The 55,488-nt window shown below is 69.2% G+C and carries 52 protein-coding genes, 1 tRNA gene and 3 pseudogenes (2 of these 56 cut by a window edge); 32 read left to right on the top strand and 24 right to left on the bottom strand.

Annotated features, from left to right (window positions below; genetic code table 11):
• From JHW48_RS10465 to JHW48_RS10395, 16 genes and pseudogenes are all read left to right on the top strand, one after another.
• A protein-coding gene (locus JHW48_RS10465) for an ABC-F family ATP-binding cassette domain-containing protein (protein ID WP_119885404.1) crosses the window boundary here: on the top strand, positions 1-1,602 show its 3' portion. The gene continues 252 nt to the left of window position 1, outside the view; 1,602 of the gene's 1,854 nt are visible here — the last part of the coding sequence; its start codon lies beyond the left edge, outside the window; its stop codon occupies positions 1,600-1,602.
• A gap of 108 nt (positions 1,603-1,710) precedes the next feature.
• Entirely contained in the window at positions 1,711-2,460 is a 750-nt protein-coding gene (locus JHW48_RS10460; RefSeq protein WP_119885405.1) for a MipA/OmpV family protein, read from the top strand.
• A gap of 137 nt (positions 2,461-2,597) precedes the next feature.
• A complete protein-coding gene (locus JHW48_RS10455) occupies positions 2,598-3,761 on the top strand; it encodes an ABC transporter substrate-binding protein (RefSeq protein WP_119885406.1) in 1,164 nt (387 codons plus the stop codon).
• A 4-nt stretch (positions 3,762-3,765) separates the two neighbouring features.
• On the top strand, positions 3,766-4,683 hold the full coding sequence (locus JHW48_RS10450; RefSeq protein WP_119885407.1) for a branched-chain amino acid ABC transporter permease: 918 nt from the start codon (positions 3,766-3,768) through the stop codon (positions 4,681-4,683).
• Positions 4,680-5,624: a branched-chain amino acid ABC transporter permease gene (locus JHW48_RS10445; RefSeq protein ID WP_119885408.1), complete on the top strand. Its 945-nt coding sequence runs from the start codon at positions 4,680-4,682 to the stop codon at positions 5,622-5,624. Before JHW48_RS10450 ends, JHW48_RS10445 begins: the two co-directional genes overlap by 4 nt.
• A gap of 65 nt (positions 5,625-5,689) precedes the next feature.
• A pseudogene (locus JHW48_RS18680) lies at positions 5,690-6,133 on the top strand (ATP-binding cassette domain-containing protein); the annotation flags it as partial.
• 51 nt (positions 6,134-6,184) lie between these two features.
• Complete coding sequence (locus JHW48_RS18675; RefSeq protein WP_419182417.1) at positions 6,185-6,361, top strand: ABC transporter ATP-binding protein C-terminal domain-containing protein; 177 nt, start codon at positions 6,185-6,187, stop codon at positions 6,359-6,361.
• Complete coding sequence (locus tag JHW48_RS10435; RefSeq protein ID WP_119885410.1) at positions 6,361-7,047, top strand: ABC transporter ATP-binding protein; 687 nt, start codon at positions 6,361-6,363, stop codon at positions 7,045-7,047. Before JHW48_RS18675 ends, JHW48_RS10435 begins: the two co-directional genes overlap by 1 nt.
• A 572-nt stretch (positions 7,048-7,619) precedes the next feature.
• Positions 7,620-9,860 carry a M10 family metallopeptidase C-terminal domain-containing protein gene (locus JHW48_RS10430; RefSeq protein ID WP_119885412.1) on the top strand — a complete coding sequence of 747 codons (2,241 nt, stop codon included), beginning with the start codon at positions 7,620-7,622 and terminating at the stop codon, positions 9,858-9,860.
• A gap of 76 nt (positions 9,861-9,936) precedes the next feature.
• The gene (locus JHW48_RS10425) at positions 9,937-11,151 is read left to right on the top strand and encodes a YeeE/YedE family protein (protein ID WP_119885413.1); all 1,215 of its coding nucleotides are present in this window, start codon (positions 9,937-9,939) and stop codon (positions 11,149-11,151) included.
• Positions 11,148-12,332: an FAD-binding domain-containing protein gene (locus tag JHW48_RS10420; RefSeq protein WP_119885414.1), complete on the top strand. Its 1,185-nt coding sequence runs from the start codon at positions 11,148-11,150 to the stop codon at positions 12,330-12,332. Before JHW48_RS10425 ends, JHW48_RS10420 begins: the two co-directional genes overlap by 4 nt.
• A gap of 127 nt (positions 12,333-12,459) precedes the next feature.
• A complete protein-coding gene (locus JHW48_RS10415) occupies positions 12,460-12,915 on the top strand; it encodes a putative pterin-binding protein (protein WP_119885415.1) in 456 nt (151 codons plus the stop codon).
• On the top strand, positions 12,912-15,470 hold the full coding sequence (locus JHW48_RS10410; RefSeq protein WP_119885416.1) for a hybrid sensor histidine kinase/response regulator: 2,559 nt from the start codon (positions 12,912-12,914) through the stop codon (positions 15,468-15,470). The genes JHW48_RS10415 and JHW48_RS10410 overlap by 4 nt, the downstream gene beginning before the upstream one ends.
• A 146-nt stretch (positions 15,471-15,616) precedes the next feature.
• The gene (locus tag JHW48_RS10405; protein ID WP_336390884.1) at positions 15,617-16,168 is read left to right on the top strand and encodes a response regulator transcription factor; all 552 of its coding nucleotides are present in this window, start codon (positions 15,617-15,619) and stop codon (positions 16,166-16,168) included.
• Positions 16,169-16,217: 49 nt separating this feature from the next.
• Entirely contained in the window at positions 16,218-18,476 is a 2,259-nt protein-coding gene (locus JHW48_RS10400; RefSeq protein WP_170152235.1) for a methyl-accepting chemotaxis protein, read from the top strand.
• A gap of 242 nt (positions 18,477-18,718) precedes the next feature.
• Positions 18,719-19,699 (top strand): TerC family protein, encoded by a 981-nt coding sequence (locus tag JHW48_RS10395; protein WP_119885418.1) that lies wholly within the window; start codon positions 18,719-18,721, stop codon positions 19,697-19,699.
• Positions 19,700-19,737: 38 nt separating this feature from the next.
• Here JHW48_RS10395 and JHW48_RS10390 read toward each other — a convergent pair whose 3' ends face one another.
• Both JHW48_RS10390 and JHW48_RS10385 read right to left on the bottom strand, forming a co-directional pair.
• Positions 19,738-19,911 (bottom strand): hypothetical protein, encoded by a 174-nt coding sequence (locus tag JHW48_RS10390; RefSeq protein WP_170152236.1) that lies wholly within the window; start codon positions 19,909-19,911, stop codon positions 19,738-19,740.
• Positions 19,912-19,958: 47 nt separating this feature from the next.
• Entirely contained in the window at positions 19,959-20,291 is a 333-nt protein-coding gene (locus JHW48_RS10385; protein ID WP_147388056.1) for a hypothetical protein, read from the bottom strand.
• A 218-nt stretch (positions 20,292-20,509) separates the two neighbouring features.
• On the opposite strand from JHW48_RS10385, the gene JHW48_RS10380 reads away from it, so the two are divergent.
• The 4 genes from JHW48_RS10380 to JHW48_RS10365 all read left to right on the top strand — a co-directional run bounded on the left by JHW48_RS10380 (position 20,510) and on the right by JHW48_RS10365 (position 27,178).
• Positions 20,510-20,863 (top strand): hypothetical protein, encoded by a 354-nt coding sequence (locus tag JHW48_RS10380; RefSeq protein WP_119885420.1) that lies wholly within the window; start codon positions 20,510-20,512, stop codon positions 20,861-20,863.
• Complete coding sequence (locus tag JHW48_RS10375; protein ID WP_119885421.1) at positions 20,863-23,667, top strand: response regulator; 2,805 nt, start codon at positions 20,863-20,865, stop codon at positions 23,665-23,667. The genes JHW48_RS10380 and JHW48_RS10375 overlap by 1 nt, the downstream gene beginning before the upstream one ends.
• A 2-nt stretch (positions 23,668-23,669) precedes the next feature.
• Positions 23,670-24,659 (top strand): diguanylate cyclase, encoded by a 990-nt coding sequence (locus JHW48_RS10370; protein WP_119885422.1) that lies wholly within the window; start codon positions 23,670-23,672, stop codon positions 24,657-24,659.
• A gap of 77 nt (positions 24,660-24,736) precedes the next feature.
• A complete protein-coding gene (locus JHW48_RS10365; protein WP_119885423.1) occupies positions 24,737-27,178 on the top strand; it encodes an outer membrane protein assembly factor BamB family protein in 2,442 nt (813 codons plus the stop codon).
• Here JHW48_RS10365 and JHW48_RS10360 read toward each other — a convergent pair.
• Entirely contained in the window at positions 27,175-28,314 is a 1,140-nt protein-coding gene (locus JHW48_RS10360; protein ID WP_119885424.1) for an alpha-D-ribose 1-methylphosphonate 5-triphosphate diphosphatase, read from the bottom strand. The genes JHW48_RS10365 and JHW48_RS10360 overlap by 4 nt on opposite strands.
• Before the next feature lie 96 nt (positions 28,315-28,410).
• On the opposite strand from JHW48_RS10360, the gene JHW48_RS10355 reads away from it, so the two are divergent.
• Positions 28,411-29,091 carry a DUF1045 domain-containing protein gene (locus tag JHW48_RS10355; RefSeq protein WP_119885425.1) on the top strand — a complete coding sequence of 227 codons (681 nt, stop codon included), beginning with the start codon at positions 28,411-28,413 and terminating at the stop codon, positions 29,089-29,091.
• On the opposite strand, the gene phnN is transcribed toward JHW48_RS10355, so the two are convergent.
• The 8 genes and pseudogenes from phnN to phnG all read right to left on the bottom strand — a co-directional run bounded on the left by phnN (position 29,067) and on the right by phnG (position 34,509).
• Positions 29,067-29,597, bottom strand: a complete 531-nt coding sequence (gene phnN, locus JHW48_RS10350) for a phosphonate metabolism protein/1,5-bisphosphokinase (PRPP-forming) PhnN (protein WP_119885426.1) — start codon at positions 29,595-29,597, stop codon at positions 29,067-29,069. The genes JHW48_RS10355 and phnN overlap by 25 nt on opposite strands.
• The gene (gene phnL, locus JHW48_RS10345) at positions 29,594-30,277 is read right to left on the bottom strand and encodes a phosphonate C-P lyase system protein PhnL (protein ID WP_119885427.1); all 684 of its coding nucleotides are present in this window, start codon (positions 30,275-30,277) and stop codon (positions 29,594-29,596) included. Before phnL ends, phnN begins: the two co-directional genes overlap by 4 nt.
• Before the next feature lie 2 nt (positions 30,278-30,279).
• Positions 30,280-31,038, bottom strand: coding sequence for a phosphonate C-P lyase system protein PhnK (gene phnK, locus JHW48_RS10340; protein WP_119885428.1), 759 nt, complete (start codon positions 31,036-31,038; stop codon positions 30,280-30,282).
• On the bottom strand, positions 31,035-31,868 hold the full coding sequence (locus tag JHW48_RS10335; RefSeq protein ID WP_119885429.1) for an alpha-D-ribose 1-methylphosphonate 5-phosphate C-P-lyase PhnJ: 834 nt from the start codon (positions 31,866-31,868) through the stop codon (positions 31,035-31,037). The genes phnK and JHW48_RS10335 overlap by 4 nt, the downstream gene beginning before the upstream one ends.
• The gene (locus tag JHW48_RS10330; RefSeq protein ID WP_119885430.1) at positions 31,865-32,467 is read right to left on the bottom strand and encodes an HAD-IA family hydrolase; all 603 of its coding nucleotides are present in this window, start codon (positions 32,465-32,467) and stop codon (positions 31,865-31,867) included. Before JHW48_RS10330 ends, JHW48_RS10335 begins: the two co-directional genes overlap by 4 nt.
• Positions 32,464-33,539, bottom strand: a pseudogene (locus tag JHW48_RS10325) (carbon-phosphorus lyase complex subunit). The gene JHW48_RS10330 and the pseudogene JHW48_RS10325 overlap by 4 nt, the downstream one beginning before the upstream one ends.
• Positions 33,539-34,078: a phosphonate C-P lyase system protein PhnH gene (phnH, locus tag JHW48_RS10320; RefSeq protein WP_119885432.1), complete on the bottom strand. Its 540-nt coding sequence runs from the start codon at positions 34,076-34,078 to the stop codon at positions 33,539-33,541. The pseudogene JHW48_RS10325 and the gene phnH overlap by 1 nt, the downstream one beginning before the upstream one ends.
• Positions 34,075-34,509: a phosphonate C-P lyase system protein PhnG gene (gene phnG, locus JHW48_RS10315; RefSeq protein WP_119885433.1), complete on the bottom strand. Its 435-nt coding sequence runs from the start codon at positions 34,507-34,509 to the stop codon at positions 34,075-34,077. The genes phnH and phnG overlap by 4 nt, the downstream gene beginning before the upstream one ends.
• 87 nt (positions 34,510-34,596) lie before the next feature.
• Here phnG and phnF point away from each other — a divergent pair, with 87 nt between their 5' ends.
• A complete protein-coding gene (gene phnF, locus JHW48_RS10310; RefSeq protein WP_119885434.1) occupies positions 34,597-35,301 on the top strand; it encodes a phosphonate metabolism transcriptional regulator PhnF in 705 nt (234 codons plus the stop codon).
• Here phnF and phnE (JHW48_RS10305) read toward each other — a convergent pair.
• The 5 genes from phnE (JHW48_RS10305) to JHW48_RS10285 all read right to left on the bottom strand — a co-directional run bounded on the left by phnE (JHW48_RS10305) (position 35,298) and on the right by JHW48_RS10285 (position 40,340).
• The gene (gene phnE, locus JHW48_RS10305; protein ID WP_119885435.1) at positions 35,298-36,611 is read right to left on the bottom strand and encodes a phosphonate ABC transporter, permease protein PhnE; all 1,314 of its coding nucleotides are present in this window, start codon (positions 36,609-36,611) and stop codon (positions 35,298-35,300) included. The genes phnF and phnE (JHW48_RS10305) overlap by 4 nt on opposite strands.
• Positions 36,608-37,453, bottom strand: a complete 846-nt coding sequence (phnE, locus tag JHW48_RS10300; RefSeq protein WP_119885436.1) for a phosphonate ABC transporter, permease protein PhnE — start codon at positions 37,451-37,453, stop codon at positions 36,608-36,610. The genes phnE (JHW48_RS10305) and phnE (JHW48_RS10300) overlap by 4 nt, the downstream gene beginning before the upstream one ends.
• 64 nt (positions 37,454-37,517) lie before the next feature.
• On the bottom strand, positions 37,518-38,417 hold the full coding sequence (gene phnD, locus JHW48_RS10295) for a phosphonate ABC transporter substrate-binding protein (RefSeq protein ID WP_119885437.1): 900 nt from the start codon (positions 38,415-38,417) through the stop codon (positions 37,518-37,520).
• Between the two features lie 23 nt (positions 38,418-38,440).
• Entirely contained in the window at positions 38,441-39,259 is an 819-nt protein-coding gene (phnC, locus tag JHW48_RS10290; RefSeq protein WP_119885438.1) for a phosphonate ABC transporter ATP-binding protein, read from the bottom strand.
• Positions 39,260-39,341: 82 nt separating this feature from the next.
• Complete coding sequence (locus tag JHW48_RS10285; protein WP_240637736.1) at positions 39,342-40,340, bottom strand: LacI family transcriptional regulator; 999 nt, start codon at positions 40,338-40,340, stop codon at positions 39,342-39,344.
• A 131-nt stretch (positions 40,341-40,471) separates the two neighbouring features.
• Here JHW48_RS10285 and JHW48_RS10280 point away from each other — a divergent pair, with 131 nt between their 5' ends.
• The 6 genes from JHW48_RS10280 to JHW48_RS10255 are packed head-to-tail and all read left to right on the top strand — an operon-like array spanning position 40,472 to position 47,336.
• Positions 40,472-42,127, top strand: a complete 1,656-nt coding sequence (locus tag JHW48_RS10280) for an ABC transporter substrate-binding protein (RefSeq protein WP_119885440.1) — start codon at positions 40,472-40,474, stop codon at positions 42,125-42,127.
• 25 nt (positions 42,128-42,152) lie between these two features.
• Positions 42,153-43,127, top strand: a complete 975-nt coding sequence (locus tag JHW48_RS10275) for an ABC transporter permease (RefSeq protein WP_119885441.1) — start codon at positions 42,153-42,155, stop codon at positions 43,125-43,127.
• 10 nt (positions 43,128-43,137) lie between these two features.
• Positions 43,138-44,055: an ABC transporter permease gene (locus JHW48_RS10270; protein WP_119885442.1), complete on the top strand. Its 918-nt coding sequence runs from the start codon at positions 43,138-43,140 to the stop codon at positions 44,053-44,055.
• Positions 44,052-45,038 carry an ABC transporter ATP-binding protein gene (locus JHW48_RS10265; RefSeq protein ID WP_119885443.1) on the top strand — a complete coding sequence of 329 codons (987 nt, stop codon included), beginning with the start codon at positions 44,052-44,054 and terminating at the stop codon, positions 45,036-45,038. The genes JHW48_RS10270 and JHW48_RS10265 overlap by 4 nt, the downstream gene beginning before the upstream one ends.
• Complete coding sequence (locus JHW48_RS10260; RefSeq protein ID WP_119885444.1) at positions 45,035-46,018, top strand: ABC transporter ATP-binding protein; 984 nt, start codon at positions 45,035-45,037, stop codon at positions 46,016-46,018. The genes JHW48_RS10265 and JHW48_RS10260 overlap by 4 nt, the downstream gene beginning before the upstream one ends.
• 4 nt (positions 46,019-46,022) lie before the next feature.
• Positions 46,023-47,336, top strand: a complete 1,314-nt coding sequence (locus JHW48_RS10255; RefSeq protein WP_119885445.1) for a GH1 family beta-glucosidase — start codon at positions 46,023-46,025, stop codon at positions 47,334-47,336.
• A 31-nt stretch (positions 47,337-47,367) separates the two neighbouring features.
• Here the strand turns inward: JHW48_RS10255 and JHW48_RS10250 are convergent.
• The 6 genes and pseudogenes from JHW48_RS10250 to JHW48_RS10225 form a co-directional block, all read right to left on the bottom strand.
• A pseudogene (locus JHW48_RS10250) lies at positions 47,368-47,847 on the bottom strand (arsenate-mycothiol transferase ArsC); the annotation flags it as partial.
• A gap of 4 nt (positions 47,848-47,851) precedes the next feature.
• A complete protein-coding gene (locus tag JHW48_RS10245; RefSeq protein WP_119887630.1) occupies positions 47,852-48,331 on the bottom strand; it encodes a UPF0262 family protein in 480 nt (159 codons plus the stop codon).
• Positions 48,328-49,641, bottom strand: a complete 1,314-nt coding sequence (hisD, locus tag JHW48_RS10240; RefSeq protein ID WP_119887633.1) for a histidinol dehydrogenase — start codon at positions 49,639-49,641, stop codon at positions 48,328-48,330. The genes JHW48_RS10245 and hisD overlap by 4 nt, the downstream gene beginning before the upstream one ends.
• Before the next feature lie 86 nt (positions 49,642-49,727).
• Complete coding sequence (locus tag JHW48_RS10235) at positions 49,728-50,204, bottom strand: DUF2948 family protein (protein WP_119887629.1); 477 nt, start codon at positions 50,202-50,204, stop codon at positions 49,728-49,730.
• A complete protein-coding gene (murA, locus tag JHW48_RS10230) occupies positions 50,197-51,477 on the bottom strand; it encodes a UDP-N-acetylglucosamine 1-carboxyvinyltransferase (protein ID WP_119887628.1) in 1,281 nt (426 codons plus the stop codon). Before murA ends, JHW48_RS10235 begins: the two co-directional genes overlap by 8 nt.
• A complete protein-coding gene (locus JHW48_RS10225) occupies positions 51,477-51,650 on the bottom strand; it encodes a hypothetical protein (protein WP_170152368.1) in 174 nt (57 codons plus the stop codon). Before JHW48_RS10225 ends, murA begins: the two co-directional genes overlap by 1 nt.
• A 139-nt stretch (positions 51,651-51,789) precedes the next feature.
• On the opposite strand from JHW48_RS10225, the gene JHW48_RS10220 reads away from it, so the two are divergent.
• The 3 genes from JHW48_RS10220 to JHW48_RS10210 all read left to right on the top strand — a co-directional run bounded on the left by JHW48_RS10220 (position 51,790) and on the right by JHW48_RS10210 (position 52,711).
• Positions 51,790-51,864, top strand: a tRNA-Thr gene (locus tag JHW48_RS10220).
• Between the two features lie 86 nt (positions 51,865-51,950).
• Positions 51,951-52,400, top strand: coding sequence for a DUF1810 domain-containing protein (locus JHW48_RS10215; RefSeq protein WP_119887627.1), 450 nt, complete (start codon positions 51,951-51,953; stop codon positions 52,398-52,400).
• Positions 52,397-52,711 carry a hypothetical protein gene (locus JHW48_RS10210; protein WP_119887626.1) on the top strand — a complete coding sequence of 105 codons (315 nt, stop codon included), beginning with the start codon at positions 52,397-52,399 and terminating at the stop codon, positions 52,709-52,711. Before JHW48_RS10215 ends, JHW48_RS10210 begins: the two co-directional genes overlap by 4 nt.
• A 4-nt stretch (positions 52,712-52,715) precedes the next feature.
• Here the strand turns inward: JHW48_RS10210 and trhA are convergent, their stop codons facing one another.
• Complete coding sequence (gene trhA / locus JHW48_RS10205) at positions 52,716-53,369, bottom strand: PAQR family membrane homeostasis protein TrhA (protein ID WP_240637965.1); 654 nt, start codon at positions 53,367-53,369, stop codon at positions 52,716-52,718.
• 105 nt (positions 53,370-53,474) lie between these two features.
• Positions 53,475-55,004: an NAD(P)H-hydrate dehydratase gene (locus tag JHW48_RS10200; RefSeq protein ID WP_272835594.1), complete on the bottom strand. Its 1,530-nt coding sequence runs from the start codon at positions 55,002-55,004 to the stop codon at positions 53,475-53,477.
• Between the two features lie 149 nt (positions 55,005-55,153).
• On the opposite strand from JHW48_RS10200, the gene JHW48_RS10195 reads away from it, so the two are divergent.
• Positions 55,154-55,488, top strand: partial view of a P-II family nitrogen regulator gene (locus JHW48_RS10195; RefSeq protein WP_090741575.1) — the 5' portion only. The gene runs 4 nt beyond the window's last position; only the first 335 of its 339 coding nucleotides appear in the window; the start codon lies at positions 55,154-55,156; its stop codon lies beyond the right edge, outside the window.

Here is a 55,488-nt window from a genome sequence, read left to right as displayed (position 1 = left end):
CTGGATGCCGATCGCGAGCGCACCGCCCTGATGGCGGAATCCGCGACCGCCACCGATCCCAACCGCATCGCCGAGATCCAGACCCGCCTGACCGATATCGACGCCTGGTCAGCCGAGGCGCGCGCCGCCACCATTCTGGACGGGCTGGGCTTTTCGACCGCCGATCAGGCCCGGCCCACGGGCGACTTCTCGGGCGGCTGGCGGATGCGGGTGGCGCTGGCGGGGGTGCTGTTCGCACAGCCCGACCTGCTGCTCTTGGACGAACCGACCAACTATCTGGACCTGGAGGGCGCGCTGTGGCTGGAGGGTTATCTGGCCCGCTATACCCACACCGTCATCATCATCAGCCATGACCGGGGCCTGTTGAACCGCGCCGTCGGCCATATCCTGCATCTCGAGGACAAGAAGCTGACGCTCTATACCGGCGGCTATGACAGCTTCACCCGCATCCGCGCCGAGAAACGCGCGCTGCAGGCCGCCGAGGCCAAGAAGCAGGCCGACCGCCGCGCGCATCTGCAAAGCTTCGTCGACCGCTTCGGCGCCAAGGCCTCCAAGGCGCGCCAAGCCCAGGCCCGCGTCAAGATGCTGGCCAAGATGGAGCCGATCACCGCCCCCGAGGAGGCCAAGTTCCACCGCTTCACCTTTCCCCAGCCCGAGGAGCTGTCCCCGCCCATCGTCTCGCTGGAGGGGGTGGCGGTCGGCTATGGCGATCGCGCGGTGCTGCGCAAGCTGACGCTGCGGATCGACCAGGACGACCGCATCGCCCTGCTGGGTCGGAACGGCCAGGGGAAATCGACCCTGTCCAAGCTGCTGGCCGAACGGCTGACCACGATGGAGGGCAAGATCACGCGATCCTCCAAGCTGCGCGTCGGCTATTTCGCCCAGCATCAGGTGGACGAGCTGCATCTGGACGAGACGCCGCTGGATCACATCCGCAGCCTGCGCCCGAACGAGGGGCAGGCCAAACAGCGCGCCCGCCTGGCCGGGTTCGGCCTGATGGAGGCCCAGGCCGAGACGCCCGTGCGCCAGCTGTCGGGCGGCCAGAAGGCGCGGCTGTCGCTGCTGATCGCCACGATCGACGCGCCGCATCTGCTGGTGCTGGACGAACCGACCAACCACCTGGACATCGAATCCCGCGAGGCGCTGTCCGAGGCATTGAACGACTATACCGGCGCGGTGGTGCTGGTCAGCCATGACATGCACCTGCTGGGGCTGGTCGCGGACCGGCTGTGGCTGGTCCAGGGGGGTGCCGTCGCGCCCTATGAGGGCGATCTGGACGATTACCGAAAGTTCCTGCTGTCGGGCGACGCGCCGGCGGAAAAGCCCGTCGAACCCGCCAAGCCCGCGGCGCCCAAGCGCGCCTCGCGCGATGCGGTTCTGGCCCTGCGTGCCGAGGCCCGCAAATCCGAGGAACGCGTCCAGAAACTGACCGAGATGATGGGCAAGCTGGACGTCAAGCTGGCCGATCCCGCGCTCTACAACGATCCCTATGAGGCCGAGAAATGGGGCAAGAAACGCGCCGAGGCCGTGCGCGCCCTGGCCTTCGCCGAGGAATTGTGGATGGCCGCGCTGGAAAAGCTGGACGCGGCGGAAAAGGTCTGACGGGGCTGTGACGAAAATGCCCATCCTGTCGGGCATTTGACATAACCGGTTGTGAGCCGCCTTTCGCGCGCACTATATGGGGGAAAGCACCCCCTTCGGAATCGTGCGATGAAGACTGTCCTGGCCCTTGTGGCGACCCTTGCCCTGCCGGGCCTTGCCGTGGCGCAGGATTTCGGCGCGCCCGCGCGATCGCTGGCCTTCGACCTGGGGCTGGGGGCGGAACTGGGCCCGTCCTATCCGGGATCGGGCACGGACCGGGTGACCCCCTGGATCATCATCGGCGGCACCGGGTCCGGCACGGCCGGGATGGGCAATGTGGACCAGCAGGGCCTGGGCATCTCGCCGTCCGTCGGCACCAAGGGCAAGCGCGATTTCACCGACGGGGACGAGCTGATCGGCCTCGACGGCATCGACGGCGCGGTCGAACTGGGGCTGCGTCTCAGCTATGGGTTGGGGCCGGTGACGGGCTATGGCTCGGTCCGCCGCGGTTTCGGCGGGCATGAGGGCGTGACCGGCAATTTCGGCGCGAAATACCGCATCAATGTCAGCGACCGCGTGACGCTCTGGACCGTGGCCGAGGCCGTCTATGGCAATGCCGAATTCAACGACACCTATTTCGGCGTGACCGCCCCCGAAAGCCGCGCCAGCGGCCTGCCGCCCTATGAGGCGGGTTCGGGCATCAACGAGGCCGCCCTGACGCTGCAGGCGCGCTATGCCCTGTCCGAGAACGTGTCCCTGCTGGGCGAGGTCCGCTATGGCCGCCTGGTGGGCGATGCCGCCGATTCGCCGGTCGTCCAGGACGAGACGCAATCCTCGGTCCGGCTGGGCGTCACGCGCCGCTTCTCCTTCGGGTTCTGAGGCACGGGCCCGCGGGCGATATTTCAAGCCTGAAATAATTTCTTGACAGGTCGGGTGCGGATGATCTGTTCTGGTGCCAAGGCATCAGAACCGGGGCCCGATGAACGCGGCCCCTGCCAACAGGGAAAGATCGCACCATGTCCAGGACCCGTTCGCTGATCGCGGCCTTCGCCGCTTCGACCTGCCTGTCGGCCCCCGCGCTGGCGCAGGATGACACGCTGACCATCGGCGTCCTGCTGACCCTGTCCGGCCCCGGCGCCGTGCTGGGCGAGATGGCGCGCGACGGCTTTCTGCTGGCCGCCGAGGAGATCGGCGAGATGGGCGGCATGCCGACCCGCATCCTGATCGTGGATGACGAGCAAAAGCCCGACGTCGCCGCCAACAAGGCCCGCGAGATGGTCGAGCGCAACGGCGCCGATATCGTGGTCGGGCCGATCTTCTCGAACGTGGCGGGGGCGATCGTCCAGCCGGTGACGCAGGGCGGCGCCATCCTGATCAGCCCCAATGCCGGGCCGTCGAACCTGGCGGGGGCGGAATGCAACCCGGCCTTTTTCGCCACATCTTATCAGAACGACCAGATGCACGAGGTGATGGGCGCCCATGCCCAGGCCCAGGGGTTCCAGAACGTCTTTCTGCTGGCCCCGAACTATCAGGCGGGCCAGGACGCGCTGGCCGGGTTCCGCCACAGCTATCAGGGCAATGTCGCGGGCGAGATCTTCACCCAGATGGGGCAGCTGGACTATTCCGCCGAGCTGGCTCAGATCGCCGCGATGCAGCCCGATGCGGTTTTTGCCTTCATGCCGGGGGGCATGGGCGTGAACCTGGTGCGCCAATATCGCCAGGCGGGGCTGGAGGGCATCCCCTTCCTGTCGGCCTTCACCGTGGACGAATCGACCCTGCCCGCGCAGGCCGAGGCGGCGGTGGGCTTCTTCGGCGGCTCGAACTGGGCGCCGGACCTGGACACGCCGGAAAACGCCGCCTTCGTCGCCGCCTATGAGGAGCGCTTCGGCCATGTGCCCGGCGTCTATGCCATGCAGGGCTATGACGCGGCGCGCCTGATAGACGGTGCGCTGCGCCAGGCGGGCGGCACCGATCGCGACGCGATGATCGCGGCGCTGCGCGATGCGCCCTTCACCTCGGTCCGCGGCGATTTCAGCTTTGGTCCCAACCATTTCCCGATCCAGGATTTCTACCTGACCCAGGTGGTCCAGCGCGAGGACGGCCGCTTCGCCACCTCGATCGTCGAGAAGATCTTTGACGATTATCAGGACAATTACGCCGCCAACTGCCAGATGAACTGAGCCGATGACCAGCCTGTTCCTGCTGCAGCTGCTGAACGGGGTGCAGCTGGGGGTCCTTTTGTTCCTGATCGCCGCCGGGCTGACCCTGGTCTTCGGGATCATGGATTTCGTCAACCTGGCCCATGGCGTGATCTACATGGTCGGCGCCTATCTGGTGGTGATGTTCGCGGGACTGACCGGCAGTTACGGGCTGGCGCTGGCGCTGACGCTGCCCGCGACGCTGGCCATCGGGCTGGTGCTGGAGGCGCTGATCTTTCGCCGCCTCTATGACCGCCCGCATCTGGATCAGGTGCTGGCGACCTTCGGGCTGGTCATGGTGGTGACGGAGCTGGTCAAGATCATCTGGGGCCAGTCGCCGCTGTCGGTCCTGCCGCCCGATGCGCTCTCGGGTTCGGTGCCGCTGGTTGGTGCGCTGCGCTATCCGGTGTTCCGGCTGGTGGTGATCGCGGCGGGGCTGGCGGTGGCGGTGGGGCTGTGGCTGGTCATCACGCGCACCCGCATCGGCATGCAGCTGCGGGCGGGGGCCAGCAACCGCGCGATGGTGGGCGCGCTTGGCGTCGATATCGGGCGGCTCTTCACGGTGATCTTCGCCTTTGGTGCGATGCTGGCGGGGTTCGCGGGGGCGATGGTGGCACCCATCCTGTCGGTCGATCCGGGCATGGGGGAAAGCGTGCTGATCCTGGCCTTCGTGGTGATCGTCATCGGCGGCATCGGATCGGTCAAGGGCGCCTTTGCGGGCGCGCTGCTGGTGGGCATCGTGGACACGCTCGGCCGCAGCTTTGGGCCCATCATCCTGCGCGCGGTGATGGAGCCGTCCGCCGCCGCCCAGACCGGGCGCGTGCTGGCGCCGATGCTGGTCTATGTGCTGATGGCCGCGATCCTGGCCGCCCGGCCGCAGGGCCTCTTCGGAGCGCGCCCATGACCCGCTGGCTGATGCGCCGCCGGGTCGCGGCATGGCTGATCTTTGGCGGTTTCGCGGCCCTGCCGCTGATCGCGGCGATGACGGGGGACCCCTATCTGGTGGTGGTGGCGACGCGGATCCTGGCCTTCGCCATGGCCGCCTTGGCGCTGGACCTGATTCTGGGCTATGGCGGCATGGTCAGCTTTGGCCACGCGGCCTATCTGGGCATCGGCGCCTATGCGGTAGCGATCCTGTCGCGCGCGGGCATCACCGATCTGGGCGCGCATCTGGGCGCGGCGGTGGTCGCGGGGGCGCTGTTCGCGCTGGTGACGGGCGCGATCAGCCTGCGCACGCGGGGCATCTATTTCATCATGATCACGCTGGCCTTCGCGCAGATGGCCTATTTCTTCTTCGTCTCGCTGTCGGCCTATGGCGGCGATGACGGGGTGACGCTGGCCGCGCGGTCCACGGTGCTGGGGCAGGACTGGCTGCACGACGACCGGGTGCTTTATTACGCGGCGCTGGCGATGCTGGTGGGGCTCTATCTGCTCTGCGTGGCGATCACCGGCTCGCGCTTCGGGCGGGTGCTGACGGGGGCGCGGGAAAACCCGCTGCGGATGCAGGCGGTGGGGTTCACGCCGTTTCGGTTCCAGCTGACGGCCTTCGTCATCTCGGGTGCGATCACGGCCATCGCGGGGGTGATCCTGGCCAATCAGGCCAGCTTCGTCTCGCCCTCCTACATGAACTGGCACCGCTCGGGCGAGCTGGTGGTGATGGTCGTCCTGGGCGGCATCGGCAATCTGCTGGGCGCCATCGCCGGGGCGACGCTGGCGCTGCTGCTGGAGGAATGGCTGGCGCTCTTTACCGATCACTGGCGGCTGATCTTCGGGGCGCTGTTGATCCTCGTGGTGCTCTATTCCCGCGACGGGCTGACGGGGCTGTTCAAGGGACGTGGCAAATGAGCCTTCTTTCCGTGCGCGGCTTGCGCAAGGCCTATGGCGCGCTGAAGGTCACCGACGATCTGGACCTGGAGGTCCGCGCGGGAGAGCTGCATGCCGTCATCGGCCCGAACGGGGCGGGGAAATCGACGCTGATCGCGCAGCTGTCGGGGCAGGTGGCGCCGGATGCGGGCTCGATCCGCTTCGACGGGGCCGAGATGACCGGCACCGCCATGCCCGCCCGCGTGCGCGCCGGCATGTCGCGCAGCTTTCAGATCACCTCGATCCTGCCCGGCTTCACCGTGCGCGAGAATGTGGCGACGGCGGTGCAGGCGCGCGTGGGCAGCAGCTTTCGCTTTCTGGCCCCCGTGGCGCATGATGCCGACCTGAACGCCCAGGCCGACGAGGCCTTGGCCCGCGTCGGCCTGTCCCATCGCGCTGCCCTGCGCGCGGGCAGCCTGTCGCATGGCGAGAAACGCGCGCTGGAGCTGGCCATCGCCTTGGCCACCAGGCCGCGCCTGCTGCTGCTGGACGAACCGCTGGCCGGGACCAGCGGCGCCGAGGCCGAGCGTCTGGTCCGCGTGATGGAGAGCCTGAAGCGCCAGGTCACGCTGGTCTTGATCGAGCATGACATGGATGCGGTCTTTGCCTTGGCCGACCGGGTCAGCGTGCTGGTCTATGGCCGGATCATCGCGACCGGCACGCCCGATCAGATCCGCGCCGATCCGGCGGTGCGCGCCGCCTATCTGGGGGATGCGTGATGCTGGTCGTCGAAGGGTTGCAGGCCGGATATGGCGAGGCGCAGGTCCTCCATGACGTCACCCTGTCGGTCGAGGCGGGGCAGGTCGTCACCCTGCTGGGGCGCAACGGCATGGGCAAGACGACGACCATCGCCACGATCTTTGGCCTGCTGGCCGCGCGGGGCGGGCGTGTCAGCGTCGGTGGGCGCGACCTGACGCGGGCCGCGCCGCATCGGATCGCGCGGGCGGGGCTGGGCCTGGTCCCCGAGGGGCGGCAGGTCTTTCCCACCCTGGACGTGCGCGAGAACCTGCTGGCCACCGCGCGGCCGGGGCCGTGGACATTGGCCCGCGTCCTGGACCTGTTCCCGCGCTTGGGCGAACGCATGGGCCATCGCGGCAGCCAGCTGTCGGGCGGCGAACAGCAGATGCTGGCCATCGGCCGGGCGCTGATGACCAATCCCCGCCTGGTCGTCCTGGACGAGGCGACCGAGGGTCTGGCCCCCCTGATCCGGGACGAAATCTGGGCCTGCCTGACTCGCCTGAAATCCCAAGGCGAGGCCATCCTGATCGTCGACAAGAACCTGCAGGCCCTGATGCGCTTCGCCGACCGGCATGTGGTGATCGAGAAGGGGCGCACCATGTGGCAGGGAAGCAATGCCGAGCTGCTAGAAAATCCCTCAAAAGCCGAGCATTTCCTGGCCGTTTAACCTTAAGGGATGCTTTACCGGTTATCACCCTCCTCGTACCTTCAACGGTAGGGTAGCCGATCGCTGGCGGCCCCGTCCCATGATTTGGGCCGTGATGGCCCACAAGCGCCGAGGCCGGCATGTTCGCCCCGCTCAGATCCTTGTTTGCCGTCGTTTGGACGGCCTCTCTTGGTATGTCTTGCGCCGCCCCAGTGGGCGCCGAGGGACCCGATTGCGTATACCAAATTGCTAGTGAACGTGAAATCGCAGCTGATTTGTGCCGCGCGCTACGTGATTTGGGCTCGGGAGCCGACCTCCGGTTCGTCCTGCTGGCGGCGGGCCGGTCCCGGCTGGCCGCGCGGCTGGACGGACCCGGCGGACCGGGGCCGCGCATCGAGCTGTCGATCTGTGACCGGAGCCTGACGCCAGCCGACGATCAGGAATTTGCACGCAGCTTGATGCGTCATGGGCTGGTCCGATGAAACGCAACTCGCCGGTCAATCAACTGATCCCCGCACGTGAAGCCTGTGGGGGGGCATCGTCTGGCTTCCCATCGGCTCGATCGCAAGCCCGCCTGACGAGGAGACGACCCGATGTGCACGATCTGCACCGCCATGCGCCCCTTCGATCCCAAATGCGCCCTGACCGGGCTTGAGGGCACGGAAATCGACACGCTGCGTGCTACTATCCGTGACAATGCCGGTACTTCGCCCGGCATCTGGACGACACATCGCATGGCGCCGGGCGACGTGTTTCATGGCAACCTGAATGGCAGCCTTGACCAGGACTGGGTCGGCATCCGCCTAGAGGCCGGCCGCAGCTACGAGATCCAGCTGACCGGCCAGACGCTGGCCGACCCGCTGCTGCGCCTATACGACAGCAACGGGCGCTGGCTGGCCACAGATGATGATGGCGGGCCGGGGCTAAACAGCCGCCTGGTCTTCACCCCCGGCCAGAGCGGCCTCTATTTCCTGGAGGCCGACGGGTTCGGCGGTTCGGCCGGCAGCTATGAACTGTCGGCGCGGATCATCCAGCCGACCGCGCCCCTGCGCCCCGCCTCAATGGAGGTGATGGCCGATTTCCTGGTCAACGGCTACTGGTCGACCCAGGGCCAGGGCGCGCGCGCCTTCGACACGCGCTTCGACAATGTCATCACGGTCAACATCTCGGAGCTGAGCGGGCGGGCCAACATCATGGCCCGCGCCGCGATGGAGGCCTGGGCATCCGTCGCGGACATCCGCTTTCGCGAGACGGGCAGCAATGCCGATATCCGCTTTACCGAAGGCATGAACGGGGCCTGGGCCAGCTCGACCATGTTCGGCAGCCGGCTTGTCTCCTCGACCATCAACGTAAGCGCTTCATGGCTGGACCGAGAGGGCAGCCAAATCGGCACCTATGGCTTTCAGACCTACCTGCATGAGATCGGCCATGCCTTGGGACTGGGTCATATGGGCGCCTATAATGGATCGGGGACCTTCGCCTCCAGTGCGCGGTTCGTCAATGATAGCTGGCAGGCCTCGGTCATGTCCTATTTCTCTCAGGCTGGGAATCCTAATGTACAGGCCTCCTTCGCGATGGCGGGGACGTTGATGCCGGCTGATATCATGGCGATCCAGAGGCTTTACGGGGCGGCGGGCAACCGGTCACTAACGGCGGGGGACACAATCTATGGGCTGGGCCATAACTTGGGCGGCAGCTGGTTGGGCCGGATCTTCGACGCGCAGAGCGGCTTGGACCGGCCGGGCATCAAGGATGCGCGTGCCATTGCGTTGACAATTTGGGATTCAGGCGGGCGGGACACGATCAATCTGTCCCATGACTCGGCGGCGCAGCGCGTGGACCTGCGCATGGGCACCAGTTCTGACGTGTTCGGATTGCGCGGCAATTTGCAGATCGCGCCGGGCACAATGATCGAAAACTACTTTGCCGGGTCTGGCAATGATGTCGTTCGTGGCAACACGGCCAACAACTTGCTACGTGGCGGACCGGGGAATGATCTGATCCACGGGCTGGCGGGGAATGATACCATCCATGGCGGGGCGGGTCATGACCAGTTGTTCGGTGGTGCGGGCGATGATCGCCTGTTCGGCAATCAGGGCAATGACCGGCTATCGGACCCCTCGGGCAACAATTTCATGTCGGGGGGTCTTGGCAATGACACGCTGATCGCCGGTTCCGGCCGCGACACGCTGAATGGCGATGACGGCAATGACAGCATCATGGGCGGTGGCGGCGCTGACATGATCCACGGCGGCGCCGGCAATGACACGCTGATCGGTGGTCCGGGCAACGACTGGATCGACGGAGGTTCGGGCAATGACCGGATGATGGGTGGTCTTGGCCGCGATACGCTGCGGGGTGGCACGGGAGACGACACGATATTTGGAGGCGAGGGCAATGACGTGCTGTTCGGCGGCCATGGGCGTGACCGGCTGGAGGGCGGGGCGGGCAACGACATCCTGCGCGGCCAGCAGGGCAACGACCGGCTGATGGGCCAAGGCGGCAACGACACGCTGATCGGCGGTCTGGGATCGGACACGATGACCGGCGGGCTGGGGGCGGATGTGTTCCGTTTCCTGACCGCGGCGGACAGCACCATGGCCAATCCCGACCTGATCACCGATTTCCGCCCGGGCGAGGATCTGCTGGATTTCCGGGCGCTGAACCTGTCCTATGCCGGGACCGGGGCCCATACGGGGGCGCGGTCGCTGCGGTGGGACCATGACGGCGGCCAGACGCGGATCCTGGTCGATGTGAACGGCGATCAGCGGCCCGACATGATGGTGCGTCTGGCCGGCCGGCTGGATCTCGACGCGGACGATTTCATCTTCTAGGCCCGGATCGGACAGGCCCGGGCGAAACCGCATCGCCCGCCATGCGTTCGGCGGCAGAGCCGCGAAGGAGAGCGCCATGGCCCATGCAGAGATCACCCCCGCCACCGGCATCCCGCCCTTGGGATTTCCCGGCATGGGGGCGCTGGCCGCGCTGGTCCTGGGCGCGGTGGGCCTGGCCGTCGGCTTCGGGACGGCGCAGGCGGCGCTGTTCCTGATCGGCGGGGGCTTGGGCATCGCGCTCTATCATGCGGCCTTCGGCTTCACCTCGGCCTGGCGGGTCTTCATCGCGGATGGTCGGGGGCGGGGCCTTCGGGTTCAGATGCTGCTGCTGGCCATGGCGGTGGTGCTGTTCTTTCCCGCGCTGGCATCGGGAACGCTGTTTGGCAACGAGGTGCGCGGGCTGATCAGCCCGGCGGGCCTGGGCGTGATCGCAGGGGCCTTCATGTTCGGCATCGGAATGCAGCTGGGCGGCGGCTGCGCGTCGGGGACGCTGTTCACGGCGGGGGGCGGCAATGCACGGATGCTGGTCACGCTGGTCTTCTTCATCATCGGATCGGTCCTGGCGACGATCCATTTCCACTGGTGGGCGGCGCTGCCCGCATTCCAGCCGACCGCCCTGTGGCAGCCCTTCGGCGCATGGGGCGGCATCGCGGTGTCGCTGGCGATCTTCGCCGCGATCGCCCTGCTGACCGTCCGGGTCGAGCGTCGCCGCCACGGCGCGCTGGAGCGTCCGGCCGCGCCGCCCCGCCACGGCCTGGCGCGCTGGCTGCGGGGGCCTTGGCCGCTGGTCGCGGGGGCGGTGGCGCTGGTCGTGCTGAACTGGCTGACCTTGGCGATCGCGGGCCGGCCTTGGGGGATCACGGCGGCCTTTGCCCTGTGGGGGGCCAAGGCCGCGCAGGCCATCGGCATCGACCCCACGGCCTGGGAATACTGGCAGATGCCCGCCAATGCCCAGGCCCTGGCGGCGCCGGTGCTGGCCGACATCACCTCGGTCATGAATTTCGGCATCATCGCGGGGGCGATGCTGGCCGCGGCCTTGGCGGGGCGGTTCGCGCCCTCGCTGCGGATCCCGCTGCGGTCGGTGCTGGCCGCGGTGGTGGGGGGGCTGCTGCTGGGCTATGGGTCGCGCATCGCCTATGGCTGCAATATCGGGGCCTATTTCTCGGGGATCGCCTCGGGCAGCCTGCACGGCTATCTGTGGGTGGTCGCGGCCTTTGCGGGCAATGTCCTGGGCGTGCGCATGCGGCCGTGGTTCTTCATGGAAGGCCGCGCCAGCCGGGCCGACGGATGACGCCCCGTCCCACCCGCGCTGCGGGGCTGGATCATCTGGCCGCCTTCGCGCCGCGCATGGGGTCGGGTTACGCCCATCGCCGGGGCGACGATCTGGGGCCGGGCCGGCACCGCTTCGTGTCGACCCTGTCGCCATGGCTGCGCCGCCGCCTGGTGACCGAGCCGGAGGTCATCCGGACCGCCATCGACCATCACGGCCCCGACCGCGCCGCCAAGTTCATCCAGGAGGTCTTCTGGCGCGGCTATTTCAAGGGCTGGCTGGAACATCACCCGGACGTCTGGCACCAGTATCGCCAAGGGCTGGACCGCGACCTGCAGGACATGACGGGCGATGTGGCGGCGCGGGCCGGGGCGGTGATGCAGGGCCGCTGCGGCATCGGCTGCATGGATCACTGGGCCGATGAGCTGGTGCGGACCGGTTATCTGCACAACCACGCGCGGATGTGGTTCGCCTCGATCTGGATCTTCACGCTGCGCCTGCCATGGCGGGTGGGGGCGGATTTCTTCATGCGTCACCTGCTGGACGGGGATGCGGCCTCGAACACCCTGTCCTGGCGGTGGGTGGCAGGGCTGCACACGAATGGGCGGCCCTATCTGGCCGATCCGCGCGTGATCGCCCGCCATACCGAAGGGCGCTTCGGCGAGGGGCTGGACCTGGTGGCCGAGGCCGATCCGCTGCCGCAGGACATCGATTTCGCCGCCGCGCGCCGGCCGCTGCAGGCGGCACCGCCGGTTCCGCAGGATGGGCCCGCGATCCTGCTGATCGGCGATGACGATTGCGGACCGGCGATGGCGGGGCCGGATTTGCGCGGCTGCGCGCTGCTGCGGGCGGGGCAGGGGCGGTCGCCCGGGCCCGTCGCCGCCCCGGTCCTGGCCTTCGACGAGGGCGCGCTGGCGGATGCGGGGGCGCGGCTGGACCTGCCGCTTCACCACCCGCACGATGCCACCGCGCTGGCCGATTGGGCGGAAGCGCAGGGCGCGCGCATGATCGTCATGGCGCGGATGCCCGTCGGCCCCTGCCGCGACTGGCTGGAGGCCGCGCGCCCGGTGCTGGAGGAACGCGGCATCGCCCTGCATGACCAACTGCGCGATTGGGACCGGGCCGTCTGGCCCGAGGCGCGGGCCGGGTTCTTTCGCCTGGCCAAGCGCATCCCGGCGGTGCTGGACCAGCTCGACGGCTAAGATTTTAGAAAGCTTTCCCTGTCAGACTATCCTTTGGGATAGGGCCCTATACCGACGATCGCATCGCGGATCGGCCCTGTCATGGCATCAAGGGATCCGGTGATCGATATCCGGGAAAGGACCATCCATGAAATCCGCTCTGATCGCGCTGGCCATGGCGCTGCCCGTCACGGCATGGGCGCAGGACACCGTGCTGACCGTGACCGGTCCGCAGGGCAGCACCGAATACGACATGCCGGCGCTGGAGGCCTTGGGCCAGGCCAGCTTCACCACCAGCACCATCTGGACCGAGGGGCCGCATCTGTTCACCGGGGTTCCCTTGGCGACCCTGCTACGCGAGGCGGGGATCGAGGAGGGATTGGTCACCGCCACCGCCGTCAACGATTACGCGGTCGAGATCCCGGTCGAAGGCCTGACCGAGGATTATCCCCTGGTCGCCTATCGCATGGATGACCGGCAGATGTCGCTGCGCGACAAGGGGCCGCTCTGGGTCGTCTATCCTTATGATTCCGCGCCGGATCTGCAATCCGAGGTGATCTATTCCCGCAGCATCTGGCAGCTGGACCGGCTGGCCGCGGAATGATCGGACCGGCGGGCATCGAGGGGGGGCCGCCGCGCATGTCGCGGTTGATCAGCCTGCTGCCCGCGGGGCTGGCCGTCGCGGTGGTGGGCCTGGCCGCGCTGGTCTGGGTCCTGCAGATGGACGCCCGCCAGCAGATCGAGGAGATGGGCACCGCCGCGACCGACAGCACCCAATGGTTCCTGGCCCAGTCCGAGATCGAGGCCATGACCGTCCAGCGCGCCGCGCTGAACCTCAAGCGCGCCGAGCCGGATCAATGGGCCGAATGCGCGGCCGACCTGCGGCGGCGCTTCGACATCTTCTATTCGCGGATCCAGACGCTGCGGACGGGGCGCGTCTATCAGGGCCTGCGCGATTCCCCCGGGATGGATCAGGCGCTGGACGCGGTCGCGCAGGCGCTGGACGGCGCGCTGCCGGCGATCGACGGCGACGACGCGCGCCTGGTCGCGGCCCTGCCCGAGCTGGAGGCGCGGATCGACGCGCTGGTGCCCTTGGTCCGCCAGGTCTCGCTGGAGGGGGTGCGGCTCTTCGCGCAGAAATCCGAGGCGCGGCGCCAGAATGTGGGGCGCGCGCTGACCACGCTGTCGCTGCTGGTGGTGCCGCTCTTCATCGCGCTGCTGGGCGGGGTGCTGGTCCTCTTGGCGATGGTGCGGTCGGCGGGAATGCGCAACCATCACCTGGCCGAGGTGACCAGCCGCCTGCAATCGCTGTTCGAGGCCTCGATCGACGCGATCCTGGTGGCGCGGCCCGACGGGCGGATCGTGGGGTTCAACGCGGCCGCGCAGCGCATCTACGGCTATTCCCCGGCCGAGGCGATCGGCGGCGACATGGTCGACCTGCTGACGCCGCGCGCCCAGCATTGCACCGTGCGCACCCTGCTGGCCCAGGTGCGCGACGGCCAGCATCCCGCGCCCCGCTCCGGCCCCGAGATCATCCAGGCGACCGCACGGCACAAATCGGGGCGGATCATCCCGATCGAGCTGTCGATCTCGATCGCGCGGGGCAAGCAGGGACCGCTGATCGTGGCCTTCGTGCGCGACGTGTCGCGCCGCGCCGCCGACGAGGCCGAGCTGATCGAGGCCCGCGACCGCGCCGTGGCGGGCGAACGCGCCAAGGCGCGGATGATCGCCGTCATGAGCCACGAGATGCGCACCCCCCTGAACGGCGTCCTGGGCCTGCTGGACCTGCTGCGCCTGACGCCGCTGAACGACCGCCAGCAGGAATATCTGGGCGCGATGGAGCATTCGGGCCGGATGCTGCTGCGCCATGTGAACGACGTGCTGGACGCCTCGCGCGCGCGGGGCGGGCGGCTGGAACTGGCGCGCGAGCCGGTGGATCTGAGGGCGCTGATCTCGGGCGCGCTGGACGGGATGCAGGCCCAGGCCCGGGCGGCCGGCAATCGGCTGGTCGCCGAATGGATGGATGGCGACGACCGCGCCGTGATGGCCGATGCGGCGCGGCTGGAACAGATCATCGTCAACCTTGTCGGCAACGCCATCAAGTTCACCGAGAACGGCACCATTCGGGTCGAGCTGGACCGCAGTGCCGGGTCGGGCCAGGTCGAGATCCGGGTGATCGACACCGGCAGCGGCATTCCGGCGGGCGATATCGACCGGATCTTCGATGAGTTCGTGACGCTCGGATCGACCTTCGATCGGCGGGTGCAGGGCACCGGCCTGGGGCTGAGCATCGTGAAGGGGCTGGTCGATGCGATGGGCGGCCAGATCGACTTGGAAAGCGAGCCGGGGCAGGGCACCGCCTTTCGCGTCCTGCTGCCCCTGACCCCCGTCAAGGAGGCGCCGCGTGTCCCCGACCAGCCCATGGCCATCCCCGCCCCGACCCGCAGTCTGTCGGTCCTGCTGGTCGAGGATAATGCCATAAACCGCCTCGTCGCCAGGGAAATGATGGCGCGCCAGTCCTGCACCGTGACCGAGGCCGAGGACGGGATCCTGGGCGTCGAACGCGCCATGGCCACGCGTTACGACATCATCCTGATGGATATCAGCATGCCCCGCATGAACGGCATCGAGGCCGCGCGCCGCATCCGGGCCGAGGGTCCGAACCGCGACACGCCGATCATCGCGCTGACCGCCCATGCCATGCCCGAGGATCTGGAAAGCTTCCGCGCGGCCGGGATGGACCGGACCTTGGTCAAGCCGCTGAGCCGGGCGGATCTGGCGGCGCTGCTGGACGGGTTGCGCCCCGTGGCGCCCCCCCAGGACCAGTCCGCCGACCTGATCGCGGCCTTGGGTCCCGAAGGCGCGCGCGCGCTGCTGGACCGTATCCGGGCCGAGCTGACCGAGGGGATCGACCGGCTGGCATCGCCCGCGGGTCCGGCCGCCGACCGTGCCGCCTTGGCGCATCGCCTGGCCGGCAGCGCGGCGGTGGCGGGGCTGCGCGACATTCATCAGGCGCTGAACACGATCCAGCAGGCGCTGCTGGGCGGCCGCCCGATCGCCGCCGATCTGGACAGGTTGACGCAAATGCTGGGCATTTCCGGCCTCGGGCGGGGGCGGGACGGTGCTATTGCGGATGGGCAGTCCGGCGCCTCGCCCTGATCGGGGGATCGCGCCGCCATCCGGCGCATGACCTGCGCCCCATCCGGGGGATCAGATGAGGATATTGCTGGCAGACGACCACAGCCTGGTGCGCGAGGCCATCGCCGCCTTCCTGCGGGGGCGAGGGTTTCGCCGACATCACCGGCGTGGATTCGCTGGACGAGGCGGTGCGGGCCGCCGCGCGGACGCCCTTTGACCTGGCGCTGCTGGATTACGACATGCCGGGAATGAACGGGCTGACGGGGCTGGCGCGGATGCGGCAGGTGATGGACCCGCGCCCGGTCGCCATCCTGACGGGCACCGTGTCGGGCAGCGTGGCCCGCCAGGCGCTCGATGCGGGGGCGCGGGGTTTCCTGCCCAAGACGCTCAGCGCGCGGTCGCTGGCGGCGGCGCTGCATCTGATCGCGACGGGCGGCGTCTATGCCCCCTATGACCTGATGACCGCGCCCGCGGCCCCGCGCGACGGGCTCTTGACGCAGCGCGAGGCCGAGGTGCTGTCCGGCCTTTGCGAGGGCAAGTCCAACAAGGAGATCGCCAACCAGCTGAACCTGCAGGAGGTCACGATCAAGCTGCATGTCAAGACGCTGTGCCGCAAGCTGGGGGCGCGCAACCGCACCCAGGCCGCGATGATCGCCCATGCCCGCGCCTCGGGGGGAAATCCCGGCGCCGGTAACGGTTGGGAAACCCCCCGCTGCTAAGCAGGGCCGACCACAGACACCAGCCACAGCCTTTTCAGGAGGGGCGAAGATGAAGATCCGGACCATGTCCATTCGCGCGAAACTGGCCTTTTCGGCCGCGGCGCTGACCGCCTGCGCCATCGTCGCGGTGATCGCGCTGACGACCACCCTGATGACGCGCAGCTCGGCCGCGGAATCCCAGGCCCATGCCCGCGCCCTGCTGGACGAATACGCAGCCACCGTCGCGCAGGAGATCGGGTCCGTCGCCGACATGGTCCGCACCGGCACCGCCGCGATCGAGGGCGCGCTGGATGCGGGCCTGGCCGATCGCGACGCCTTGGGCCGCATGGTCTATCGCATGCTGGAGGATCGGCCGGATCTGGTGGGCATGACCCTGGCCTTCGAACCCGACGGGCTGCAGGGCCGCGACCTGGATCATGTGGGCCATCAATATTCCGACGCGGCGGGCCGCTTCGTGCCCTATTTCTTCTATGACCCGCAGGTCCGGATCGATGTCGAGCTGCTGGACATGCGCCCGGAGGCGGGGACCGAGAGCTGGTACGACCAGCCCATCCGCGAGAACCGCAACCTGATCACGCCCCCCTATGACTACGATGTCGGCGGCACCTCGGTCCTGATGACGACGATCAGCGGCGTCGTGCGCGACGAAGGGCGTGCCGTGGGCATCCTGACCGGGGATATCGCGCTGACCAACCTGTCGTCGCGGATCGACCAGCTGCGTCCCTTCGGCGATGGCCGGGTGGGGCTGGTCAGCGCGGATGGCCGCTGGATCGCCCATGCCGATCGCGGCAGGCTGGGCCAGCCCGTCACCGCCGAGGAACGCGCCACGGTCCTGGCCAACGGGCAGGCCACCGGCATCAACGGGGCCGAGATGATCGTCCTGACCCGCCCCGTCGCCTTCCCCGGCCTGGCCGAGGGCTGGACCATCGTCATGCAGGTCCCGCGCGCCACGGTGATGGCCGATGTCGTGCGCACCCGCGACCGGACGATCATGGCGGCGGGGGTGCTGCTGGGCCTGACGCTGCTGATCGTCTGGTTCGGCGCCCGCGTCGTGTCCCGCCCGATCGAGCGGATGACCGCCTCGATGCAGCAGCTGGCCGATGGGCGGCTGGACACGCCCATCCCCCATGCCGATCGAGGGGACGAGATCGGGGCCATGGCCTCGGCCGTGACCGTCTTTCGCGACCGTGCCGTCGAGGCCCGTCGGCTGGAGGCGCAGGCCGAGGCCGACCGCGCCGCCCAGCAGGCCGCCGACCAGGCCGAACGCGACCGCCAGGACCGCGTCGTGCGCGAGATCGGCACCGGGCTGGAACGCCTGGCCGCGGGCGACATGACGCATCGGATCGAAAGCCCTGCGCATGATCCCTTCCCGGCGGCCTATGATTCGCTGCGGCTGTCCTTCAACGAGGTCGTGTCGCGCCTGTCCCAGACCGTGCGCCGCATCGCCGATGTCGCCAACCAGGTTCGCGGCGGCGCGGACGAGATCAACATGGCCGCCTCCGAGATCTCGACCCGGGCCGAGACCCAGGCCGCGACGCTGGAGGAATCCGCCGCGGCGCTGAACCAGATGAACGAAAGCCTGCGCCAGACCGCCAGCCGCGCCCGTGAGGCCGAGGAGGCCAGCAGCCGCAACCGCGACATCGCCGCCGAAAGCGCGGAGGTGGTGACCGATGCCGTGACCGCGATGCGCGCGATCGAGCGGTCCTCGGAACAGATCACCCGCATCATCGGGGTGATCGACGACATCGCCTTCCAGACGAATCTGCTGGCGCTGAATGCGGGCGTCGAGGCCGCGCGGGCGGGCGAGGCGGGGCGCGGCTTCGCCGTCGTCGCCTCCGAGGTGCGTGGCCTGGCGCAGCGCGCGGCGGAATCGGCGCGCGAGGTGCGGGGGCTGATCTCGGACAGCGCGGCGCAGGTCCGCACCGGATCCGAGCTGGTCGGGCGGACCGGCGACAGCCTGGGCGTAATCCTGGACAAGGCCTCCGAGGTGTCGGAGCAGATCGCGGCCATCGCGCGCGCCGCGGCCGAACAGTCGACCGGCCTGGCCGAGATCAATGCAGGCGTGAATCAGCTGGACCAGGTCACCCAGCAGAACGCCGCCGTGGCCGAGGAGGCGACCGCCGCATCGATGTCTCTGCGCCAGCAGGCCCAGGTCCTGTCGACCGAGATCGCGGCCTTCAAGGTCGAGGGCGGGCCGCGCATGGATGCGCCCGAACGCCCCTCGCTGGCCCCGGAATTCTCCGTCGAGGTGCGCCCGATCCGCGTCGCGGGCGGTGGTGCGGGCGCGGGCCAGATGCTGGAATTCTGATCACGGTGCGGGGCGGCGCGACGGGCCGCCCCGCAGCCGCGCGGGGAATTTTACGTGCCCCCCATCCGCCCCCTTGCGCGGGCATTCGGCATGCGCCATCTCTGGCGCTGCGGGACCGGGCCCCTCTGGCGGCAGGATCGACGATCCGCCGCGATGTCGGACCGCATCGAGCGTGCTCGGTGTGATTGCGGCCCCTTCCGGACCCCAGCCCCGCGGCACGATGGCATTCTTGCGAGGGCATCGTGGAATTTCTTCTGATCCTGTTTCTGGGCAAGCCGCTGTGGATGTGGCTGCTGTTCCTGTCCGTGGTGATCGCGCTTCTGGTCTTTGACCTGGGCGTGCTGAACCGCGACGACCATGAGATCGGCATCGCCGAGAGCCTGCGGCTGTCGGCGATGTACATCCTGCTGGGGCTGGCCTTTTCGGGCTTCATCCATTGGCAGATGGGGGCCGAAGCGACGGCCCAGTACCTGACCGCCTTCATCGTCGAGAAGACCTTGGCGATGGACAACATCTTCGTGATCGCGCTGATCTTCGGCGCCTTCGCGATCCCGCGGGCCTATCAGCATCGGGTGCTGTTCTGGGGCATCCTGGGGGTGATCGTGCTGCGCGGCCTGATGATCGGGATCGGCGCGACCATCGTGCAGCACTATCATTGGGTGCTGTATCTGTTCGCGGCCTTCCTGATGGTCACGGGCGTCAAGATGCTGTTTGCCGATGACGCGGCGCCGGACATGGCGCAGAACCGCTGGCTGGCTTGGCTGCGCCGCCGCATCCCGGTGACCGAGGGGCTGCACGGCCATGCCTTCACCATCCGTCAGGCGGATCCCCGCACGGGGCGCATCCAGCGCATGGCCACGCCGCTGCTGCTGGCGCTGATCGTGATCGAGCTGGCCGACATCGTCTTCGCGGTGGATTCCGTGCCCGCCGTCTTCACCATCACGACGGATCCCTACCTGGTCTATACCTCGAACATCTTCGCGATCCTGGGGCTCAGGGCGCTCTATTTCGCGCTGGCGGCGATCCTGCACCGCTTCGCCTATCTGAAATACGCGCTGTCGGTCCTGCTGATCTTCATCGGGTCCAAGATCTTCGTGGCGGACCTGATGGGCTGGCAGAAGTTTCCGCCGGCCTGGTCGCTCGGGATCACCTTTACGATCCTGACGATCGGGGTGGTGGTGTCGCTGGTCAAGACCCGGCGGGTCGAGGCGTCCGCCGACTGACGCCGCGCCGGCCGGGTCGCCCCGGCCGGCGCCTTCGCTCAGAAGATCAGCGCCGCCCCCCCGATCAGCGCCGTCATCAGCGACAGGAAGAACAGCCAGTGCAGCAGGGTCTGCCGCCAGACCGCCGCACCCGGCGGTGGCAACAAGTCGGTGGGCAGGGTGTCGTGGTCGGTCGCGGTCGCGCGATCCGACAGGTCGGGAGTGTTGGTCATGGGATTTGTCCTGAAGATGGGGTCGTGACGGGCCGCAGGGCCCGCGATCAAGCCGTCATCATCAGGGCAGGGGGTGCGCGCGGTCGCGGATCGCCGCGGCGCGCAAGGCCCGCATCCAGGCGCGCGGGCAGGGCGCGCGGCATCGCCTGCGCCACCGCCTCAGGGCTTGGCCGCCCGGCCCATCCGGGCGCGCCATCGGGGCCGTCATCCTTTTGCGGCAAGGCCAGCGCGCGGTCGGCAAGCGCCAAGGCCAGGGCGGGCGTGCCCTCGGTCAGGCGCTCGGCCGGGGCGGCGGGGCCGTGGCCGAAGCCCGGTGGCGGCAGCGGCCCCGTGCCCGCGCTCAGGCCCAGCACCACGACCAGCATCATCAGCCACCGCATCAGCGGCGGACCAAGGGAGATGGCAAGGGCAGGGGCAGGGCGCATGGCGGATCTCGGGGGCACCGCGCGGCGCGGCAGGGCAAATCTAGGGCCGGGCGCGGTGAAATACCAGTCATTCGTCTCGATCTTGAATCGCTAGAAACCGAACGGTCTCGGGACGGGCGGGCGGGGCGGCCGCTAAGGTCGGGCTGCGATCCCGAACCCCGAGGGCCCTGACGATGGCACTGCCTGATCCCACCACCGCCGCACGCCCCGAGCCCGCCGGGCTGGCGCCCGCGATGGTGCTGGCGGGTCTGGGGCTGGCCGCCCTGATCGGCGCGGCGCTGATGCGCGACGGCCCGCCGGGCCAGTTCCTGGTCCTGCTGCCGCCCGTGACGGATGCGGGGCGGGCGATGGATGCGGTCCATGCGGCCGGGGGCGGGGTGATCCGGCATGCCCGGCTGCCGGGGCTGGTGGTCGCGATCTCGGACCGGGACGATTTCCGCGACAGGATGCGGCGGCAGGGGGCGTGGATGATCCTGCCCGCGCCGGGGGATTTCGGCTGCGTCACCGCGCGGCCAGGAGGATTGTGATGAGCATCGAGCTGAACGGCCTGAGGACGCGCTATGGGCGTCTGCTGGTGATCCTGTTCTGGGCGCATGTGCCGCTTTTGGGGCTGGCGGCGCTGTGGGTGGGGCTGATGGACCCGTGGCTCGCGATGGCCTTGGGGGCGGGGCTGGCCGTGGCCTATCACCTGTGCTGGTGGCGATACGGGACGGCGCCGGTCACCCGCAACCTGTCGGCCGTGGCCTTGGTGGGCGAGCCTGCGCTGTTCCTGCTGGTCTTCGACGGGCATGGCTGGCAGATGGACATGCACATGTATTTCTATGCCGTGCTGGCGCTGAACCTGGCCTGGTTCGACCGCCGCGCGCTGATGGTGTCGGCCACGGCGATCACGCTGCATCACCTGGTGCTGTTCTATCTGCTGCCGAACGCGGTCTTCACCACCGACGGGGAACTGGCGCGGGTGCTGCTGCATGGGGCGATCGTGGCCTTCCAGACGGCGGTGCTGATCTGGGTCAGCGACAAGGTCGTGCAATCCTTCGACCGCATCGGCCGGATGAGCGACGAGATCGTCGCCAAGGGCCGGGCGCTGGAGGAACGCACCCGCGAGGCCGAGGAGGCCAACCGCGCCAAGAGCATGTTCCTGGCCAATATGAGCCACGAGATCCGCACCCCCATCAACGCGATCCTGGGGTTCTGCCATCTGGTCCAGCGCAGCCGGCTGGAGCCGCGCCAGCGCGACCAGATCGGCCGGATCAGCACGGCGGGCGGGGTCCTGCTGCGGTTGATCAACGACCTGCTGGATTTCTCCAAGAACGAGGCCGGGGCGCTGACGCTGGAACAGCGGCCTTTCGATCTGCGATCGGCCATGTCGGTGCAGGTCCAGCTGGTCGCCGACACGATGGCCGCGCGCAACCTGACGCTGCGCCAGCGCATCGACCCGTCCCTGCCGCAGGTTCTGGTCGGGGACGAGCTGCGGCTGAACCATGTCCTGCTGAACCTGCTGAGCAATGCGGTCAAGTTCGCATCCGACGGCGAGATCCTGCTGGAGGCGCGGCTGGCCGCGCCCGAGGGCGACGGCGTGCGGATCGAGATCTCGGTCACCGATTGTGGCATCGGCATGACCGAGGATCAGATCCGGCAGGTCTTCTCGCCCTTCACCCAGGCCGACAGCTCGACCACGCGGCGGTTCGGCGGCACGGGGCTGGGCCTGGCCATCTGCCGCCAGATCGTCGAGCAGATGGACGGCTGGATCCGGGTGGAAAGCCAGCCCGACCGCGGCAGCACCTTCACCTATTCCGTCAGGCTGGGCCTGGGCGATCCGGCGCTGGCCGATGCGGTCCTGCCCTGCGGGGCGATCCGGGCGCTGCGGGTGCTGGTCGCCGATGACAGCCCCATCGCCCTGAAGATGCTGGAGGAGATCTTCGCCCGCTGGCAGATGGGCGTGACCCTGACGCAGACCGGCGCCGAGGCGCTGGAGCTGATCCGGGCCGCCGATGCGCGCGGCGCGGGGTTCGACCTGGTGATCCTGGACTGGAAGATGCCCCAGATGGACGGGTTGCAGGTGCTGCGCGCACTGCCCAGGCTGGATCTGGCGCGGATGCCCGCCACGATGATCATGACCGGCCAAGGCGTCAGCGCCGTCATGCAGGAGGCCGCGGGCGAGCCGATCGACCTGTTCCTGGCCAAGCCGATCAACGCCACGACCCTGCTGGAATCGCTGCGCCAGCTCCCGCGGCTGGACGATCACGACCCCTTGGCCGATGGCGACGCGCCGACCGGGCCGCGCCTGCCCGTGACGCTGCAGGGCCAGCGCGTCCTGCTGGTCGAGGACAATGCCATCAACCGCGAGATCGCGACCGCCCTGCTGGGCGATGCCGGGGTCCAGGTGGACTGGGCCGAGAACGGTCTGATCGCCTGCCGCATGGTGGAGGAGGGGGCCGATCTCTATGCCGCGGTGCTGATGGACATGCAGATGCCCGAGATGGACGGCCTGACCGCCACGCGCCGGATCCGCCGCACGGTATCGGCCGAACGGCTGCCCATCATCGCCCTGACCGCCCATGCCTATGACGAGGAACGCCGCGCCTGCCTGGAGGCGGGGATGTGCGCCCATGTGACCAAGCCCATCGACCCCGATCACCTGATCGACATGCTGGCCCGCCATATGCGCCCCATCGCCCCGGCGGCGACTGCCGCGCCCGAGCCTTTGGTGCGGGCGGGCGATCTGCCTGACCGGCTGCCGCCCTTCGACATCGGCGCCGCCTTGGCGCGGGTGGCGGGCAAGCGCGATCTGCTGCGGCGGCTGATCCTGGCCTTCGGGCAGGGCAATCGCGACCTGGCCGACCGGATCGAGGCGGCGCTGGATCAAGGCGCCACGGAGGATGCCTGCCGCATGGCCCATACGCTGAAGGGGGTCGCGGCCTCGCTGGAGCTGTCGGCTGTGGCCCGCATCGCGGGCGCGCTGGAGGCGGCGCTGTCCTCCGGCGCCGACGGGCGGGCGATCCTGGCCGATCTGCACGCGCCCCTGGCCTTGGCGGTCGAGGCCGCGGCATCGCTGCGCCCGGCGCCCCCGCCCCTGGGCGATGCCCGCCCGGCGGTCGCGCTGGACGATGCGGCGATCGCGCCCTTGGTGGCGCGGCTGCGCGACCAGGTGCGTCGGCGCAGCATGGCCGCCCGGGGCAGCTTCGACGCCTTGGCCGAGGCGCTGCGCCTGGACCCCGCGCAGCTGGCCGATCACCCCATGCGCAGCGCGCTGCTGCGCCTGGACTATGCCGCCGCGGCCGCCCTGCTGGACGGCCCGCTCTTCGCCCCCGATCCCGCAAGGACCTGAACATGGATAACCGCCCCGTCATTCTGGTCATCGACGACGAGCCCGCCAATATCGAGATCGTCACCGCCGTGCTGGAGGATGATTACGACATCTGCTTCGCCCTGTCGGCGGAACAGGCCATCCCCATCGCCCATGAGGCTCGCCCGGACCTGATCCTGATGGATGTGATGATGCCGGGGATGGACGGCTATCAGCTGTGCCGGATCTTTAAGGCCGATCCCGCCCTGGCCGAGATCCCGGTGATCTTCGCTACCGCGCTCGGCGATGACGAGGCCGAGATCCGGGGCCTGGCCGTCGGCGCGATCGACTATGTGACCAAGCCGATCCGCCCCGCGGCGCTGCAGCGCCGGGTCCGCAACCATGTCCAGATGAAGCAGATGCGCGATCAGCTGGCCGATCAGGCGCTGCGCGATCCGCTGACGGGGCTGGCCAATCGCCGGATGCTGGAACGGCGCCTGCAGGCCGAATTGCTGCGCCAGGCCCGCGATGGCGGGCAGGTCGCGGTGATGATGATGGATATCGACCATTTCAAGGGCTTCAACGACAGCTATGGCCATCCGGAGGGGGACCGCTGCCTGCATGCCGTGGCATCCGCGGTGGCGGGGTCGCTGCGCCGGGCGGGCGATCTGTGCGCGCGCTACGGGGGCGAGGAATTCGCCTGCATCCTGCCCGGCACGGATCTGGACGGCGCCGTCCACATGGCCGAGGTGATCCGCGCCGCGGTCCAAGGCCTGGCCATCCCGCATCGCGCGTCGCTGGTGGCCGATGTCGTCACGCTCAGCATCGGGGTTGCGGCCGGGCGCAGCGAGGTGGGGATCACCGACCAGACCTGGCTGACCGCGGCGGACCGGATGCTCTATCGCAGCAAGCTGGCGGGGCGGAACCGGGTCAGCGCCCAGCCCCTGACATCCGGCCAGCCCGTCTCCGAGGCCGCGATCATCGACACCATCCCGCAGCGATGCGCGGGCGCGGGGGTCAAGGCGGGAATATGACGCAGGCCGGGGCCCGGAACCCAGGGCGGGCCGGGGCGTTCCGCTGGCAATGATCACACCCCCGTGAAAGGACCGTCATGCCAGACTACCGCCTCGATCCGACCGTGCTGAGACCTTGGGCGCGGGTGTTGCTGGGGGGGATCGGCCTGGTCCTGCTGGCGCTTGGCGGTGCGACGCTGTGGTTCGGGGGCCAACTGCTCTGGGCCGGGGGCAACTGGTATTACGCAATCGCGGGGCTGGCGATGCTGATCGCGGGGATCGCCCAGATCGGCGGGCTGGTGCGGGTCTCGCTGCCGATCCAGGCGCTGCTGATGGTCGGCACCGCGATCTGGTCCCTGTGGGAGATCTGGGGCAAGGGCTTTCTGCCGGCCTGGGGCGCGGATTTCGGGGCGCGGGTCGGGATCATCGCGGCGCTGTTCTTCGTCTCGGCGCTGATCGCGGCGGCGGGGACGCCCCGGGTGCATCGCGCGCCGGGCCTGTTTCGGGTGACTTTCGGCGTGGCGGCCTCGCTGGCGCTGGTCGCGGTGGGGCTGATCGCCTGGCATTGGGAACGCACGACATCGCCGTCCGACAATCTGGCCCAGGTCGAGCCGCAGCCTCTGCCCGAGGGGATGAACGGCCCGGGGGAATGGCCCGCCCATGCCGGATCGGCCAATGGCCATGCCTTCACGCCCGCGGGCCAGATCACCCCCGCCAACGTGTCGCGCATGACCGAGGTCTGGCGCGTCCAGACGGGCGACGTGCCGCCCAATGACCGGGTCTTCTATTCCGCCCAGAACACCCCGATCATGGTCGAGGGCCAGCTGTTCACCTGCACGCCCAGCAATCAGGTGATGGCGCTGGACCCGAGCTCGGGCGAGGTTCTGTGGCATTACGACCCCGAGGTCGCGCCGGAGCATATGGAATCGCTTTTCTCGGCGGCCTGCCGGACGGTCGCCCATTACCGCGTGCCCGAGGCCACGGGCCAATGCGCCGCGCGCGTCTATGTGGCCGTGGTCGATGGGCGCATGGTCGGGCTGGATGCCCAGACCGGCGCCGTCTGCCCGGATTTCGGCACGGATGGGGTGGTGGACCTGACGCTGAACATGGGCATCCAGGAAACCGGGCTGGCCTCGTCCACCTCGGGGCCGGCGCTGGTGGGTGACGCGCTGATCGTGGGTCAGCAGGTCAGCGACAACCAGCGCCGCGACGCGCCCTCGGGCGTGGTGCGGGCCTATGACGCGGCGACGGGCGATCTGCTCTGGGCCTGGGACGCGCTGCGCCAGGGTCAGGCGCAGGAGCCTCTAGCCGCGGACGAGGTCTATCCCCGCGGCACGCCGAATGTCTGGAACATCGTCAGCGGCGATCCGCAGGCGGGGCTGGTCTATATCGGCACCGGCAATTCCGCCAACGATCATTGGGGCGGCACCCGCACCGAGGAGGAGGACCGCTTCACCGCCGCCGTCGTCGCCATCGACCTGGAGACGGGCGAGACGGTCTGGGATTTCGCCACCGTCATCCATGACCTGTGGGATTACGACATCGGCGCGCAGCCGGTGGTGGGCGACGTGACCATTGCGGGCCAGACGGTGCGCGCGGTGATCCAGGCGACCAAGACCGGGTCCTTCTTCGTCTTCGACGCCGCGACGGGCGAGCCGCTGACCGATATCCGCATGACCCCCGCCCCGCAGGGCGCGCTGCCCGGCGATTGGGTGAACGAGACGCAGCCGCAATCGGTCTTCTATCCCAATGTCGCGGGTCTGCCGGGACCCGAGCCCGAGGTGATCGACGCCCGCCACGCCTTCGGCATGACGCCGGTCGATGCCGCCATGTGCCGGCTGGAATTCCAGCGCATGCGCTATGAGGGGATGTTCACGCCGCCCACCGACGATCCGGGCGGGATGCTGCTGTTCCCGGGTACGGTGGGCGGGCCGAACTGGGGCGGGATCGGCCTGGACCGGGACCGCAACATCGTGATCTCGAACCATTCGCGCCTGCCCAACAAGGTCGTGATGGTCCCGCGCGAAGATGTCGACGATCTGCCCGTCGGCATGGGCGGCGCCCGCCCCGATCAGGAGATCGCGCCGCATTACTTCTCGCCCTATGGGGTGGACCGGCCGATCTGGCTGTCGGTGCTGGACGTGCCCTGCATCGCGCCGCCTTGGGGGTTCATCGTGGCGACCGATCTGGATAGCGGCCGGATCGTCTGGCAAAAGCCCCTGGGCACGGGCTTCGACACCGGGCCGCTGGCGCTGCCGACCTTCCTGAAGCTGCCTTTGGGGACCGCCAATATCGGCGGGCCGCTGATGACGGCGACAGGGCTGACCTTCATCGCAGCCGCCCAGGACAACTGGCTGCGCGCCTTCGAGACCGAAACCGGCCGCCTGCTGTGGGAGGGTCGCCTGCCCGCCGGCGGCCAGGCATCGCCGATGAGCTATGAGGTCGACGGCCGGCAATATGTCGTCATCACGGCCACCGGCCATGAACGGCTGATGACCGAGACGGGCGATTACATCGTGGCCTTCGCGCTGGAGGACTAGACCCGCCGCCCCTGCACCCAGACCCCGCGCAGCGCGCCGGTCCGGCCGATCCGGGTGACCCGGATCACGTCGGCCCGCGCGCCGGGGGCCAGCCGGCCCCGGTCGGCCAGCCCCACCGCCGCGGCGGGGGCCTGGGTCACGGTGGCGATGCCGCGGGCCATGTCGCCCCAGCCATCCCCCAGCGCGATCGCCGCCGACAGCAGCGACGATGGCACGTAATCCGATGACAGGATGTCCAGCAGATCCGCCTCGGCCAGTTCGCTGGCGGCAATGTTGCCGCTGTGGGATCCGCCGCGGATCAGGTTCGGCGCGCCCATCATCACCCGGATGCCGTGGTCGCGGCAGGCCTGGGCGGCCTCGAAGGTGGTCGGGAATTCCGCGAAATGACAGCCATGCCCGGCGCTGACCGCCACCTGCGGCGCGGTCGTGTCGTCATGGCTGGCCAGCACCGCGCCGTAGCGGCGGGCCTCGGCCACCGCGGTTGCCTCGTGCAGATCGCCCACGCGGGCGCGCAGCGCCTGCTGTTCGGCGATATGCTGGTCGAATTCCGCATCGGTCAGGGCCTTCTTGCCCATCACGTAATCCCGCAGCTTCGAGATGTCGCGGAACTGGCGCTCGCCGGGCGTGTGATCCATCAGGCTGACGACGCCGACGCGGTCATGCGGGCCGAACTTGGCCATCTCCTCGGGCAGGGTCTGGGAACAGATCTCGGCGCGCAGATGCAGGAAATGGCTGATCCGCAGGGCGCCCTTGGCGCGCAGGTCCAGGATCTCGTCCGCCAGCGCGCGGGCATATTCGCCATAGCCTGCGGTGTTCGAGGTGACGACCGATCCCACCCGCAGCGCGTCGAAGACGGTGGTGATGCCCACGCTGGCCAGTTCGGCGTCATGGGCGATGATCGCGCTGGCATGGGGCCAGTCGACGCCGGGGCGCGGCTCGATATGGCGCTCCAGGTTGTCGGTATGCAGCTCGATCAGGCCGGGCATGACCAGGTCGCCGTCGCAGTCGATGGCGCCCGCGGGGATGGAGCGGCCATGCCCGATCTCGGCGATGCGGCCCTCGCGCAGGACCAGGTGGCCGTGGATCTCCTCGTCGGGCAGGATCAGGCGGGCATTGGCAAGGATCGTGTCGGTCATGCGGCGGGGTCCAGTCTTGTCGCGGGGTCGCAAAGCGGGTGATGTGACAGAGAACCGTCACATCCGTGTGACGGTCCGGGGCTAAGGAAAGGCCGCATGAGCGATTTCACACGATATGCCATCTATTACGCGCCCGCGCACGGGGCTTTCGCGGAAGCGGCGGCGGCCTGGCTGGGCTGGGATCTGGCGGCGGGCCGGGCGGTCGCGCAGCCCGATCTGCCGGGCCTGCCGCGCGGGGCGGCCGCGCTGACGCAGGCGCCGCGCAAGTACGGGTTTCACGGCACGATCCGCGCGCCCTTCCGGCCCGCCATCCCCGAGGATCGGCTGATCGCCGGGCTGGACGATCTGGCGGCCGGGCTGCCGCCCGCGCGCTGCGGGGCGTTGCGGCTGCGCGATCTGCACGGGTTTCTGGCGCTGATCCCCGAGGATGACGCGGCGCTGAGCGATCTGGCGGCGGCGGTGGTGCAAGGCAGCGACCCTTGGCGCGCGCCCCTGACGCCCGAGGATATCGCCCGCCGCCGCCCCGAGGCCCTGAGCCCGCGCCAGCGCGCGCTGCTGGACCGATGGGGCTATCCCTTCGTGATGGAGGAGTTCCGCTTCCATCTGACCCTGACCGACCGTCTGGATGCAGCGGAGGCTGCGGCGGTGGCGCCGGTCCTGCGCGACTGGTTCGCGCCGGTCCTGCCGGATCCCTTCATCGTCACGGATCTGTGCCTGGTGGCCGAGGATGCCTCCGGCCGGTTCCATCTGCGTCATCGCGCGACCCTGTCGGGCTGAAGCGCATCCAGCAGGCGGCGCGCGCCCTCCTCGGGGGTCGTGTCGTTCAGGATGGTCAGATGCGCGATGCCGGGCGGCATGGCGAAACCTGCGCGCTCCAGCCGGGCAGCGATGTCGGCGGCATCCTCGCGCCCGCGCGCGGCCAGGCGGGCGGTCAGCAGGGCGGCAGGCGCGGTGATCAGGATCACCCGCAGCCCGGGCAGACGCGCCACGGCCTGCGGCAGGGCCGCGCGGCTGCCGTTGAAGATCACCGGGCCGGGCCCCGCCAGCTGGTCGCGCGGGATGCCGTAGGACAGGCCATGCGCCTGCCAATCCAGCGCAAAGCGCCCCGCCACGCGCATGGCGGCAAAGGCCGCGGGGGTGACGCCCTCGAAATCCTCGCCCCCCGCCTCGGAGGGGCGGGTGATGACGCGGCGCACCAAGCACAGGTCGGGCCGGACCCGGCGCGCGGCCTCGATCAGCGTGTCCTTGCCCACGCCCGAGGGGCCGACCACCGCCGCGATCATGCCGCGCGCCCCGGCGTGAAGCCCGTGACGTCCACCAGCCGGTCGCAGACCCGGTCGCGGGCGGGCGCGTCGTGAAAGATCCCCAGGATGGCGGCGCCGCGGGCCTTGGCCTCCTCGATCAGGGTCAGGACGATGTCGCGGTTCTGGGCATCCAGGCTGGCCGTGGGTTCGTCCAGCAGAAGGCACGGGAAGTGATGCACGAAGCCGCGCGCGATGTTCACGCGCTGCTGCTCACCGCCCGAAAAGGTGGTGGGCGACAGGCCCCACAGCCTGCGCGGGATGTTCAGCCGCCAGAGCAGGCATTCGGCCCGCGCCCGCGCCTCGACCTCGGGCATGCCCAGGGCGCGCAGGGGTTCGGCCACCACATCGACGGCGGGCACGCGGGGCAGGACGCGCAGAAACTGGCTGACATGGCCGAGCGTCTCGCGCCGCAGGCGGGTGATGGCGCGCGGCTCGGCGCCGACCAGCTGGGTTCCCGCGATGCGGATGCTGCCGCCGCTGGCCAGGTAATTGCCTTGGATCATCCGCATCAGCGTGGATTTCCCCGCGCCCGACTGGCCGGTCAGGCCCACGCATTCGCCGGGGCCGACATGCAGGGCCGCGCCCGCCATGACCGGGATCACCGCGCCGCCCTGATTGTGCAGCGTGAAGGATTTGGAAAGGTTTTCGACCGCGATCATCATCACACCTGCAGGACCGAGGAGACCAGAAGCTGGGTATAGGCGTGCTGGGGATCGTCCAGCACCTGATCGGTCAGGCCCTGTTCCACCACGCGGCCCGATTTCATCACCATCAGCCGGTCCGCCAGCAGGCGCACCACCGCCAGATCATGGGTGACGATCACCACCGACAGGCCCATGTCGCGCACCAAGCCCCGCAGCAGGTCCAGCAGCCGCGCCTGCACGCTGACATCCAGCCCGCCCGTCGGCTCGTCCATGAAGACGAGGCGCGGCCCGGTCACCAGATTGCGCGCGATCTGCAACCGCTGCTGCATGCCGCCCGAAAAGGCGGTGGGGCGGTCGTCGATGCGGTCGGCGGCGATCTCGACCCGGCCCAGCCAGTCGGTCGCGGCCGCGCGGATATCGCCGTAATGGCCCGCGCCGGTGGCCATCAGCCGCTCGCCCACATTGGCGCCCGCGCTGACCCCCATGCGCAGCCCGTCGCGGGCATGCTGGTGGACATAGGCCCATTCGGTGCGGGCCAGCCTGCGGCGTTCCGTCTCGGGCAGGGCCAGCACGTCGCGGCCGTCATAGGTGACGCTGCCCGCGTCGGGCCGCTGCAACCCGGCCAGGCAGGAGAGCAGCGTGGATTTTCCCGATCCGCTTTCGCCGACGATGCCCAGCACCTCGCCCGGCCACAGATCGAAGCCCACCCCGGTGCAGCCGATCCGCGCGCCATAGCGCCGCTCCACCCCCCGGACCGACAGGATCGGCGCGCTCATGCCGCGGCCCCCCTGCGGGTCGTGCAGAAATCCGTGTCCGAGCAGACGAACATCCGGCCCCCCGCATCATCGGTGATGACCTCGTCCAGATAGCTGTCGGTCGCACCGCAGAGCGCGCAGGGCTCGTCGGGCTTGCTGGCCTCGAAGGGGTGGTCGTCGAAATCCAGGCTGACGACGTGGGTATGGGGGGGCAGGGCATAGATGCGCTGTTCCCGCCCCGCGCCGAAAAGCTGGATCGCCGGGCTGTCCGACAGCTTGGGATTGTCGAATTTCGGAATGGGCGAGGGGTCCATGACATAGCGCCCCTCGACCTTGACCGGATAGGCATAGGAGGTCGCGATCCGCCCATGCCGCGCGATGTCCTCGTAGAGCTTGACATGCATCAGCCCGTATTCCTCCAGCTCGTGCATCTTGCGGGTCTCGGTCTCGCGCGGTTCGAGGAAACGCAGGGGTTCGGGAATGGGCACCTGATAGACCAGGATCTGGCCTTGGGTCAGGGGCGTCTCGGGGATGCGGTGGCGGGTCTGGATCAGGGTCGCCTCGCGCGTGGCCTCGGTGACCGCGACGCCTGCGGTGCGCTGAAAGAACTTGCGGATGCTGACGGCGTTGGTGGTGTCGTCGGCGCCTTGGTCGATGACCTTCAGGCGGTCATCGGGCGTCAGGCAGGCGGCGGTCAGCTGCACGCCGCCCGTGCCCCAGCCATAGGGCATCGGCATCTCGCGGCTGGCGAAGGGCACCTGATAGCCGGGGATCGCCAGCGCCTTGAGGATCGCGCGGCGGATCATCCGCTTGGTCTGTTCGTCCAGATAGGCGAAGTTGTAGTCGCTCACAGCAGCCCCCGTGCGGTCAGCGCGGCCTCCAGCGCCTCGGGCGTGGTGAAGTGATGCGCCTGCATCCCTGCGGCCTGCGCGCCCGCGACGTTTTTGGGGCTGTCGTCGATGAAGAGGCACTCGGCAGGCGTGACCCCGGCCCGGTCGCAGAGCGCTGCGAAGATGCGCGGGTCGGGCTTGATGATCCCTTCCAACCCCGAGACGACGGTGACGCCGAAGGCCTGCGCCAGGCGCGGATGGGTGGCAAGGCCGATGGGCCAGGTCTCGGCCGACCAGTTGGTGATCGCGTGGATGGCAAGGCCCCGGGCGTGCAGGCGCTCCAGGATCGCCCATGTCCCCTCGATGGGTTCCGCGATCGAGGCGGCGTGGCCGGTCAGATAGGACAGGAACAGCGCGCGGTCGTCCGGGTCGGGGATCTCGGCTGCCAGATCGGCGAATGTCTCGCCCCCGTCGGCGCGCAGGTTGCGGGCCGGAAAGTTGATGCGCGCGAGGAAGGCGTCCACCGCCGCGCGGTCCTTCAGCGCGGGCAGAAAGGCCTGATGCGCGTCCCACCGGACCAGCACATTGCCAATGTCGAAGACGATGGTGGTGATGGTCATTCTGCGGCCTCCTTGAGGGTCGGGGTCTCAGTGCGCAGGCGGCGCACCAGTTCCAGCTCGGCCTGGAAATCGACGTAATGGGGCAGCTTGATGTGCTCCAGAAACCCCGTCGCCTGGATGTTGTCGCAATGGGACAGCACGAATTCCTGATCCTGCGCGGGGGCGCCGGTGAAATCCTCGCCCAATTCCTGCCAGCGCAGGGCGCGGTCGACAAGGCTCATGGCGATGGCCTTGCGTTCGGACTGGCCGAGGACCAGGCCATAGCCGCGGGTGAATTGGGGCGGCTCGGTCCGCGATCCCTTGAACTGGTTCACCGTCTCGCATTCGGTCAGCTCGATTTCTCCGATCTGGATGGTCAGGTCCAGCTCGGGGATCTCCATCTCTACCGGCACGCGGCCGATGCGCAATTCGCCGACGAAGGCATGGGTGCGCCCGTAACCGCGCTGCGTGGAATAGGCGAGCGACAGCAGGAACCCCTCATCCGCGCGGGCCAGGGCCTGAAGGCGCAGGGGGCGGGCGGCCGGCAGCTCCAGCGGTTCGCGCGTCAGGTCGGGGGCGGGGCTGTCGTCGCGGGGGCAGGCTCGATCAGCCCGTCGCGGTCGAGGATCGCCGTGACATGCGGCACCGGGGCGGGGTCCGGCGCGCCCAGTGGCGCGGGGTCCACCGAGGCGGCATCCGCGAAATCCAGCAGGCGGTGGGTATAGTCGAAGGTCGGCCCCAGCACCTGCCCCCCCGGCAGATCCTTGAACGTTGCCGAGACGCGCCGGTCCACCGCCATCGCGCCCGTATCGACCGGGACCGAGGCACCGAGCCGGGGCAGGGTGGTGCGATAGGCGCGGATCAGGAACACCGCCTCGATCAGATCGCCCCGCGCCTGCCGGATGGCCAGCGCCGCAAGGTCCGGATCATAAAGCGAGCCTTCGGCCATCACCCGGTTCACGGCCAGCGCCATCTGCGCCTTGATCTGGTCGGTCGAGATCAGGGGCAGGTCCTGGTCGCCGCGCCGCTCCTCGGCCAGCCAGGCATGGGCGTTCTGAATGGCGCGTTCGCCGCCCTTGACCGCGACATACATCAGGCGGCCTCCACGCGGGTGCTGCGCGGCAGGCAGGCCAGCCGGTCGCCGCAGGTGAAGATGAAATCCAGCCCCATCGGGAACAGCCGCCGGTTGGCCACGAAGGGCGCGGTGGCGGGCAGCGACAGGCGGGCATGATCGCGGATGCCCGGCCCGGTCAGGCGGGGGCCGTCATCGTCCAGCCGGTCCAGCTCCATGATCACCGTGGCGGATCGGTCGGGATAGTCGGGCAGGCCCTTGGGCAGGGGGTCCAGATCCAGCGGCCAGCGACCCAGAGCCAAGGCGGCGCCCTCGGGGCCGGTCAGCGGACAGCCCGCGTGAAAGCGCAGCCATGCCGCCAGGTCCGGGTCGCCCCCGGCCAGATGCACGGGCGTCGTGGGATCGGCCAGCAGCAGCAGGACGGTGGCAGCGGCGGGCGACAGGCCGGGCGCGGCGGCCCCCGACAGGGTGTGGATGCTGCCGGGGCGGGCCATCGCCTCCATCAGCGCGCGAAAGGCGGTGGCGGATTGGCGGGCGGGGTCGGTGAATCCGTGGCTCATGCATCCTCTCCGCGTTGCAGGGTGAAGAATTCGACCTTGGTCGCGGCGGCCTTGGCGGCGCGGGCGGTGCGGGCGTCCTGCGCCTCGTCCCGCAGGGCGGCGATCAGGGGGGCATGGGCCTCGGGGTCGGTCTGCATCAGCGCGTCCAGGGCTGCGGCGCGGCGTGCATGGGCGTGGCTGCGGCCTTGGACATGGCCGTGGCCTTCGGTCCCGCAGGACAGGCGCAGGGCGCAGCGGGTCACCGTCATCTCGCCGATGTTGAAGGGCGCGCCGGTCGCGGCCACGCGGCCTTGGACCATCACCGTGCCGGTTTCGGGCGCGCGCAGCAGGTCATGGGCGGGCAGGTCGGGCAGCAGCGCCGCCAGCCGGGCGGGCGTGGATCGCGCCAGGATCGACAGCCAGTCGCGGCGCGCGAAGGGGGTCTGTGACATCTTGCCGGTCCGTCCCATGTCCTATACAACTAGACAAGTGATAGCGCGGCGAGGGCCGTTTCTCAACAGGAACCTTGTGAAGTTTTCATGACCGACCGCACCCCCCTGTGGCAGGCCATCGCCGCCACCCTGCGCGCCGAGATCGAGACCGGCCATTACCGCCCCGGCACCCGCATCCCGTCGGAGGCGGCGCTGGCGGCGCGGTTCGGCGTGAACCGCCACACGGTCCGTCACGCGCTGGCCGACCTGGCCGAGGCCGGGCTGACCCATGCGCGGCGCGGCGCGGGGGTCTTCGTTCTGGCGCGGCCGACGGATTATCCCTTGGGGCGGCGGGTGCGGTTCTCGCAGAACCTGGCGGCGGCGGGGCGCAGCGGCACGCATCGCTTCACCCGGCTGGAGACCCGCCCCTGCGACGCCGGGGAGGCCGAGGCCCTGGCCCTGACCCAAGGCGATCCGGTCCATTTGGTCGAGGGGTTGTCGCTGGCCGACGATCAGCCCGTCGCGCTGTTCCGCTCCGTCCTGCCGGGGCGGCTGGAGGGGTTTCTGGAGGCCGCCCGCGACAGGCAGTCGATCACCGCCGCCTTGGCCGCATGCGGGGTCGCGGATTATACCCGGGCCAGCACCCGCATCACCGCCAAGCTGGCCAGCGCCACGCAGGGCGCGCTGCTGCAGCTGCCGCAGGGGGCGCCGATCCTGCGGTCGGTCGCGGTCAACGTGGATGGTGGCGGGCGCCCGGTGGAATACGGGCGCACCTGGTTCGCGGGCGACCGGGTGTCGCTGGTGGTCGGTTAGTCGCCGCGGATCAGCTTGCGGCGCAGCCAGCCCGACAGGTTGTCCATGGCGATGACCATGACCACGATCAGCAGGATGTAATAGGTCACCTTTTCCCAATCCTGGGTGGTCTGGATCGCTTGGGTCAGCATCAGCCCGATGCCGCCCCCGGTGATCGCGCCGATGATCGTGGCGCTGCGGGTGTTGCTCTCCAGGAAATACAGCACCTGCGAGATCAGGACCGGCATGACCTGTGGGATCACCCCGAAGCGGTAGCGCTGGATCGCGTTGGCGCCGGTGGACTGGACGCCCTCGATGGGCTTCTTGTCGACGTTTTCCAGCGCCTCCGAGAACAGCTTGCCGAAGCTGCCCGTATCGGTCAGCAGGATCGCCAGCGCGCCGGTCAGCGGCCCCGGCCCGAAGGCGCGCGACAGGATGATGGTGAAGATCAGCGCATCCACCCCGCGCACGAAGTCGAAGACCCGCCGCACCGCGAAACGCAGCCAGCGCGAGGGCGTGAAGTTCTGCGCCGCGAGGAAGGCCAGCGGCAGCGCCACGAAGGCCGCACCGAACGTGCCGAGGAAGGCCATCAACACCGTCTCGAAGATCGCCCAGGCCACGGCGCCGTGCTGCCAGATGTCGTTGGTCCAGAACTCGGACAGGGCCAGGGACAGGTTGCTGCGCCCCTCGACCAAGGGCGGGCCTGCGACGATGGTGGTCAGGACCTGGGCCGGGGACAGGCCCGAGAACGGGCTGGAGAGGTCGAAGAAGAACAGCTCCCATCCCCAGAAATAGCGCAGGGTCTCGGTCCGGGCGCGAGTGGCGGTGACGCGGCCCGCATCGGTGGTGATGGTGACGCGGGCGGGGCCTGCATTGATGAAATCGGGGGTGATGCCGTCGGGCGTGGTCAGCGTGACCTCATCGCCCACGGTCAGCGTGACGGGGCCGTAGCCGGGGATGTCATAGGTCGTCACCGGCCCGTCATAGGTGACTACATGGCCGCGGCCCAAGGCGATGGTCGTGCGCCCGCCATCCGTCGCGATCCAGTCGGGGATGCGCTTCGCGGGATAGGTCGCGCGGGCGCTGCCCTCGACGCTGACGGACAGGGCCTCGCGGCGGTTGTCGCGGGTGACATGGACCTTGTGGCTGACCGCATCGGCCAGCAGCACTGCGGCATTGTCCAGCCGCGCCCGCTGCGCCAGACCGGCCAGATCGAAGCTGATCGCGGCATAGATCAGATAGGCCAGGATCATGGCGGGGACGGCCAGCGCCACGCGGCGCTTGCGGTCCATCAGCGCGACCGTGCGCGCCTCCAGCGTGGCGGCGCTCATGCGGGGGCTCCGTGGGTCAGGCGGTGGCGGGCCAGGCCCGAGATCTGGTCCACGACGACGATCGTGGCGAAGAGCAGCAGAAAGATCGCCGCCGCCTGGTCGAACTTGCCCTGCCCGAAGGTCATGGCGTTGCGCAGCTCGTATCCGATGCCGCCCGCGCCGACGAAGCCCAGGATGGCCGAGGCGCGGATGTTGATCTCCAACCGCAGCAGGGAATAGGACAGGTAGTTGGGCGCGACCTGCGGGATCACCCCCAGCCAGATGCGCTGCGACCAGGTGGCGCCGACCGAGGCCAGCCCCTCGACCGGCTTCAGGTCCACGTTCTCGTTGACCTCCGAGAACAGCTTGCCCATCGCGCCCGCCGTATGGACGGCGATGGCGATGACGGCAGGGACCGGGCCGCCGCCCAGGATGAAGATCAGGACCAGCGCGATCACGATTTCCGGTATGGCGCGGAAGATGTCCGACAGGCGCCGCGCGACGGGCACCAGGCGCGGCCAGCGGGCCAGCCCGCGCGTGGCGGCCAGCGACAGGGCCGTGCCCGCCAGACAGCCGATCAGCGTGGCGACCAGCGCGATGTTCAGCGTCTCGATCAGGGCGGGCACGGCGGCCAGCATGTGGCCGGGCAGGTTGGTCCATTTCTGCGCGGCCTCGGTCACCAAGGCGGCGGAGAAATCGCCGATCTGGTGCAGGCCCTGCCAGAAGCCGCCCGCATTGCGGTCATCGGCCAGGCGGAAGCCCGACACCATCATCGCCACGAAGACGACGATCAGCAGCCCGCCATAGATGCGGCGTCGGCGCACCAGCCCCAGATAGTCGTCGCGGATTTCGGCCAGTGCCATGCGTCCCCCGGAAAGCAAAGGGGCCGGACCCCGGCATGGGGCCCGGCCGTGTCGGTCGGTCGGATCAGTTCATCTCGGCGCGGCGGATGGCGATGATCGTCTCGTATTCCTCGTGGGTGACGGGGGTGAAGCCCGAGGTCTCGCCCGCGGCGATGCCATAGGCGCATTCGGGGTCGGTCTCGTGCATGGCGGCGACCAGGTCGATCATGGTCTGCTTGACGTCATCGGGCAGGGCTTTGCGGATCACCACCGGGCCTTCCGGGATGGGCGAGGATTTCCAGATCTCGACGATGTCGTTCATGTCGACGATGCCCGCATCCGCGGCCTTGCGCAGGGCGCCGGAATTATAGCCGTCCTCCCATTCGCCCTGGCCGTCGGCCCAGGTCACGCCCGCGTCGAAATCGCCGTTCACGACGCCGATGATGGATTGTTCATGGCCGCCCGAAAAGGCGATGCGGCTGAAATACTCGCCCTCGGTCATGGAATAGCCCGCCTCGGGCAGTTCGACATTGGGGATCAGGAAGCCCGAGGTCGAGTTCGGGTCGGCGAAGGCGAAGGACCGACCCTGCATGTCGTCCAGCGAGGTGATGCCGCTGTCGGCGCGGGCAAAGCCGATCGAATGATAGGTATAGCTGCCATCCATGTTGGTCTTGACCAGCACCGGCTCGACCGCGTCCTCGTCGGCGACGAAGACGGCGGCATAGGCGGATGCGCCCAGCCAGGCCATGTCCAGTGACCCGCCCAGCAGGCCCTGGATCACGCCGTTGTAATCGGCGGGGGTGAACAGGCGCGTCGGCACGCCGAGCGCCTCCTCGGCATAGGCGCGCAGGCATTCGTTCGACGCCATGCGGTCCTGGGCGTTCTCGCCGCCCAGCAGGCCGATGCGAAACTCGGTGATCTCCTGCGCATGGAGCGGGGTGGCCAGGGCCGCGGTGGTGGCCAGCAGGGTCATCAGACGGGTCATCAGGGTTCTCCGGTTTTTCGGGATCAGGCCAGCATGCGGGCGGCGTATTCGGCATCCGCGCTGGTATCGGTGGGAATGGCGGTCGAGGTCGCGCTTTCGTTGAAATCCGCGTCGGCGCCATAGATGTCGCGGGCCACGCCCGTGGTCAGCTGGCCGGGCAGGCCGTCGAAGACGACGCGCCCGTCGCGCATGCCGATCACCCGGTCGCAATAGCGCCGCGCGGTGTCCAGCGTGTGCAGGTTGGCGATGACCATGCGGCCATCCTCGACATTGATGCGCTTGAGCGTGTCCATCACGATCTGGGCGTTCATCGGGTCGAGGCTGGCGATGGGTTCATCAGCCAGGATGATGCGGGGGTCCTGCATCAGGGCGCGGGCGATGGCCACGCGCTGCTGCTGGCCGCCCGACAGCGCCTCGGCGCGCTTGGGCGCCTGTTCGGCGATGCCGAGCCGGTCGAGGATCGCCAAGGCCCGCAGGATGTCGGCCCGCGGCCAGAGGTTCAGCACCGTCTGCAGCGTGGAACGGCGGTTCAGGATGCCGTGCAGCACGTTGGATACCACATCCATGCGCGGGACCAGGTTGAACTGCTGAAAGATCATCGCGCAATGGCTCTGCCATTCGCGGGCGGCGGCGCCGGTCAGGACGGCGACGTCGCGCCCCTCGACCAGGATCTGGCCCGATGTGGCGGGGGTCAGCCCGTTCATCATCCGCAGCAGCGTCGATTTCCCCGCCCCCGACCGTCCGATGATGCCCACGAAGGCCGGCCCCTCGACGCGGAAGGAGACCGCGTCCACGGCGGCCTTGCTGCCGAACAGGCGGGTGGCGTTGCGAATGTCCAGCATGGGCCCTCTCACTATCTTCGAGGGGCCGTCTAGCGGCGATGCGTGACCTTTTGCGGACGGGACGGTGACGGTGGCGTGACGGTCAGGGGGTGGGGCCGTCCAGATGCTGCATCGGGGGGCTGTCCGTGCGGCCGATCTCGGCCAGGGCGGCGCGGGCCAGGAACTGTCCGGCGCGGGCGATGTCCTCGTGCTGGGTCAGGATGCCGGGGCGGAACAGGTCCAGGACGGGAAAGGTCTCCTTGGCGAAGACGTCGATGCTGTGGCCGATCTTGTGGCCGCGCGCCTCCAGCGCGGCGATGGCGGCCATGGCGGCGCTGGGGGATGCGACGATCAGCCCGTCGATATCGGCCCCGCGCGACAGGGCGCGGTCGACGGCGCGGGCCACCGCCTCGCGCGGCGAATCGCTGGAGATGCCGTCTTCGCCATGCAGGGCGATGCCGCGGTCGTGGGCCTCGGCGGCGACGCCCTCGTGCATGTCGCGGCCATAGGTCTGGTCGCGGGGCGGGCCGATCAGCAGGATCGACCGCCGCCCGCGATCCGCCAGACGCGCCAGCGCCACCCGACCGAAGGCGTGGTTGTCATAATCGAACCAGGCATGATCGGCCTGCCAGTCCGACCGGCCATGGGTGACGAAGGGAAAGCCGCGGTCGCGCAGATAGGCGATGCGTGGGTCCTGCGGCTGGATGCGGTTCAGGATCAGCGCATCGGCCGACCGCGTCTCGACCACATAGCGGACCGGGTCCATCAGCGTCTGCCCGGGCAGTTCGGGCACCATGACCAGGTGATAGGGCGTCCCGCCGAGCCCCGCCGCGACCGATGCGATCAGCCGCGAGGTCAGCGTCAGGGCGTCATCCTCGGATGGCAGGATCAGCGCGATGACATTGGTGCGCCCGGTGCGCAGGCGCACGCCCGCGCGGTCGGGGACATAGCCCACCTGATCGGCGATGCGGCGGACATTGCGCTTGGTCTCGGCGCTGATGTCCGGCGCGTCGCCCAGGGCACGCGAGACGGTCGTCACCGCCAGCCCGCTGAGATCGGCGATCGTGCGCAGGGTGGGGCGCCGTTTCGGTGATGTCGTCATTCGGATGCCCATGCGTCGTTGCGACACGGTTGTGGCGCCGCGCGCTTGACATGTCAATCTGTAACGTTGTAGGTGCGGGGCAGGAGCGGCTGCAACGTTACAGATTCCCGTTGCAGAGAAGGAGGATCACCATGCGACCCAAGACCCGGCCCCATTTCATCCTGACGGCCACCTGCGCCGCGCTGCTGACCGGCCCTGCGCTGGCGCAGACCCCCGCGCAGGGGGGCACGCTGACCGTGCCCATCATCGCGCCGACGCTGACGGATGATTTCAACCCCTTCTCGAACGCGCAGGAGGACATGGTCCGCGGCACCATGTTCGAGCCGCTCTGGGTCCATAACGTCATGACCCGCGAGGTGGAATTCCGCCTGGCCGAGGGCTTCGATTATGCCGATGACCTGACATCCATGACGATCCGGCTGAAGGACGGCCTGACCTGGTCGGATGGCGAGGTTCTGGATGCCGAGGACGTGGCCTTCTCGCTGGCGTTGGGTCAGACGGATGCGGCGTTGGACAAGTCGGGCAAATGGTCCGACGGGCTGATCGCGGGCGTCGCGGTGGTCGATCCGCTGACCGTGCGCATCAACATGTCACGCCCGGATTCGACGCTGGACTGGTATCTGGAGCCCGCCTTCATCGTGCCCCAGCACATCTGGGCCGATGTCGAGGACAAGCTGACCTTCCGCAACCCGAACCCGGTCGGGTCCGGCCCGATCACCGAGGTCGTCTCGGCGCAGTCGAACCAGATCGAGATCTGCCGCAACCCGAACTACTACCGCGCGGCCGAGGGGCTGCCGTTCCTCGACTGCATCCGCTTCCGGCAATATTCCGACAATTCCCAGATCCAGCCCGCGCTGATGGCCGGAGAGATCGATTGGGGCGCCAATTTCATCGCCGATATCGACCGCACCTTCGTCGCCCGCGACCCGGAGAACCACCGCTACTGGTATCCGCCGAACGACCTCATCAACCTCTATGTGAACACCGCCCGCGCGCCCTTCGACAACGCCGATGTGCGCCGCGCCATGTCCATGGCGATGGACCGCGAGGCGATCGTCGATCTGGCGGGCTATGGCTATCCGACCGTCGCCACGCGCGCCACAGGCCTGGGCGATTACTTCGAGGCCTGGCTCAACGACGATCTGGACGCTGAGTTCGAGAGCCTCCTGACCTACGACCCCGATGCCGCCAACGCGCTGCTGGATCAGGCGGGTTATCTGGACAGCAACGGCGACGGGCGGCGCGAACTGCCGGACGGCACGCCCATCGGTTTCGACATCCATGTGGTGAACGGCTGGACCGACTGGATCCAGTCCGCCCAGATCATCGCCGAGAACCTGGCTGATATCGGCATCACCGCGCAGGTCCGTTCGGTCGACTGGTCGGTCTATGACGCGGCGCTGAAGGAGGGGACCTATGACGCCTCGATGTCCTGGTCGCTGGCGGCGGTCGATCCGATCCAGACCTATAACGACTATTACCACCCCGACCGCGTGGGCCAGAGCTGGCATGCCGGCCATGGCATGGCCTCGGACGATCTGGGCGCGCTGATCGACGCCTATGGCCAGACCACCGACGAGGCCGAGCGGCGCGACATCCTGGACCGCCTGATGACCTTCACGGGCGAGAACCTGCCCTTCATCCCGCTGTTCTCGAACCCGACCTGGTATCAGTACAACAGCACCCGCATCGGCGGCTGGCCCACAGCCGAGGATCCCTTCGTGCAGCCCGTCTTCTATTCCGCGGGCCGCAAGCTGATCGCCTTCGAGCGTCTCTACCAGAAGTAAGCCGCGCCAAAGGGGGGAGCCCGCCATGGCCTTCGTGATCCGTCGCCTCGCCTTCTATCTGGTGGCCGTCTTCGTGGCGATCACCTTCAACTTCCTGATCCCGCGGCTGATGCCCGGCGATCCGGTCGATGCGATGTTCGCCGCAGCCGGCGGGCGGATGCCGCCCGAGACCATCGCCGCCTATCGCGAGATGCTGGGCTTTGTCGATGCGCCGCTGTGGCAGCAATACCTGCAATACCTGCGCAGCGTGCTGATGCTGGATCTGGGCCCGTCGATCATGATGTTCCCGACCCCGGTGACGACGGTGCTGGCGGGGACGCTGCCTTGGACGGTGCTGCTGGCCGGGGCGGCCACGGTGCTGGCCATCGGGATCGGCTGCGGCTTCGGGCTCTACGCGGCCTATCACCGGGGCGGGCGCGTGGACCGCTTCGCGCCGGTGATCTGGCAGTTCGCGGCCTCAATGCCGCAGGCGGTGACCGCCTTGGCGATGTTCTTCATCTTTGCGCTGACGCTCGGCTGGTTTCCCCTGGGTTTCGGCTTCAACCCGAACCTGCGCCCCGGCTGGTCTCTGGATTTCGTGGCCAGCGTGGTGATGCATGCGGTCCTGCCGCTCTTGACGCTGCTGATCTCGATGATCGCCACCTGGGTCTTCACCATGCGCAACGCGATGGTGAACGTGCTGGGCGAGGATTACATCGCCATGGCCCGCGCCAAGGGCCTGCCCACGAACCGCATCATGCGCCGCTATGCCGCCCGCAACGCCATCCTGCCGGTGGTCACCGCCGCCTCGATGGCGCTCGGCTTTGCCGTGGCGGGGCAGGTCTTCGTCGAGACGGTCTTCAACTATCCCGGCATCGGTCAGCTGATCGTCAGGGCGGTCGCGGCGCGGGATTATCCGCTGATGCAGGCCTGTTTCCTGCTGATCGTGCTGGGGGTGCTGGCCGCCAATTTCATCGCCGACATGCTCTATGTCTGGCTCGATCCCCGTCTGCGCAGCTGAGGAGGCCGCCATGACCAAGATCCTGTCCCGCCTGACGCGGTTCTATCGCGGCAACAATGCCGGCATCATCGGCAGTGCGCTGATCGCGCTGGTGGTGGCGCTGTGCCTGGCGGCACCGCTGATCTCGCCCCATGATCCCGACCGGCGCGTGGGCCGGCCCCATCAGCCGCCCTCGGCCGAACATATCATGGGCACCACCCGCGCGGGCAAGGACGTGGCCGCGCAGGCGCTGCATGGCGGGCGTGTGTCGCTGATTGTGGCCTTGGCCGCGGCCGGGCTGACCACCGCAATCGCCTTGGCCGTGGGGGTCGGCGCGGGCTATGCGGGCGGCCGCATCGACGAAGGCCTGATGGCGGTCACCAACATCATGCTGGTCTTTCCGCAGCTTCCCCTGCTGATCATCCTCGCGGCATTCCTGGGCAATGTCGGGCCCTTCGTGATCGCGGTGATCCTGGGGCTGACCTCCTGGCCTTGGGGGGCGCGGGTGATGCGCGCCCAGACCCTGTCGCTGCGCCGCAAGGAATTCGTCACCGCGGCCGAGATCATGGGCGAGAGCCGCTGGCGCATCATCGCGGTCGAGATCCTGCCGAACCTGATCAGCCTGGCCGCGGGCATGTTCGTGGGCACCGCGCTTTACGCCATCGGCGCGCAGGCGGGGCTGGAGTTTCTGGGCCTCGGCGATCCGACCGTGGTCAGCTGGGGCACGATGCTCTACTGGGCGCAAAGCTCGCAGGCCTTCCTGGTCGGCGCTTGGTGGGAGTTTCTGGTCCCCGGCACGCTGATCGCGCTGGTGGGCGGGGGTCTGGCGCTTCTGAACATCTCGATCGACCAGGTGTCGAACCCGCGCCTGCGCACCGGCCCGCAGATGAAGCGCTGGCGCCGCATGGCCGCCACGCTGGACGCCAAGCGCCGGGAGGGCCGGGCATGACCGCGCCGCTTCTGTCCCTGCAATCGGTATCCGTCGATTACGTCACGGCGGCGGGCGATGCCCGCGCGGTGAACCGCGTGTCGCTGGACATCCATCCGGGCGAGACCTTCGGCCTTGCCGGCGAATCCGGCTGCGGGAAATCGACCTTGGCCTTTGCCATCACCCGGATGCACACGCCGCCCGCTTTGGTCACCGAAGGGCGCATCCTGTTTCAGGGCCGCGACGTGCTGGCCATGACGGATGCCGAGCTGCGCGCGTTCCGCTGGAACCAGGTCTCGATGGTGTTCCAATCGGCGATGAACGCGCTGAACCCGGTCATCACCATCGGCGAGCAGCTGACCGACGTGATCCTGGCCCATCGCCGCGTCCGCCATGACGAGGCCTGGGCGCGGGGCGAGGCGCTGCTGGAACAGGTGGGCATCGCGCGCGGGCGCATGGCCTCCTATCCGCACCAGCTGTCGGGGGGGATGCGCCAGCGCGTCGTCATCGCCATCAGCCTGGCGCTGGAGCCGAAGCTGATCGTCATGGACGAACCCACCACCGCGCTGGACGTGGTCGTGGAACGCGAGATCATGGACGAACTGGCCGTCCTGAAGCGCGAGCATGGCTTCGCCACGCTGTTCATCTCGCATGATCTGGGCCTGATGGGCGAGATCTGCGACCGCATCGGCATCATGTATGCGGGCAATCTGGTCGAGACCGGCACGGCCGCGCAGGTGCTGGACGATCCGCGCCACCCCTATACGCAGGGGCTTGTCGGGTCCTTCCCGACAATCCACGGCCCCAAGACCCGGCTGACCGGCATTCCCGGCAGCCCGGTGAACCTGCTGAAACTGCCGCAGGGCTGCAATTTCCAGGCCCGCTGCCCGGCGCGCTTCGCCCCCTGCGACCGGGTCGAGCCCGCGCTGGCCGCCGTGCCCGGCTGCCCCGGCCATCGCGCCGCCTGCCACCTGCTGACCCAAGCGCGCGAGGATGCCGCATGACCCAGATCAGCGAGATCCGCGTCGAGAACCTGATGATCGACTTTCCCGTCGGCGGCGGGCTGTTCCGGCGCGACCATATCCGCACCGCCCATGATGTCAGCCTGACGCTCCGCGCGGGCGAGGCCTTGGCCATCGTCGGCGAAAGCGGCAGCGGCAAGAGCACCACCGCCCGCGCCATCAGCCGCATCGTGAAACCGACCGCCGGGCGCATCCTGGTCGATGGGCATGACATCCTGGCGCCGGGGCGACAGCCCTCGCGGCGGGATTATGCGGCCAAGGTCCAGATGATCTTTCAGGACCCGTTCGGCTCGCTGAACCCGGTCCACACGATCCGCCACCACATCGCGCGGCCCTTGCGCCTGCATCACCCGGACCTGTCCTCCGCCCGGATCGAGGATCAGGTCATCGCCACCCTGACCCGCGTGGGCCTGTCGCCCGCCGCCCAGACCGCCGACAAATACCCGCACGAGCTGTCGGGCGGCCAGCGTCAGCGCGTGGCCATCGCGCGGGCCGTCGCGGTGGGGGCGCAATTTATCCTGGCGGATGAGCCGATCTCGATGCTGGACGTGTCGATCCGGCTCGGCATCCTGAACCTGATGGATGACATGAAGCGCGACGGGATCGGCTTCATGTACATCACCCATGACATCGCCACCGCGCGCTATTTCGCGGAACGCACGGCGGTCATGTATGTGGGCCATATGGTCGAATGGGGCGAAAGCGACAGCGTCACGCAGACCCCGTTCCACCCCTATACGCGCCTGCTGCTGGACGCGGTCCCGCAACCCGGCCGCCGCCGTCAGGCCCAGCCCCCGCAGGCCAGGCGCGCCGAGATCCCGGTCCGCCGTCCCGACAGCCGGGGCTGTCCCTTTGCCGCGCGCTGCCCCCAGATGCGCGAGATCTGCCGCGGCACGCTGCCGCCCGTCACCCAACTGAAGGACGACCATTATGTACGATGCCACCTTGCCGAAACGCGCTGAGACCATGCCGAAGCGGTCGGATTTCCCGCAGGGCTTCGTCTTTGGCGCGGCGACCGCCGCCTATCAGATCGAGGGCCATGCCTTCGGCAATGCCGGGTCGTCGCATTGGGATACCTTTGCCGCCACCGGCCGCAACGTGATCCGCAACGAGGACGGCGCGCGGGCCTGCGAGCATTACACCCGCTGGCCCGAGGATCTGGACCTGATCCGCGATGCTGGGCTGGACGCCTATCGCTTCTCGACCTCCTGGGCGCGGGTGATGCCGGATGGGGTCACGCTGAACCCCGAAGGCCTGGATTTCTACGACCGGCTGGTGGACGGGATGGTTGAACGGGGGCTGTCGCCCTATCTGACGCTCTATCACTGGGATCTGCCCTCGGCGCTGGCGGACAAGGGCGGCTGGACCAATCGCGACACGGCGCTGCGCTTTGCGGATTATTCCGCCGCCGTCATGGCGCGGATCGGCGACCGCGTAGCCCGCACCGCCACCATCAACGAGCCGTGGTGCGTCAGCTGGCTCTCGCATTTCGAGGGCCAGCACGCCCCCGGCCTGCGCGACATCCGCGCCACCGCGCGGTCCATGCACCATATCCAGCTGGCCCATGGCCTGGCCGTCCAGCGCCTGCGCGCCGAGGGGCATGACGGGCTGGGCATCGTGCTGAACTTTTCCGAGATCCTGCCCGCCGGGCCGGGCGAGGATCGGGCGGTCGACATCTCGGACGCGATCTCGAACCGCTGGTTCATCGAATCCGTGACCCGCGGCACCTATCCCGAGATCCTGCTGGAGGGTCTGGGCCGTCACATGCCCGCAAACTGGCAGGACGACATGGCCGCGATTTCATCGCCCATCGACTGGCTGGGCGTGAACTATTATTCGCGCGGCATCGTGTCCTCGGACCCCTCCGCGCCCTGGCCCTCGACCAAGGGGCATGAAGGCCCGCTGCCCAAGACCCAGATGGGCTGGGAAATCTATCCGGAGGGGTTGCGCAACCTGCTGATCCGCATGGCCCGCGACTATGTGGGCGACCTGCCCATCGTGGTGACCGAGAACGGCATGGCCTCGGCCGATGCGGTCGAGAACGGCGCCGTCTTCGACCCCGTGCGCGAGGGCTATCTGGCCTCGCATCTGAACGCCGCGCGTCAGGCGATCGAAGGGGGCGCGAATCTGCAGGGCTTCTTCTACTGGTCGCTGCTGGACAATTACGAATGGTCCTTCGGCTATGAGAAGCGCTTCGGCCTGATCCATGTCGATTTCGACACGATGGTGCGCACGCCCAAATCGTCCTGGCACCGCCTGAAGGCCGCGATGGCGCGGTGACGCGGGCAGGGGGTGGGGCAGGGCGGGGGCGGTCAGCCCCCTGCGATGCGTCCCCGTCCTGCGGCGGGCCGAAGCGGTCGCGCATGCGGGTCTCGATCTGGTCGCGGGTCAGGCGATAGGCGGCCAGCCGCGCCTCGCGGCCCTCGGCCAGGCCGGTCGGGTCCATGATGGGCCAGTATTCGACCTCCAGATGCGCATGGCGCGTCATCTCCAGCGCCATACGCTGGCTGGCCGGGGACAGGGCCACGATCAGGTCGAACTGGCTCAGATCGTCGCCCCAGTCCTGCATCTCGTCGAAGCTGCGGCTGCGATGGTTGGCCAGGGGCACGCCGATCTCGTCGCAGACGGCGATGGCGAAGCCGTCCACCTCCAGGTCGTTCCGGACCCCGGCCGATTGCACATAGGCGGCGCGGCCATAGAACTTCTTCATCATCCCCTCGGCCATGGGCGAGCGGATGGCGTTGTGGTCGCAGCAGAACAGAACCGATGAGGGGATCTTGTTCCGCGACATCCGATCAGCCCTGCGGGATCAGGGCGCAGATCAGGGTGAAGAGGCGCCGCGCCGTGTCGATGTCCAGCCCGGCTTTGCCCTCCAGCCGTTCCTGCAGCGTGCGCGCGCCCTCGTTGTGGATGCCGCGCCGGGCCATGTCGATCGCCTCGATCTGGGCGGGGGGCAGGCGCTTGACGGCGTCGAAATAGCTCTGGCAGATCTGGAAGTAATCCTTGACCACCTGCCGGAACGGCCCAAGCGACAGGTGGAATTCGGCCACCTTGTCCTGGGCCTCGGTGGTGACGTCAAAGACCAGCCGCCCCTCGCGGATGCACAGCTCCAGCACGAACGGGCCGTCGGGGGCGGGCTGGCCGTCGCGGCCCGGCACCGAAAAACTGTTATGCTCGATCAGATCGAAGATCGCGACGCGGCGTTCCTGTTCCATCTCCGGGGTGGCGGGGGCGATGGCGCTGTCGTCGATCTCGATCCGGGTGATGCGGCTCATTCCGGCAGCCTTTCGTTCAATGTCCCGAGCCGAGCCTGAACCGAAGCACCATGCGCCTGCAAGCCCTCGGATGCGGCCAGGCGCACCGCGGCGGGGCCGATCGCGGCCAATGCCCCCGGCGTCAGCCGCGCCATGGTGGTGCGCTTGAGGAAATCCATCACCGACAGGCCCGAACTGAACCGCGCCGAGCGGGCCGTGGGCAGGACGTGATTCGGCCCGCTGACATAATCGCCCACCGCCTCGGGCGTATGCGCGCCCAGAAAGATCGCGCCGGCATGGACGCATTTCGCGGCCAGCGCCTCGGGGGCGGCCACGCACAGTTCCAGATGCTCGGGCGCGATGCGGTTCGACAGGGCCGCGGCCTGATCCAGGTCGTCCACCACGATCAGCGTGCCGTAATCGCGCCAGCTGGCCCCCGCGATGGCCGCGCGCTCCAGCGTCGGGATGATGCGGTCCACCGCCTCGGCCACGGCGCGGGCCATGGCCGGATCGGTGGTGATCAGGATCGACTGCGCATCGGCGTCATGTTCGGCCTGGGCCAGCAGATCCCAGGCCAGCCATTCGGGGTTCTGGTCCGCGTCCGCGATCACCAGCACCTCGGAGGGGCCCGCGATCATGTCGATGCCCACCCGGCCAAAGACCTGCCGCTTGGCCGCCGCGACATAGGCGTTGCCCGGCCCGGTGATCTTGTCCACCGGCGCGATGGTATCGGTGCCATAGGCCATGGCCGCCACCGCCTGCGCGCCGCCGATGCGATAGATCTCATCGACCCCCGACAGCTGCGCCGCCAGCAGGACCAGCGGGTTGATCACCCCGTCCGGCGTCGGCACGCAGATGACCAGCCGTTCCACCCCCGCCACCCGCGCCGGGATCGCGTTCATCAGCACGCTGGAGGGATAGGCCGCCTGACCGCCCGGCACATAGAGCCCCGCCGCCGACACCGCCGACCAGCGCCAGCCCAGGGTCGCGCCCTCCGGGTCGGTCCAGCTGGCATCCTCGGGCATCTGGCGGGCGTGATAGGCGCGGATGCGTTCGGCCGCCAAGGCCAGGGCGGCGCGGTCCTCGGGGGTGACGCGGGCGATCTGGGCCTCGATCTCCTCGGGCGCGAAACGCAGCGTCGCGGGCGTCAGCGACAGCCGGTCGAAGCGCGCGGTCAGCGCGCAGACCGCCGCATCGCCGCGGTCGCGCACATCGCGGATGATGGCCGTCACCGCATCGTTCACATCGGTCGAAACCTCGCGCTTGGCCGACAGCATCGCGCGGAAGCCCTGTTCGAAATCCGCATCGCGCGCGTTCAGAAAGACCGGCATCATCATCCCCTTCATGTTGCGCGCGACCTAACCCGCCCGCGCGCCCGTCTCAAGCACCAAGGCCCCCGGGCAAGGTGACGCGGGCCCTATTCGGGATGCGAGGGCGCCTTGCCCGAGACCGCGCGATGCGGCCGTGTCACGTCGCGCAGATCCAGGTTGATGCATTCCACCTCGGCCAGGATCGTGCCGTCGCCCGCGAAATCCAGCGTCAGGCGGCCGGTGCCGTCCTCGCCCGGCTGCCAGCGGATCGCCAGCAGCGACAGCACGGTGCCCTCGTCGCGGTCCACGCCGTCGCTGACCACGCGCATCACGTCGCCGATGACCAGGACCGATCGCACGCGTTCGAAGTCGCGGCCCTGGGCCTGTGCGTCGGTCGCGTCCTCCCACCGGAAGCGCGTGAGCAGCAGGGCCAGACGCCGCGCCTTGGCGTCATGGCTGATGTCGCCGGCGGTCAGGACCGCGTCCTGGACCAGCGAAGACAGGATGCGCAGGTCCACCTCGTCCTCGGCCCTCAGGGCCAGGGGGCGGGGGTCGGCATCGGCAAAGCGGGCATCCTCAGTCATGCGGGTCCTCCTTCACGCGTTCGATATGGGCGCCCACGCCGCGCAGCTTGCGCACGACATGCTCATAGCCCCGGTCCAGGTGATAGACGCGGCTGACCGTCGTGGTTCCCTCGGCCGCCATCCCCGCCAGGATCAGGCTGACCGAGGCGCGCAGATCCGTCGCCATGACGGGCGCGCCGCGCAGCGTCTCGACGCCCGTGACGGTGGCATGGCCGCCCTGCACCTCGATCTGGGCGCCCATGCGGGTCAGTTCCGGCGCATGCATGAAGCGGTTCTCGAAGATCGTCTCCTCCAGGACCGAGGTGCCCTCGGCCAGGCACATCAGCGCCATGAACTGGGCCTGAAGGTCGGTCGGAAAGCCCGGGAAGGGTTCGGTGCGGACATTCACCGCGCGCACACGGCCGTTGGGCCGGGCGACCCGGATGCCGCGTGCGGTCTCCTCCACGGTCAGGCCGGCCTCGTCCAGCTTCTCGCAGAAGGCCGCCAGCAGCTCGATCCGCCCGCCCAGCAGCTCGACCTCGCCGCCGCACATGGCCGGCGCCAGCATATAGGTCCCCAGCTCGATCCGGTCGGTGACGACCGGATGGGTGGCGCCGTGCAGCGCATCGACGCCCTCGATGGTGATGGTGCCGGTGCCCTCTCCCTCGATCCGCGAACCCATCGCGCGCAGGCAGCGGGCCAGGTCCACGATCTCGGGCTCGCGCGCGGCGTTCTTCAGGACGGTCGTGCCGCGGGCCAGGGTCGCGGCCATCAGCGCGTTCTCGGTCGCGCCGACCGAGACGACGGGAAATTCGAAGACCGCGCCCCGCAGCCCGCCCGCGGGCGCCTTGGCATGGACATAGCCGTCGCGCAGGTCCAGCGCCGCGCCCATCGCCTCCAGCGCCCGCAGATGCAGGTCCACCGGCCGCGCCCCGATCGCGCAGCCCCCGGGCAGCGACACCTCGGCCACCCCGTCGCGCGCCAGCAGCGGCCCCAGCACCAGGATCGAGGCGCGCATCTTGCGCACGATGTCGTATTCCGCCCGGTGGCTGGTCAGCGCATGGCTGGACAGGGCCAGCACCTGGCCGTCCTGCAGGCTGGCGACCTCGGCCCCGAGCGATCCCAGCAGCGCCGTCATGGTGCGGATGTCCGACAGGCGCGGCGCGTTGGTCAGCGTCAGCGGCTGGTCCGTCAGCAGCGTCGCCGGCATCAGCGTCAGGCAGGCGTTCTTGGCGCCCGCGATGGGAATTTCCCCCTGCAACGGGCCGTTCCCCGTCACGACGATCTGGTCCATCAGCTGTCCTTGCCTGTATCGCCGCCCGTCTGCGGGGCGGTCGTGTTATCCTCGGACCCCGCCCGGGCGCGGGCCTGTTCCTTGCGCCGCGCCAGATTCGCCCGCAGCGCCTGTTTCAGGCGTGCGTCGCGGCTGTCGGGTCGCTTGGGGCCATCGCGTCGGTCGTCGGTCATGGCTGACCTGTTAGCGCCCCGCGCGCCCCGCGTCCAGCAAACGCGACGCGCCCCCGCGGTCCTGCGGAATTTTCGCGAAATTTTCCGCCGACCCCTCTTGCGCCTCCCCGCGGCCCGGTCTAAACGCCCCTTCACCGGCGCTGTGGTAGCTCAGTGGTAGAGCACACCCTTGGTAAGGGTGAGGTCGAGAGTTCAATCCTCTCTCACAGCACCATATCATCCCCATGATATGACCGCCCCACGACCCAGGGCTGAACCCATCCCCGCCGCGCACGTTTCCTTCCCCAGAAGGAGGCCGCCATGACCGACCCGTCCCGTGATCCCGCATCCCTCGACCGCTTCGTGACCGCGCAGCGCGGCACCCATGACGCGGCGCTGGCCCAGCTGCGGCGGGGCCGCAAGACCGGGCACTGGATGTGGTTCGTCTTTCCCCAGCTGCGCGGGCTCGGCCGGTCGCAGACCGCGCAGGTCTTCGGCATCGCCGATCTGGACGAGGCCCGCGACTATCTGGCCCATCCGATCCTGGGGCCGCGGCTGCGGGACTGCACCGCCGCGATGCTGGGCCATGACGCCCTGACGGCCGAGGATATCCTGGGCCCCGTGGATGCGATGAAGCTGCGATCCTCGGCGACGCTCTTCGCCGCTGCGGGGCAGGGTCCCGAACCGTTCGATCGGGTGATCGCGCAATTTTACGGCGGGCAGCCCTGTCAGGCGACGCTGGCGATGCTGGGGCGGGGCGGGGCGCGATGACGGTCCTGCACACGCCGGACGGGCGCTATATCGTGGTGCGGGGACGGCTGTGGCGGGCGGCGGATCCCTCGCTGGACCCGGATCTGCGCGCGGATCTGGTCTCGGCGCTGATGGATGCGCGGCGGGCGGTCAAGGATGCCAAGGCCGCCGCCGATCCCGAGGCCGAGGCGCGGGCGCGGCGCGCCGTGGACGATGCCAAGACCCGCTTGGGCGAACGCGGCCCGGTCTGGTGGACGGACGGCGCGCCGGACCTGAACCGCCGGATGATCCGCGACACCCCCTATGCGGACTGGTTCGAGGGGCTGGGCTGACCGGTCAGGCCCCGGCCAGCACATGCACCATCACGGCGGCAAAGAAGACCGCGCTGGCCGTCATGACAAAGCCGTGCCAGATCGTCCGGTGGAACCGCAGCCGGGGCGAGACATAGAAGCCGAACCCCGCCGTATAGAGGATCCCCCCCGCCAGGATCAGCCCGAAGGCGCGCGAGGACATGTCCGCGAACAGCGCCCCCCCGGCCACCGCGCCGGACCATCCCATCACCAGATAGAGCGTGATGGCCGCCCCCCGGAACCGGTTCGGCGCCAGGCTGCGCAGCCCGGCCCCCAGCAGCGCGCAGCCCCAGATCCACACCAGGAACCAGCCTGCGGGCTGGGCGGCGGCCAAGGCAAAGGCGGTATAGGTCCCCGCGATCTTCAGATAGATCGCCGAATGGTCCATCTGGCGCAGCATCTCGGACCAGCGCGCCGAATGCGCCATGTTGTAGAGCGTCGAACACAGGATCATCGCCACCAGCGTCGCGCCATAGATCGACACCCCGACCAGCGCCAGCCCTCCGGCCTGCGCCCAGGTCAGCGTGATCAGCACGGGCACCGCCATCAGCGCGGCGGCCAGCCCGACCGCATGCACCATCATGTCCGACAAAGTCTCGGCGCGGCTGTAGCCGGCGCGCTGCGGCATCATGAGGGGCATGGTTCGGTCCTGAGGTTGCGCGGCGACCATAATCGGAATGGGCCCGGTATGAAATGGATGACCGTGCCTGTCGGCCAGCGGCGCATTGACGCCCGCGGGCGGCGCTCAGCGCCAGTCCCGGATCAGGGCGGGCAGCGCCTCGATCAGGTCGTCGGCGATCAGGCCCGGGCCGTGCAGGCGGGCGGCGGCGCCGTGCAGGCGGACGGCCAGGCATGCGGCCTCGAATCCCGGCAGGCCGCGGGCCATCAGCCCGGTGATCAGGCCCGCCAGCACGTCGCCCGCGCCGGCGGTGGCCAGCCACGGAAGATGCGGGTCCGAATGGATCGCAGCCCGGCCGTCGGGGGCGGCGATGACGGTGTCGGGGCCCTTCAGCAGGACGGTGGCACCAATGCGGGCCGCGGCCCTGTGTAGGGTGGCCAGCTTGCCCGGAGCATCCGGCGCGTCGTCGGACAGGCACTGCGCAAGGTCCGGGAATAGGCGCGCGAATTCGCCCTGATGCGGGGTCAGGACCGTGTCGCGGGGCAAGGGGCCCGGCGCGCGGGCCCAGGCCGTCAGCGCATCGGCATCCAGCACCGTCGGGCGGTCGGCCGCGACGATCGCGGGCAGCAGCGCGGCCGCGCGATCCGTCCCGCAGGCGGGGCCGATGCAGACGGCCAGCGCGCGGCGGTCGGAGAGGGGGGCCTCCAGCGCCCGGGCGTCATCGGCGAGGCGACACATCAGCGCATCGGGCGGGCCCGCGTGATCGGACAGGGCCGATGCGGGCGGGGCCAGCGTCACCAGCCCCGCCCCCACGCGCAGCGCAGCACGAGCCGCCAGCCGGGCCGCGCCACCATGGCCCGGGGGCCCGGCCACCACCAGCGCCGCGCCATGGGTGAACTTGTGCCCCGCGGGCGCGGCGGTCTTGCGCAGCCACTCCCCGCGCGCCGGATCGCCCGGATGGCCGAGCCTGGGCCACAGCGCCGTGATCCGCCCCCTGCGCCGGAAGGCCGACAGGCCGATATCCGCGACGACCAGCCGCCCGCAGAGTGCAGGGCCTGCCTCCAGCAGGTGGCCGGGGCGGGGGCTGTCGAAGGTGACGGTCATCGCGGCGCGGGGCATGTCATCAGGCAGGGCGCCGCGCGGATGGCCGGGCAGGATGCCGCGATCGAGGCAGAGCCCGCTCGGCCCGTCCACCGCCACGACGGTCAACCCGACCATCGCCGTCAGAATCGCCCGGATGGCGGGATCGGGCGGGCGCGACAGGCCCGCGCCCAGCATCGCGTCGATCACCAGATCGGGGCGGGGGCCGCTGCGGAAGGTCGCGGCATCCAGCGGCTCGACCGGGCCGGGCCAGCGGGCGCGGGCGGCCGCGGCGTCGCCGCCCGGCCGGGTGGGCGCGCCCAGCACCCGCACCCGCCAGCCCGCCTCGGCCAGGCTGCGCGCCACGACATAGCCGTCACCGCCATTGTTGCCCGCACCGCAGAGCACCGTGACCCGCCCCGCCCGGGGCCAGTCCAGCCGCACCCGGTCCGCCACCGCCCGCCCCGCCCGCGTCATCAGGTTCAGCCCCGATGCGACCCCGCTGCCCATTGCCGCGGATTCCATGGCGCGCATTTGGGCGGTGGTGACGATTTCAGCGCCCTCGAGCATCGGCATTGACCATTCCTTGTGCTGTGTGTCTAATTTATGGGCAGTTCGCCCGGACAAACCCCGCCCGGATCGACAAGTTCATGCTGGCGCATTTACGCCGTGGATCAAACGCGCCAATCAATCAGCAGGCAAGCCGCGAGGAAGGGTCAATTGCGATGAAGAAGATCGAGGCGATCATCAAGCCGTTCAAGCTGGACGATGTGAAGGAGGCGCTGCAGGAAGTCGGCGTGCAGGGCCTGTCCGTCACCGAGGTCAAGGGCTTCGGGCGCCAGAAGGGTCACACCGAGCTTTATCGCGGCGCGGAATACGTGGTCGATTTCCTGCCCAAGGTGAAGATCGAGATGGTCCTGCCCGACGATCAGGTCGAGGCCGCCATCGAGGCCATCGTGGGTGCCGCCCGCACGGAAAAGATCGGCGACGGCAAGATCTTCGTGCTGCCCGTCGAACAGGCCATCCGCATCCGCACCGGCGAGACCGGCGACGACGCGGT

This window comes from Paracoccus aestuarii, assembly GCF_028553885.1.
GTDB classification, from domain to species: Bacteria; Pseudomonadota; Alphaproteobacteria; order Rhodobacterales; family Rhodobacteraceae; genus Paracoccus; species Paracoccus aestuarii.
This window is presented reverse-complemented; position numbering and strand designations above follow the sequence as displayed.

What these genes read in the sequence shown, in the direction of transcription:
- JHW48_RS10260 (WP_119885444.1), top strand. Translation starts at nt 45,035, where the DNA reads ATGACCCAGATCAGCGAGATCCGCGTCGAGAACCTGATGATCGACTTT.
- JHW48_RS10390 (WP_170152236.1), bottom strand. Translation starts at nt 19,911, where the DNA reads ATGACCAACACTCCCGACCTGTCGGATCGCGCGACCGCGACCGACCAC.
- phnK (WP_119885428.1), bottom strand. Translation starts at nt 31,038, where the DNA reads ATGAGCGCGCCGATCCTGTCGGTCCGGGGGGTGGAGCGGCGCTATGGC.
- hisD (WP_119887633.1), bottom strand. Translation starts at nt 49,641, where the DNA reads ATGCCGGTCTTTCTGAACGCGCGCGATGCGGATTTCGAACAGGGCTTC.
- JHW48_RS10285 (WP_240637736.1), bottom strand. Translation starts at nt 40,340, where the DNA reads ATGACGACATCACCGAAACGGCGCCCCACCCTGCGCACGATCGCCGAT.
- JHW48_RS10450 (WP_119885407.1), top strand. Translation starts at nt 3,766, where the DNA reads ATGACCAGCCTGTTCCTGCTGCAGCTGCTGAACGGGGTGCAGCTGGGG.
- JHW48_RS10360 (WP_119885424.1), bottom strand. Translation starts at nt 28,314, where the DNA reads ATGACCGACACGATCCTTGCCAATGCCCGCCTGATCCTGCCCGACGAG.
- murA (WP_119887628.1), bottom strand. Translation starts at nt 51,477, where the DNA reads ATGGACCAGATCGTCGTGACGGGGAACGGCCCGTTGCAGGGGGAAATT.
- JHW48_RS10265 (WP_119885443.1), top strand. Translation starts at nt 44,052, where the DNA reads ATGACCGCGCCGCTTCTGTCCCTGCAATCGGTATCCGTCGATTACGTC.
- JHW48_RS10425 (WP_119885413.1), top strand. Translation starts at nt 9,937, where the DNA reads ATGGCCCATGCAGAGATCACCCCCGCCACCGGCATCCCGCCCTTGGGA.
- JHW48_RS10275 (WP_119885441.1), top strand. Translation starts at nt 42,153, where the DNA reads ATGGCCTTCGTGATCCGTCGCCTCGCCTTCTATCTGGTGGCCGTCTTC.
- JHW48_RS10415 (WP_119885415.1), top strand. Translation starts at nt 12,460, where the DNA reads ATGAAATCCGCTCTGATCGCGCTGGCCATGGCGCTGCCCGTCACGGCA.
- JHW48_RS10245 (WP_119887630.1), bottom strand. Translation starts at nt 48,331, where the DNA reads ATGAGCCGCATCACCCGGATCGAGATCGACGACAGCGCCATCGCCCCC.
- phnD (WP_119885437.1), bottom strand. Translation starts at nt 38,417, where the DNA reads ATGACCCGTCTGATGACCCTGCTGGCCACCACCGCGGCCCTGGCCACC.
- phnN (WP_119885426.1), bottom strand. Translation starts at nt 29,597, where the DNA reads ATGATCGCGGCGGTGGTCGGCCCCTCGGGCGTGGGCAAGGACACGCTG.
- JHW48_RS10235 (WP_119887629.1), bottom strand. Translation starts at nt 50,204, where the DNA reads ATGACTGAGGATGCCCGCTTTGCCGATGCCGACCCCCGCCCCCTGGCC.
- JHW48_RS10280 (WP_119885440.1), top strand. Translation starts at nt 40,472, where the DNA reads ATGCGACCCAAGACCCGGCCCCATTTCATCCTGACGGCCACCTGCGCC.
- JHW48_RS18675 (WP_419182417.1), top strand. Translation starts at nt 6,185, where the DNA reads ATGGAGAGCCTGAAGCGCCAGGTCACGCTGGTCTTGATCGAGCATGAC.
- JHW48_RS10210 (WP_119887626.1), top strand. Translation starts at nt 52,397, where the DNA reads ATGACGGTCCTGCACACGCCGGACGGGCGCTATATCGTGGTGCGGGGA.
- JHW48_RS10365 (WP_119885423.1), top strand. Translation starts at nt 24,737, where the DNA reads ATGCCAGACTACCGCCTCGATCCGACCGTGCTGAGACCTTGGGCGCGG.
- JHW48_RS10410 (WP_119885416.1), top strand. Translation starts at nt 12,912, where the DNA reads ATGATCGGACCGGCGGGCATCGAGGGGGGGCCGCCGCGCATGTCGCGG.
- JHW48_RS10435 (WP_119885410.1), top strand. Translation starts at nt 6,361, where the DNA reads ATGCTGGTCGTCGAAGGGTTGCAGGCCGGATATGGCGAGGCGCAGGTC.
- JHW48_RS10400 (WP_170152235.1), top strand. Translation starts at nt 16,218, where the DNA reads ATGAAGATCCGGACCATGTCCATTCGCGCGAAACTGGCCTTTTCGGCC.
- JHW48_RS10270 (WP_119885442.1), top strand. Translation starts at nt 43,138, where the DNA reads ATGACCAAGATCCTGTCCCGCCTGACGCGGTTCTATCGCGGCAACAAT.
- JHW48_RS10370 (WP_119885422.1), top strand. Translation starts at nt 23,670, where the DNA reads ATGGATAACCGCCCCGTCATTCTGGTCATCGACGACGAGCCCGCCAAT.
- JHW48_RS10200 (WP_272835594.1), bottom strand. Translation starts at nt 55,004, where the DNA reads ATGCCGATGCTCGAGGGCGCTGAAATCGTCACCACCGCCCAAATGCGC.
- JHW48_RS10255 (WP_119885445.1), top strand. Translation starts at nt 46,023, where the DNA reads ATGCCGAAGCGGTCGGATTTCCCGCAGGGCTTCGTCTTTGGCGCGGCG.
- JHW48_RS10445 (WP_119885408.1), top strand. Translation starts at nt 4,680, where the DNA reads ATGACCCGCTGGCTGATGCGCCGCCGGGTCGCGGCATGGCTGATCTTT.
- JHW48_RS10385 (WP_147388056.1), bottom strand. Translation starts at nt 20,291, where the DNA reads ATGCGGTGGCTGATGATGCTGGTCGTGGTGCTGGGCCTGAGCGCGGGC.
- trhA (WP_240637965.1), bottom strand. Translation starts at nt 53,369, where the DNA reads ATGCCCCTCATGATGCCGCAGCGCGCCGGCTACAGCCGCGCCGAGACT.
- phnH (WP_119885432.1), bottom strand. Translation starts at nt 34,078, where the DNA reads ATGAGCCACGGATTCACCGACCCCGCCCGCCAATCCGCCACCGCCTTT.
- JHW48_RS10330 (WP_119885430.1), bottom strand. Translation starts at nt 32,467, where the DNA reads ATGACCATCACCACCATCGTCTTCGACATTGGCAATGTGCTGGTCCGG.
- JHW48_RS10380 (WP_119885420.1), top strand. Translation starts at nt 20,510, where the DNA reads ATGGCACTGCCTGATCCCACCACCGCCGCACGCCCCGAGCCCGCCGGG.
- JHW48_RS10420 (WP_119885414.1), top strand. Translation starts at nt 11,148, where the DNA reads ATGACGCCCCGTCCCACCCGCGCTGCGGGGCTGGATCATCTGGCCGCC.
- phnC (WP_119885438.1), bottom strand. Translation starts at nt 39,259, where the DNA reads ATGCTGGACATTCGCAACGCCACCCGCCTGTTCGGCAGCAAGGCCGCC.
- phnE (WP_119885435.1), bottom strand. Translation starts at nt 36,611, where the DNA reads ATGAGCGCCGCCACGCTGGAGGCGCGCACGGTCGCGCTGATGGACCGC.
- JHW48_RS10455 (WP_119885406.1), top strand. Translation starts at nt 2,598, where the DNA reads ATGTCCAGGACCCGTTCGCTGATCGCGGCCTTCGCCGCTTCGACCTGC.
- phnL (WP_119885427.1), bottom strand. Translation starts at nt 30,277, where the DNA reads ATGATCGCGGTCGAAAACCTTTCCAAATCCTTCACGCTGCACAATCAG.
- phnG (WP_119885433.1), bottom strand. Translation starts at nt 34,509, where the DNA reads ATGTCACAGACCCCCTTCGCGCGCCGCGACTGGCTGTCGATCCTGGCG.
- JHW48_RS10355 (WP_119885425.1), top strand. Translation starts at nt 28,411, where the DNA reads ATGAGCGATTTCACACGATATGCCATCTATTACGCGCCCGCGCACGGG.
- JHW48_RS10375 (WP_119885421.1), top strand. Translation starts at nt 20,863, where the DNA reads ATGAGCATCGAGCTGAACGGCCTGAGGACGCGCTATGGGCGTCTGCTG.
- JHW48_RS10460 (WP_119885405.1), top strand. Translation starts at nt 1,711, where the DNA reads ATGAAGACTGTCCTGGCCCTTGTGGCGACCCTTGCCCTGCCGGGCCTT.
- JHW48_RS10430 (WP_119885412.1), top strand. Translation starts at nt 7,620, where the DNA reads ATGTGCACGATCTGCACCGCCATGCGCCCCTTCGATCCCAAATGCGCC.
- phnE (WP_119885436.1), bottom strand. Translation starts at nt 37,453, where the DNA reads ATGGCACTGGCCGAAATCCGCGACGACTATCTGGGGCTGGTGCGCCGA.
- JHW48_RS10225 (WP_170152368.1), bottom strand. Translation starts at nt 51,650, where the DNA reads ATGACCGACGACCGACGCGATGGCCCCAAGCGACCCGACAGCCGCGAC.
- JHW48_RS10215 (WP_119887627.1), top strand. Translation starts at nt 51,951, where the DNA reads ATGACCGACCCGTCCCGTGATCCCGCATCCCTCGACCGCTTCGTGACC.
- phnF (WP_119885434.1), top strand. Translation starts at nt 34,597, where the DNA reads ATGACCGACCGCACCCCCCTGTGGCAGGCCATCGCCGCCACCCTGCGC.